Origin of the sequence: Xanthomonas citri pv. citri, assembly GCF_000961215.1 — a bacterium.
GTDB lineage: Bacteria > Pseudomonadota > Gammaproteobacteria > Xanthomonadales > Xanthomonadaceae > Xanthomonas > Xanthomonas cissicola.
The window spans coordinates 4,904,063-4,961,733 of record NZ_CP008998.1; the positions used below are offsets into that span (position 1 = coordinate 4,904,063).

41 protein-coding genes and 2 pseudogenes (2 of these 43 running past the window's edge) are annotated in these 57,671 nt (G+C 66.2%); 21 read left to right on the forward strand and 22 right to left on the reverse strand.

Translation table 11 applies throughout. The features are described from left to right. The 3 genes and pseudogenes from AMD14_RS25430 to AMD14_RS21535 form a co-directional block, all read left to right on the forward strand. Positions 1 to 502, forward strand: partial view of a hypothetical protein gene (locus tag AMD14_RS25430; RefSeq protein ID WP_234705907.1) — the 3' portion only. 185 nt of this gene lie to the left of the window's left edge; 502 of the gene's 687 nt are visible here — the last part of the coding sequence; its start codon lies beyond the left edge, outside the window; the stop codon is at positions 500 to 502. An 826-nt stretch (positions 503 to 1,328) separates the two neighbouring features. Further along, positions 1,329 to 2,496 (forward strand): annotated as a pseudogene (locus tag AMD14_RS24320) (IS3 family transposase). Between the two features lie 37 nt (positions 2,497 to 2,533). Next, on the forward strand, positions 2,534 to 4,123 hold the full coding sequence (locus AMD14_RS21535) for a peptidase domain-containing ABC transporter (protein WP_011052812.1): 1,590 nt from the start codon (positions 2,534 to 2,536) through the stop codon (positions 4,121 to 4,123). A gap of 276 nt (positions 4,124 to 4,399) precedes the next feature. Here the strand turns inward: AMD14_RS21535 and glyS are convergent, their stop codons facing one another. Further along, positions 4,400 to 6,637, reverse strand: a complete 2,238-nt coding sequence (glyS, locus tag AMD14_RS21540) for a glycine--tRNA ligase subunit beta (RefSeq protein ID WP_011052813.1) — start codon at positions 6,635 to 6,637, stop codon at positions 4,400 to 4,402. Positions 6,638 to 6,838: 201 nt separating this feature from the next. Further along, positions 6,839 to 7,747 carry a glycine--tRNA ligase subunit alpha gene (gene glyQ / locus AMD14_RS21545; RefSeq protein ID WP_003484954.1) on the reverse strand — a complete coding sequence of 303 codons (909 nt, stop codon included), beginning with the start codon at positions 7,745 to 7,747 and terminating at the stop codon, positions 6,839 to 6,841. A 90-nt stretch (positions 7,748 to 7,837) separates the two neighbouring features. On the opposite strand from glyQ, the gene AMD14_RS21550 reads away from it, so the two are divergent. After that, entirely contained in the window at positions 7,838 to 9,652 is a 1,815-nt protein-coding gene (locus AMD14_RS21550; RefSeq protein ID WP_003484955.1) for a GspE/PulE family protein, read from the forward strand. Between the two features lie 389 nt (positions 9,653 to 10,041). On the opposite strand, the gene AMD14_RS21555 is transcribed toward AMD14_RS21550, so the two are convergent. Continuing rightward, positions 10,042 to 18,693: a type III secretion system effector XopAD gene (locus AMD14_RS21555; protein WP_041470743.1), complete on the reverse strand. Its 8,652-nt coding sequence runs from the start codon at positions 18,691 to 18,693 to the stop codon at positions 10,042 to 10,044. 468 nt (positions 18,694 to 19,161) lie between these two features. Between AMD14_RS21555 and AMD14_RS21560 the strand changes: the two genes are divergently transcribed. Together AMD14_RS21560 and AMD14_RS21565 are read left to right on the forward strand one after the other, a co-directional pair. Next, positions 19,162 to 19,914, forward strand: coding sequence for a glutamine amidotransferase (locus AMD14_RS21560; RefSeq protein WP_005923112.1), 753 nt, complete (start codon positions 19,162 to 19,164; stop codon positions 19,912 to 19,914). A gap of 59 nt (positions 19,915 to 19,973) precedes the next feature. Continuing rightward, positions 19,974 to 20,873 (forward strand): BPSS1780 family membrane protein, encoded by a 900-nt coding sequence (locus AMD14_RS21565; protein ID WP_003484965.1) that lies wholly within the window; start codon positions 19,974 to 19,976, stop codon positions 20,871 to 20,873. 229 nt (positions 20,874 to 21,102) lie between these two features. Here the strand turns inward: AMD14_RS21565 and tatC are convergent, their stop codons facing one another. From tatC to AMD14_RS21585, 4 genes are all read right to left on the reverse strand, one after another. After that, positions 21,103 to 21,840: a twin-arginine translocase subunit TatC gene (tatC, locus tag AMD14_RS21570; RefSeq protein ID WP_005929678.1), complete on the reverse strand. Its 738-nt coding sequence runs from the start codon at positions 21,838 to 21,840 to the stop codon at positions 21,103 to 21,105. Then, positions 21,837 to 22,463, reverse strand: coding sequence for a Sec-independent protein translocase protein TatB (tatB, locus tag AMD14_RS21575; protein WP_003484968.1), 627 nt, complete (start codon positions 22,461 to 22,463; stop codon positions 21,837 to 21,839). Before tatB ends, tatC begins: the two co-directional genes overlap by 4 nt. A gap of 15 nt (positions 22,464 to 22,478) precedes the next feature. Continuing rightward, on the reverse strand, positions 22,479 to 22,706 hold the full coding sequence (gene tatA, locus AMD14_RS21580) for a Sec-independent protein translocase subunit TatA (protein WP_003484969.1): 228 nt from the start codon (positions 22,704 to 22,706) through the stop codon (positions 22,479 to 22,481). A 72-nt stretch (positions 22,707 to 22,778) separates the two neighbouring features. Next, positions 22,779 to 23,684, reverse strand: coding sequence for a lipid-binding SYLF domain-containing protein (locus tag AMD14_RS21585; RefSeq protein ID WP_011052816.1), 906 nt, complete (start codon positions 23,682 to 23,684; stop codon positions 22,779 to 22,781). Positions 23,685 to 23,837: 153 nt separating this feature from the next. Between AMD14_RS21585 and hemH the strand changes: the two genes are divergently transcribed. From hemH to AMD14_RS21600, 3 genes are read left to right on the forward strand one after another with little or no spacing between them, the layout of a single operon-like run. Next, the gene (gene hemH / locus AMD14_RS21590; protein ID WP_015463766.1) at positions 23,838 to 24,803 is read left to right on the forward strand and encodes a ferrochelatase; all 966 of its coding nucleotides are present in this window, start codon (positions 23,838 to 23,840) and stop codon (positions 24,801 to 24,803) included. 2 nt (positions 24,804 to 24,805) lie between these two features. After that, positions 24,806 to 25,666, forward strand: a complete 861-nt coding sequence (locus AMD14_RS21595) for an alpha/beta fold hydrolase (RefSeq protein ID WP_040107819.1) — start codon at positions 24,806 to 24,808, stop codon at positions 25,664 to 25,666. A gap of 56 nt (positions 25,667 to 25,722) precedes the next feature. Continuing rightward, complete coding sequence (locus AMD14_RS21600) at positions 25,723 to 25,989, forward strand: hypothetical protein (protein ID WP_005917636.1); 267 nt, start codon at positions 25,723 to 25,725, stop codon at positions 25,987 to 25,989. Positions 25,990 to 26,100: 111 nt separating this feature from the next. Here AMD14_RS21600 and AMD14_RS21605 read toward each other — a convergent pair whose 3' ends face one another. The 3 genes from AMD14_RS21605 to ttcA all read right to left on the reverse strand — a co-directional run bounded on the left by AMD14_RS21605 (position 26,101) and on the right by ttcA (position 29,175). Beyond that, positions 26,101 to 26,886 carry a YgjP family zinc-dependent metalloprotease gene (locus AMD14_RS21605; RefSeq protein WP_015463768.1) on the reverse strand — a complete coding sequence of 262 codons (786 nt, stop codon included), beginning with the start codon at positions 26,884 to 26,886 and terminating at the stop codon, positions 26,101 to 26,103. A 401-nt stretch (positions 26,887 to 27,287) separates the two neighbouring features. Continuing rightward, positions 27,288 to 28,193: a recombination-associated protein RdgC gene (locus tag AMD14_RS21610; protein WP_003484983.1), complete on the reverse strand. Its 906-nt coding sequence runs from the start codon at positions 28,191 to 28,193 to the stop codon at positions 27,288 to 27,290. Between the two features lie 64 nt (positions 28,194 to 28,257). Beyond that, positions 28,258 to 29,175 (reverse strand): tRNA 2-thiocytidine(32) synthetase TtcA, encoded by a 918-nt coding sequence (gene ttcA / locus AMD14_RS21615; protein ID WP_011052820.1) that lies wholly within the window; start codon positions 29,173 to 29,175, stop codon positions 28,258 to 28,260. 532 nt (positions 29,176 to 29,707) lie between these two features. Here ttcA and xylA point away from each other — a divergent pair. Further along, on the forward strand, positions 29,708 to 31,045 hold the full coding sequence (xylA, locus tag AMD14_RS21620) for a xylose isomerase (RefSeq protein ID WP_003481946.1): 1,338 nt from the start codon (positions 29,708 to 29,710) through the stop codon (positions 31,043 to 31,045). Positions 31,046 to 31,258: 213 nt separating this feature from the next. On the opposite strand, the gene AMD14_RS21625 is transcribed toward xylA, so the two are convergent. Continuing rightward, positions 31,259 to 32,275, reverse strand: coding sequence for a LacI family DNA-binding transcriptional regulator (locus AMD14_RS21625; protein ID WP_223293145.1), 1,017 nt, complete (start codon positions 32,273 to 32,275; stop codon positions 31,259 to 31,261). Here AMD14_RS21625 and AMD14_RS25435 point away from each other — a divergent pair. The 7 genes from AMD14_RS25435 (at position 32,184) to AMD14_RS21655 (ending at position 43,960) form a co-directional block, all read left to right on the forward strand. Further along, positions 32,184 to 32,390, forward strand: a complete 207-nt coding sequence (locus tag AMD14_RS25435) for a hypothetical protein (RefSeq protein ID WP_005929711.1) — start codon at positions 32,184 to 32,186, stop codon at positions 32,388 to 32,390. The genes AMD14_RS21625 and AMD14_RS25435 overlap by 92 nt on opposite strands. Before the next feature lie 118 nt (positions 32,391 to 32,508). Beyond that, positions 32,509 to 34,704 (forward strand): alpha-glucuronidase family glycosyl hydrolase, encoded by a 2,196-nt coding sequence (locus tag AMD14_RS21630; RefSeq protein ID WP_015463770.1) that lies wholly within the window; start codon positions 32,509 to 32,511, stop codon positions 34,702 to 34,704. Next, entirely contained in the window at positions 34,701 to 36,665 is a 1,965-nt protein-coding gene (locus AMD14_RS21635) for a sialate O-acetylesterase (RefSeq protein WP_011052823.1), read from the forward strand. Before AMD14_RS21630 ends, AMD14_RS21635 begins: the two co-directional genes overlap by 4 nt. Before the next feature lie 11 nt (positions 36,666 to 36,676). After that, positions 36,677 to 37,936 carry a D-mannonate dehydratase ManD gene (manD, locus tag AMD14_RS21640; RefSeq protein ID WP_011052824.1) on the forward strand — a complete coding sequence of 420 codons (1,260 nt, stop codon included), beginning with the start codon at positions 36,677 to 36,679 and terminating at the stop codon, positions 37,934 to 37,936. Between the two features lie 23 nt (positions 37,937 to 37,959). Then, complete coding sequence (locus tag AMD14_RS21645; RefSeq protein ID WP_040107820.1) at positions 37,960 to 39,630, forward strand: glycoside hydrolase family 43 protein; 1,671 nt, start codon at positions 37,960 to 37,962, stop codon at positions 39,628 to 39,630. A 2-nt stretch (positions 39,631 to 39,632) separates the two neighbouring features. After that, the gene (locus AMD14_RS21650; protein ID WP_011052826.1) at positions 39,633 to 42,338 is read left to right on the forward strand and encodes a glycoside hydrolase family 3 protein; all 2,706 of its coding nucleotides are present in this window, start codon (positions 39,633 to 39,635) and stop codon (positions 42,336 to 42,338) included. Positions 42,339 to 42,487: 149 nt separating this feature from the next. Further along, positions 42,488 to 43,960 carry a mannitol dehydrogenase family protein gene (locus AMD14_RS21655; protein ID WP_011052827.1) on the forward strand — a complete coding sequence of 491 codons (1,473 nt, stop codon included), beginning with the start codon at positions 42,488 to 42,490 and terminating at the stop codon, positions 43,958 to 43,960. Positions 43,961 to 44,041: 81 nt separating this feature from the next. On the opposite strand, the gene AMD14_RS21660 is transcribed toward AMD14_RS21655, so the two are convergent. Continuing rightward, complete coding sequence (locus AMD14_RS21660; protein ID WP_005916135.1) at positions 44,042 to 44,431, reverse strand: bleomycin resistance protein; 390 nt, start codon at positions 44,429 to 44,431, stop codon at positions 44,042 to 44,044. A 337-nt stretch (positions 44,432 to 44,768) separates the two neighbouring features. Between AMD14_RS21660 and AMD14_RS24340 the strand changes: the two genes are divergently transcribed. The 3 genes from AMD14_RS24340 (at position 44,769) to AMD14_RS21670 (ending at position 47,247) form a co-directional block, all read left to right on the forward strand. Next, a complete protein-coding gene (locus tag AMD14_RS24340) occupies positions 44,769 to 44,927 on the forward strand; it encodes a DUF2256 domain-containing protein (protein WP_005916138.1) in 159 nt (52 codons plus the stop codon). A 224-nt stretch (positions 44,928 to 45,151) separates the two neighbouring features. Beyond that, positions 45,152 to 45,673 (forward strand): hypothetical protein, encoded by a 522-nt coding sequence (locus tag AMD14_RS21665; protein WP_040107821.1) that lies wholly within the window; start codon positions 45,152 to 45,154, stop codon positions 45,671 to 45,673. A gap of 551 nt (positions 45,674 to 46,224) precedes the next feature. After that, positions 46,225 to 47,247, forward strand: a complete 1,023-nt coding sequence (locus tag AMD14_RS21670; RefSeq protein WP_011052830.1) for a Kelch repeat-containing protein — start codon at positions 46,225 to 46,227, stop codon at positions 47,245 to 47,247. A 133-nt stretch (positions 47,248 to 47,380) separates the two neighbouring features. On the opposite strand, the gene AMD14_RS21675 is transcribed toward AMD14_RS21670, so the two are convergent. The 9 genes and pseudogenes from AMD14_RS21675 to AMD14_RS21715 all read right to left on the reverse strand — a co-directional run bounded on the left by AMD14_RS21675 (position 47,381) and on the right by AMD14_RS21715 (position 56,964). Next, on the reverse strand, positions 47,381 to 48,127 hold the full coding sequence (locus tag AMD14_RS21675; RefSeq protein WP_003485012.1) for a TetR/AcrR family transcriptional regulator: 747 nt from the start codon (positions 48,125 to 48,127) through the stop codon (positions 47,381 to 47,383). Between the two features lie 211 nt (positions 48,128 to 48,338). Then, positions 48,339 to 49,775 carry an aldehyde dehydrogenase family protein gene (locus tag AMD14_RS21680; protein WP_003485014.1) on the reverse strand — a complete coding sequence of 479 codons (1,437 nt, stop codon included), beginning with the start codon at positions 49,773 to 49,775 and terminating at the stop codon, positions 48,339 to 48,341. Positions 49,776 to 49,877: 102 nt separating this feature from the next. Further along, positions 49,878 to 51,020 (reverse strand): MFS transporter, encoded by a 1,143-nt coding sequence (locus AMD14_RS21685; protein WP_040107823.1) that lies wholly within the window; start codon positions 51,018 to 51,020, stop codon positions 49,878 to 49,880. Positions 51,021 to 51,098: 78 nt separating this feature from the next. After that, positions 51,099 to 51,740, reverse strand: coding sequence for a hypothetical protein (locus AMD14_RS21690; RefSeq protein ID WP_015463773.1), 642 nt, complete (start codon positions 51,738 to 51,740; stop codon positions 51,099 to 51,101). Between the two features lie 4 nt (positions 51,741 to 51,744). Further along, positions 51,745 to 53,193, reverse strand: a pseudogene (locus tag AMD14_RS21695) (aspartate aminotransferase family protein). An 11-nt stretch (positions 53,194 to 53,204) separates the two neighbouring features. Continuing rightward, complete coding sequence (locus tag AMD14_RS21700; protein ID WP_003485022.1) at positions 53,205 to 53,885, reverse strand: class II aldolase/adducin family protein; 681 nt, start codon at positions 53,883 to 53,885, stop codon at positions 53,205 to 53,207. Beyond that, complete coding sequence (locus AMD14_RS21705; protein WP_015463776.1) at positions 53,872 to 55,518, reverse strand: xylulokinase; 1,647 nt, start codon at positions 55,516 to 55,518, stop codon at positions 53,872 to 53,874. Before AMD14_RS21705 ends, AMD14_RS21700 begins: the two co-directional genes overlap by 14 nt. Further along, positions 55,518 to 56,435, reverse strand: a complete 918-nt coding sequence (locus AMD14_RS21710; protein ID WP_015463777.1) for a TorF family putative porin — start codon at positions 56,433 to 56,435, stop codon at positions 55,518 to 55,520. Before AMD14_RS21710 ends, AMD14_RS21705 begins: the two co-directional genes overlap by 1 nt. 82 nt (positions 56,436 to 56,517) lie before the next feature. After that, positions 56,518 to 56,964, reverse strand: coding sequence for a DUF2147 domain-containing protein (locus AMD14_RS21715; RefSeq protein ID WP_011052838.1), 447 nt, complete (start codon positions 56,962 to 56,964; stop codon positions 56,518 to 56,520). A gap of 56 nt (positions 56,965 to 57,020) precedes the next feature. Between AMD14_RS21715 and AMD14_RS24795 the strand changes: the two genes are divergently transcribed. Beyond that, positions 57,021 to 57,359, forward strand: a complete 339-nt coding sequence (locus AMD14_RS24795) for a hypothetical protein (RefSeq protein WP_029829690.1) — start codon at positions 57,021 to 57,023, stop codon at positions 57,357 to 57,359. Positions 57,360 to 57,651: 292 nt separating this feature from the next. Here the strand turns inward: AMD14_RS24795 and AMD14_RS21730 are convergent, their stop codons facing one another. Then, positions 57,652 to 57,671 carry the final stretch of an SMP-30/gluconolactonase/LRE family protein gene (locus AMD14_RS21730; protein WP_011052840.1) on the reverse strand. 1,018 nt of this gene lie beyond the right edge of the window, so 20 of the gene's 1,038 nt are visible here — the last part of the coding sequence; its start codon lies beyond the right edge, outside the window; it ends in the stop codon at positions 57,652 to 57,654.

The window sequence follows — 57,671 nt, forward strand, 5'->3', positions numbered from 1 at the left end:
TCTTGCCGATACCGACGTGCATGGCTTGGTGTTGACGGTGCTCGACGCAACCGGACAGGAAGTATCGAGCCACAAGTATCCCGATTACCGGGGCGTCAAGCATTGCTATAGCGCCGATCTAGGCAAGGACGGCACGCTTGGCCTATGGACGTTCAGAGCGGAAGCAGGCGATGGGCGCGCTGGGGAAAGCACGATACAGGTCAATGCCAGGCTCGAGGACTCACCACTTTCTAAGGATCCTGGAACACCTTATGTCGTGGGGCGTCCTAACTATGATGCTTCGATTCCACCACGGGAATGGCTTGGCAGCCTTGAGTGGGATATGAAAGTCAACGCGCAAGGCAAGGTGACCGAAGTCTCTGTCGTGACAGCAGAGGGGGTTGGCTTGAAACTCCGCGACCGCGCCATCGCCGCAGGCTACCTTTCCCTCTTCTTCCCGGACAAGCAGCGAGAGAGCAAGCCACTGGTCTGGAGGCGCCAGCTTTCATTTGCACCTGACTAGGGCTTGGTGGGCTGGTTCCGCTCGCGCTGCGTGCTTGCCAACTTCCAGCCACGCTGCGGGTCAGTCGTTCCGGATCCGCCCCGGTAAGCGGCAGGTTTTTATGGGAAATTATCTCCGGCAGCACTGGGGAAACCCTCAGATACGCGACGCTACCGACTCAGGTTGAGGAGACATGTGTCGACCATTTTACAGATTCCTCTGTTGCAGCAATGGTAGGCACTGATCAACCCAGCGTTTAAACAGGCGCTGCACGGGATCTCCCCCTTACCCCAGTTTTGTCCAGCTCGGCGGATTGAATGACATTCCCGATTAAACCGCGATTCTAACTCTCGTCGCTTTTTGGAGGCCCACGGCCTTGCCTAGCGGATTTTGGATATGGTCAACGCCAATCTGGTGCGAAAAAGAGCAAGCTTTCGGTCTGGCACAATCGTCGGTGCGACTTTCGTCACAGCACCCAGCTAACTCAGAAGTGCCGATCCCACTCACCCCGAGACGTATAATAATAAACAAGAGCAATCGATGGTATTTCAACAAAAAAAGCGTGCATTGGCAGGGATGAAACCGGGGCTGTTTCAGCCAGCGCGATTTACCGCAGCCATGTCGCCGATGTCAAAGTGAGCCAGGAAAACACTAAAACTCCAGACCTGGAAGATCGCAACAGATGCGTGGGTGGTCGGGAAGATGGCGCAGGTGCTGACGCTATTTGTGCTGTCGTTACTCAAGCCAACTACATGCATCCTGTAGGCAGTGCTGATTGAAACTTTGATACGCCCAGGATTTCCTAGACATCTCAAGGCCATGGAAAATGGCTGATTCGGAGGTGTCCATGAGCAGTAAGCGGTATACGGATGAGTTCAAGATCGAGGCGGTCCGGCAAGTGACCGATCGTGGGTTCAAGGTGGCAGAGGTCGCCGAGCGACTGGGTGTCACCACGCACAGCCTGTACGCTTGGCTGCGCAAGTTCGGCAAGCCCGGCGTAGTACAGCGCGCTGAGGCGGACCAGAGCGCCGAAGTCCGGCGGCTGAAGATCGAGTTGCGCCGGGTGACGGAGGAGCGCGACATCCTAAAAAAGGCCGCCGCGTACTTTGCCAAGGGGTAAAGGCAAAGTACCTCTTCATGCAAGTCCACCGCGAAGAATTCAGGGTGTGCGCGATGTGCCGGGTTTTGCGGGTGAACCGGGCTGGATACTACGCGTGGCTAAAGTCGCCCGACAGTGAACGCGCCAAGGAAGACGAACGCCTGCTGGGGCTGATCAAGCACCACTGGTTGGCCAGCGGCAGTGTCTATGGGCATCGCAAGATTGCCAAGGATCTACGCGATCTGGGTGAGCGTTGCAGTCGCCATCGGGTGCATCGATTGATGCGCACCGAGGGACTGCGTGCCCAGGTGGGCTATGGCCGCAAGCCGCGCTTCCATGGCGGAACGCCGTGCAAGGCGGCAGCCAACCTGCTGGATCGACAGTTCGACGTGACCGAGCCGGACACGGCCTGGGCGAGCGACTTCACCTTCATCCGTACGCATGAAGGCTGGATGTACCTGGCTGTGGTGATCGATCTGTTTTCCAGGCAGGTCGTCGGCTGGGCGATGCGCGATCGAGCCGATACCGAGTTGGTCGTGCAGGCCTTGCTGTCGGCGGTGTGGCGGCGCAAACCCAGCGCTGGTTGCCTGGTTCATTCGGACCAGGGGTCTGTCTACACCAGCGATGACTGGCGCAGTTTCCTGGCGTCCCATGGCTTGGTGTGCAGCATGAGTCGGCGTGGCAACTGCCACGAGCGCGAAGCCTGCCCTTGGGGCACAACGCACCGGTGGAGAGCTTCTTTGGTCTGCTCAAACGCGAGCGGATCAGGCGGCGGATCTACCCCACCAAGGACGCCGCACGCGCCGAGGTGTTCGACTACATCGAGATGTTCTACAACCCACAACGCCGTCATGGTTCAACTGGCGACCTGTCCCCTGTAGAGTTTGAACGGCGCTACGCGCAACGAGGGTCTTGAGTGTCTACGGAACCCTGGGCGTATCAGATTGAAGAGGGTGCTCATCCAGATCTTCGCCCTCGCATTGGCGATCGAGGCGCTAGGTCTATCTATACCGCTCCAGGCCCAGTGGGCAGTCGACCAGATCTCAGAGTCCAACGGCAAGGTCATACTCACAGTTGCAGCAATCTTCTCGCTGGTGATCATCATCCAGGCGGGTCTGAATTTAGCGAGGGCTTGGTTGATTAGCTGGCTAGGGGCCAACATCAGCACCCAGTGGGTCATTAATATCTTCAGCCACCTCATGCGCCTGCCACTGGACTTTTTCGAGAAGCGCCACCTGGGAGACATCATGTCCCGATTCGGATCCATTCACTGGATCCAGGCGATCTTGACGGGTAGTTTCGTCACCGCACTGCTAGACGGCCTGACAGGCAGCCTAGCTTTAGTATTGCTATTTATCTACAGCACGGGTATGGCGACCGTCGCGGTGGCCGTGGCCACCCTCTATGCCTTGGGTCGCTTCCTCATGTTCGGTGCACTCTGGCGTGCAAGTGAACAGAGCATGGTGTTCGATGCACGACAGCAATCGGAGTTGATGGAGTCGGTACGGGGCATCCAGGCAATCAAGTTGGCAAACCGCCAGCTCGAACGCCGCGCCCGCTTGGCAAATGCTACGCTGGAGGCAGCCAAGCGTGGAATTACCGCGGAGCGGATCAAGCTGGGCTTTGGAGCCGCCAGCCAGGGCATCTTCGGGCTGCAGCGAGTTTTCTTGCTTTCAGCAGGCGCCTACTTGATCTCACGCAACGCGATGACCGCCGGCATGATGGTTGCCGCACTGTCTTATGCGGACCAGTTTTCTATTCGTGTGGGCTCCCTCATCGATAACGCGGTCGAGCTGAAGATGCTTGGACTCCACCTCAATCGTCTTGCCGATATCACCACTGCGGACGAAGAGCCTGCGCGCGGGCGCCTGGAAGGCGCCCTCCGGTCCGCACCGGAGGTGCAGGTGAAGGGGCTGGGATATCGCTACTCCGAATGGGAACCGTGGATCTTCAGGAACTTGAGCTTCACCATAGCACCTGGCCAGTCTGTTGCCTTGGTCGGTCCAAGCGGATGTGGCAAGACCACGCTTGCCAAAATCGTCCTTGGCCTGATTGCGCCGCAGGAAGGAGAAGTGACAGTAACCGACCAGCCCAGCCCTGTGTGTCGCAGCGCAATCCCCGCCGAGGGAATGGCGGCAGTGATGCAGGATGATTGCTTATTCTCTGGGACAATCGCCGACAACGTGGCGTTCTTCGACAGCTCGGCGGAGCTGTCGAAGATCGAAGCGGCAGCGCGTGCTGCTGGTATCCACGATGACATAGTTAAGATGCCAATGGGCTACGAAACCCTGGTCGGCGATATGGGCTCGACTTTGTCCGGTGGACAGAAGCAAAGGATCCTACTGGCGAGGGCACTATACACGCAGCCTAAGATCCTGGTGCTCGATGAAGCGACCAGCCATCTGGATAGCAAGAACGAAAAAGTTGTCAACGACGCAGTTATGGATCTGGAGATCACCAGGATCATCATCGCTCATCGCGAGCAGACCATTGCGATGGCGGACCGCGTGTTCGATCTTTCCAGGCAAACTTGGATCCGATGAGCGATCAGTGACTGCGTGGACGACGGACTCATGGCTTGCGCTCGGTTGAAGAGCCCAACGTGCCGATCGCCGACTACACCTACAGTAGTACCAGCATCCAGGGCCGCTGGTACGGCACCTCAGAGCTGTAGTCGGTCACTGCCAAATACTGGCGTTATGGCGTAGTTAATTGCAGCCTCAGCAGCGCCTGCAATGCAGATGCTGCCTCGCCCAGATCGCGCCGCGCCAACGCGGCCTGGGCGGCCTGCCAGTGCAGCGCGCCCGCCGAGCTGGACATCAGCTGGACAGATGCTCGATGGCGGCGACGCTGCCGAGGCGGTCGCCGAGCTTCTTCAACAATGCGAGCCGGTTGGCGCGCAGCTGCGGGTCGTCGGCATTGACCATCACGCCGTCGAAGAACGCATCCACCTGTGGGCGCAGGCGCGCCAGGCGTGCGAGCACGGCGACATAGTCATGGCGGTGGAGCGCATCGCCGGTGTCGCCGATGGCCGCTTCCACCGCTTCGGCCAGCGCTTCCTCGGCCGGCTCGCGCAGCAGGCTGGTGTCGATATCGCCGGGGATCTCCCCTTCGACCTTGCGCAGGATATTGCGGATGCGCTTGTTCGCCGCAGCCAGCGCATCGGCTTCGGGCAGCGTGGCGAAGATGCCGATGGCATCGATGCGGCGGTCGAAGTCGTAGAGGGAGCCGGGGGTCGCGCCCGGGTGCGCTCCTACGCTGGTCGGTGTCGGCACGGCCTCGGACGTGACCGAGAACAATGCGGCGACTGCGTTGAAATGCGTGGCCGGTACGCCCTTGTCGGCGTAGTAGCCGCGTAAGCGGTCGAGGATGAAGTCGAAGATTTCTTCCGAAGTCGCTTCTACATTTGGCACCCATAGCCCGCCGCTCTGGCGCTCTGCGACATTGACACCTTGCGCCTTGGCAGCTTCAGCCGCTGTTTGTTGTTTACCAGCTTGCGACGAAGCCAAAGCGGAATTAACCAAACTCACGGCTTTCTTCAGCAAATCAATTAGGGATAAATCAAACCCACTCTCAATCACCGTCCGCGCCAACCCCAACGCATTACGCCGCAGCGCAAACGGATCCTTGTTGCCGGTCGGCTTCAACCCGGCCGCAAACCCACCGGCCAACGTATCCAGGCGTTCGGCAATCGCCAGCACCTTGCCCAGCGGCGACAGCGCGATGTCGTCGCCGGCAAAACGCGGTTGGTAGGCCTCGTCGATGGCCAGCGCAATCTCGCTGGGTTCACCGGCGGCCTTGGCGTAATGGCGGCCGGCAATGCCCTGCAATTCCGGGAATTCGTTGACCATGCGCGATTGCAGGTCGTTCTTGGCCAACGCTGCAGCGCGGCGTGCCTGCAGCGGGTCGGCGCCCACCTGCGGGGCGATGATTTCGGCCAGCGCCGCCACGCGTGCGACCTTGTCGGCCACCGTGCCCAGCTTGGCCTGGTAGGTCACGCTGGCAAGCCCCGCGCCCATCGCCTCCAAGCCTTGCTTCAGGTCTTCATCGAAGAAGAACTTGGCGTCGGCAAAGCGCGGACGGATGACCCGCTCGTAGCCTTTGGCGACTTCGGCCACGTCCTTGGATTGGATATTGGCGATGCCGATAAACTGCTCGGTCAAGGTGCCGCCGTCATCCAGCACCGGGAAGAATTTCTGGTTGATCTCCATGGTTTCGATCAATGCTTCCTGCGGCACCGCCAGGAAGTCGCGTTCGAAACTGCACAGCACCGCCGCCGGCCATTCGACCAGGTTGACCACCTGCTCCAGGTTGTCGTCGCCGATGCGTGCGCTGCCGCCGGCCTGCCGGGCCGCCGCCTGCACTTCGTCGACGATGCGGGCACGGCGCGCGTCCGGATCCACCAGCACATGCGCCGCACGCAGCGCATCGACGTAGTCGCCGGGCGCCGCCAGCGACACCGCGCCTTCATGCATGAAGCGGTGCCCGCGCGTGATGCGGTCGCCGCGCACGCCCAGCAACTCGGCCGGAATCACCGCGGTGCCGAACAGCAGCACCAGCCACTGCACCGGCCGCGCGAAGGCGTATTCGTGCGCGCCCCAGCGCATCGGCTTGGGGATGGGCATCGCGGCGATGGCCTCGCGCAGGATCTCCGGCAACAAGTCGGCCGTGCGCGCGCCCGGCGTCACTGCGCGATGCACGAAACGCTCGCCCTTGGCGTCGCTGGTGCGTTCCAGCGCGGTCCAGTCGATGCCGGCCTTGGCGGCGAAACCGGCCAGCGCCTTGGTCGGCTGACCTCGCGCATCCAGCGCGATGTTGAGATACGGCCCCAGCACTTCCGAGCGCTGCTCCGGCTGCTCGGTGGCCACGCCCGGCAGCAGCACCGCCAGGCGACGCGGGGTGGACAGCGGTTTGGCATCGCCACGGGCGACGGCAATGCCGCGCTTTTCCAGGCCGCTCAGCACGCCATCGAAGAGGGCCTGCGCCAGACCCGGCAGCGCCTTGACCGGCAGCTCTTCGGTGCCCAGTTCGATCAGCAGGGGAAGTTGTTCGCTCATGTCAGATGGACCTTGCTTGTTCCTTCTGCCGTCAACGGGCGAAGGTGACTGGAGGATGTGCTTCTCCCGCTGGCGGGAGAAGGTGGCGCGCAGCGCCGGATGAGGGTCGTGCCAGGTGGGATGGCGTACTGCCCCCATCCGCCCTTCGGGCACCTTCCCCCGCGAGCGAGGGAAGGGAACTGCATCAGCAAGTCGCCGGCATCAACGTTTGACGCCGGGAAAGCCGAGCTTCTCGCGCTGGGCGTAGTACGCCTGCGCCACGCCCTGGGCCAGCGCGCGCACGCGCAGGATGTAGCGCTGGCGTTCGGTGACGCTGATCGCGCGGCGCGCATCCAGCAGGTTGAAGGCGTGGCTGGCCTTGGTGACCTGCTCGTACGCCGGCAGCGGCAGGCCGACCTCGACCAGGTGCCTGGCTTCGGCTTCGCAGGCGTCGAAGCGATGGAACAGCTCGGCCACATTGGCGTGTTCGAAGTTGTAGGTGCTCTGCTCCACCTCGTTCTGGTGGTACACATCGCCGTACGTGACCGCCGCTCCGTCCGGGCCGTAGGTCCACACCAGTTCATAGACGTTGTCGCAGCTCTGCAGATACATGCACAGCCGTTCCAGACCGTAGGTGATCTCGCCCAGCACCGGTTTGCACTCCAGTCCGCCGGCCTGCTGGAAGTAGGTGAACTGGGTCACTTCCATGCCATTGAGCCAGACTTCCCAGCCCAGGCCCCAGGCGCCGAGCGTGGGCGATTCCCAGTTGTCCTCGACAAAACGCAGGTCGTGCACCAACGGGTCGATGCCCAGCGCCTGCAACGAGCCCAGATACAGGTCCTGGATGTTGTCCGGATTGGGCTTCATCGCCACCTGGTACTGGTAATAACGCTGCAGGCGATTGGGATTTTCGCCATAGCGGCCATCGGTGGGACGGCGCGAAGGCTGCACATAGGCCGCATTCCACGGCTCGGGCCCCAGCGCGCGCAGGAAGGTGGCCGGATGGAACGTGCCCGCGCCCACTTCCAGGTCCAGCGGCTGGATCAGCACGCAGCCCTGTTCGGCCCAGTACTGGTTGAGGGTCTGGATCAGGCCCTGGAAAGTGATTGGAACGCGCCGGGAATCGGACATGCAGCAAAGGCCGTACGGAAGGGGTGCGCTAGTATACCGGCCGACCCGCGGCGCTTTGCCGCGCAGCACCGCTGCTGGGGAAGAACACGCATGGAACAGCGGCGCACCGCCGATCCGGATAACGCTGTGGCATTGCTGCCGCGCGGCCGGCTGATGTTCGACCCGGTGGCCGCGGCCCTGCTGGCCGACGGCATGGTGGTACCGCACGAACACGAGCGCGTGCAGTTCTCCGCCAGCGGCGCGCGCACCGCCAGCGATGTGCATCCGCTGGTGCTGCTGGCCAATCTGAAGTTGCACGCCGCGCAGCCGCCGGCCGGCGAGCTGGGCCTGGAACGGCTCACCGAATGGCTGGCCACCCGCACCGGGCTGCGCTATCTGCGCATTGATCCCACCCGCATCGATGTGGCCGCGGTCACCGGCGTGGTCTCGCATGCGTATGCGCGCAGGCACCGCATCCTGCCGCTGGCGCTGGATGCCGAGCGCGTGCTGATCGCCACCAGCGAGCCGTTGGCGCTGGACTGGCTGGCCGACGTGCAACACCTGAGCCGGCGCCGCATCGAGCTGGCGCTGATCAACCCGCTGGACCTGCATCGCTACACGATGGAGTTCTTCGGCGTCACCCAGTCGGTGCGCGGCGCGCGCAGCGATGCGCGCAGCACCGAACCCAACGCCGGCCTGCCCAGTTTCGAGCAGCTGGTGGAACTGGGCCGCGCCGGCGACGTCAATGCCGACGACCACCACATCGTGCATATCGTCGACTGGCTGCTGCAGTACGCCTACGAACAGCGGGCGAGCGACATCCATCTGGAGCCGCGTCGCGAGGCCGGGCGCATGCGCTTCCGCATCGATGGCGTGCTGCACAAGGTGCTGGAAGTGCCGCCCTCGGTGATGACCGCCGTGGTCAGCCGCATCAAGGTGCTCGGGCGCATGGATCTGGCCGAACGCCGCCGCCCGCAGGATGGCCGCATCAAGACCCGCTCGCCGGGTGGGCGCGAGGTGGAAATGCGGCTGTCCACGATGCCCACCGCCTTCGGCGAGAAGTGCGTGATGCGCATCTTCGACCCGGATTCGGCGTTCAAGAGCATCGAGCAGCTGGGTTTCAGCCCCGAAGAAGCCACCGGCTGGAGCGCGCTGGTCGAGCGCCCGCACGGCATCGTGCTGGTTACCGGCCCCACCGGCTCGGGCAAGACCACCACGCTGTATTCCACGCTCAAACGCCTGGCCACGCCGGATGTGAACGTGTGCAGCGTGGAAGACCCGATCGAGATGATCGCGCCGGAATTCAACCAGATGCAGGTGCAGCAGAACATCGACCTGGATTTCGCCAGCGGCGTGCGCACGCTGCTGCGCCAGGACCCGGACATCATCATGATCGGCGAGATCCGCGACCTGGAAACCGCGCAGATGGCGGTGCAGGCCTCGCTCACCGGGCATCTGGTGCTGTCCACGCTGCACACCAACGATGCCGCCTCGGCAATCACCCGCCTGCTCGACCTGGGCGTGCCGCATTACCTGGTGGCCTCCACCCTCAACGGCGTGCTGGCGCAGCGGCTGGTGCGCACGCTGTGCGTGCATTGCAAGCGCCCGCACACGCTCAACGACGCCGACTGGGCGGCCATCCGCGAGCCCGGCGAGGCGCTGCCGGAACCGCTCAACGTGCACGCCCCGGTCGGTTGCCTGGAATGCCGCCGCACCGGTTACCTGGGCCGGGTGGGCCTGTACGAACTGCTGCCGGTCACCCCGCGCCTGCGTACCCTCATCCGCCCGGATACGGAACTTGCCAGCTTCAGCCAGGCTGCCCGCGGCGAAGGCCTGCGCACGCTGCGCCGCACCGGCCTGGAGAAGGTCGCCGCCGGGCTGACCACCATCGAAGAAGTGCTGTCGGTGCTGCCGCCGCGGGAGTAGACGCGTCCTACGTCCTGGCGACCACGCCGCTTGCGCGTGCGTGATCGGTCGACGCCGCGAGGCGTCGATGGCCGGCAGGGGCCGGTTAAAAACGTCTGTGCTGACAACAGGACCGATCCCTGCCGGTTGCTCGTGTTCGCTCAGGCGCACGGTTGCGTGGCATGCACGCAGCAAGACCTCCAGTTAGCACGCCATTCTCCAACACGTCGCGGTCGATCGCCGTGACGACGATCGACGCGTTCGCCCGCGCCTGCGAGCCGCACGCGCGTGATTCCCGCACCAGTGCAACTCGGCGCGCATGCCTTCAGGGTGGAGCTGTCGTCCGGCTCACAGTTCAACCTTCCTGATCATCGCCGCAGTTTGCCGACGTCTTGAGCCGTTGATGGAGCTCATTCGCGATCCCCCAGACGCTCGATGCGGGCGGGCTCGCTCACCCTGGCGGTCATCTCGTGCATCGCCTGTCTGTGCCCTGCGATTTCCTGCGTCAGTTTTGCCTGCCTGACCGGATCGGGCCGAGGTTTTTGCCGCTCCTTGTCCAGGCGTGTCTGCGCCAACTGCATCCGCTTGTACGACAGATGCGTTTGCGCCTTGGCGTTGAAGCTCTCGGCCGTGTGGAACTGCACTTCAAACGCGTAGCCCTCGGCATCGGTGAAGCTGGCATTGATGCCCCGGTAGGTGCCGTCTCCCGAGGTGAAGTAATTCTTCAGCTTCACGCACGTCATCCCTTGCCGACGCAGTGCGTCCTGGGCCGCCTGCACCTTCGCCACGAAACCCTCGGACGGCAACTCAAGCGCATAGCGCAGCGCATCGCCCACGCTCTGGGTGGCCTGTTCTGCGGTCATGCCGGCGCGCAGATGGCGCCGGATCTTGTCCTTGATCGAGGCGACCGATTTCTGGAACGGGGCCTGTTGCACCTGCTCGATCCGGCCCTGCCTGGCGTCGTAGCGCACGTTGCCCCAGAGCCGCGCGCCCAAGCCTTCGGCCAGCGTGGTGAGCACCGGCGTCAGCGACGCTTGCTTGCCTGCGGCGGCGTTGAACACGCGGTGTGCCTGCGATGCGTCCGCATTGACGGTAGTCTGCTCGGAGCCGCGCGTCGGCGGTGTGCTCGTCAACGCCGGCACGGTCTCTTCCTGCCAGTCGTCGATCTCCTCGCACCCCGGCGGCGAAGCCACGCGCTTGAAGGCCTCCAGCGCAGGCGCCTGCAGGGTGCGCTGCTCGGCTCGCGACGCACCGCCAACCGCCAGCGCATGGGCGTGCTTGTACAGATCGTGGAAGCGCTCCTTGAGCGCGAAGGTCTCCGGCGTGTGGAACTGGATCTCCCACAGCGCACCGGCAGGGCTGCGCAGCGTGACATTGATGGCCTTGAAGGAGGGCGGGTACGCGGTGAATTGATTGGTCAGCTTGACCCGTGCATGGCCCCGATCGTCCAGTGCGGCCAGCACGGCGCGCAGGCCGGCGGTAAAGTCCTGCGGTTCCAGCACCACGCTGTAGCGCAGCGCGTCGTTGACGCCGGCAGCCGCCTCTTCCAACGACTGCTTCTTCAATACCACCCGCTGCATGAGCTTTTCCTGCAACGAGCTGTATGACTTCAGTTGGTGCTGCGTGCCGGCCAGTTGCCCACCATGGCGCCCGGCAATGTTCTGCAGCATGTCGGTGAGCTGCGGCTCCATCTGGCGAGCGCGCCTGAGCAAGGCCTGTGCCTCCACCGCAATGTCCTGCGGCTGCACGGCGCGCAGCCGCTCGGCCGGCGGCTGCGGCCGGTCGATCCAGCCGGCCTGCTGAAGCGCCTCAAGCGCGTCTTCCATGACCCCGGCGGCCATCGACGGCATGCGCTGCAGCAGCAGCCTGGTCTGTTCGGGATCGAAGCGCCCATCCTGCATGGCCCGGGCGGTGGCCCTGCTGTAGGGCACGCTGCGGACCCGCTCGGCAAAGTTCCGCTCGGACCGTTCGCAGGCCTCCACGATCTTGGCGAACAGTGCCGTACCAGTGTCGGACTTCAGCGCATCGGTGCCGACCTTGATCGCGATGGTGAACAGGTTGCGCATGGTCAGTTCCGGCTCGCCGGGGACGAGCCCGGGTTGCCCGTCCGGGAACTGCGCATGCGACAGCCGGCATACCGGGTAGTTGTCCAGGATGGCGTGGATGCGCGCCTCCACGCCAGCGGCGGACTCGTAGGCCTTGGCCAACCCGGGAAACGCCTCAGCCAGGGCCTCGGGCAACGCCGGCGCGGCGCTGTCGGCGGACGGGTCCGCCGACAGCGCAAGCAGCTGTGCGTGCAGCAACGCGGCAGCTTCACGCGCCTCGGGCAGGTGGGCGCGTTCGATCGCCTCGCGCGCCTGCACGCGCAGCGTGGGCAACACCTGGGGATCGCGGACCTGTTCTTCGAGCAGCTCGCGCAAACCGTTGCGCAACCCGCGCTCGATGCCATCGTAGGTGCCGAACATCATCTCGCGCGCCATCGCTTCGCGCAGTTCGTTCGGCTGCCCCATGAAGCGCGCCGCCAGCGTGGCGGCCGCCGAGGTGATGCGCTGACCGCGCTTGAGGGCCATGATCTCGGCCAGCCGCCCGGGCTGGTAGTGACCGCTGACCGGATCGATGGCCGGCGTGGCCGTCTTCGGCGGCTTGAAGGACTTTTGCCGACCGCGCCGGGCCTGGCGATCCATCATGACCCGCGAAATCAGCGCAGCCAGCTTGGGGTAGCCGGCGTAGATGAAGGCGTCGTCGCCGTCGGTGTCCATGTTGCGTTTGCGCAACTCGTCGATCGGCAGTGCGCCCAGGCGCCCAGGCTCCACGATGTCCTTGAGCCGCAGGCTGCCGGTGCTGAGGATGTCGCGCGGCAAGGCACCGCGGTCGCGGCCGTTCGTCCAGGACGACAGCGTCTTCAGGTCTTCCTTGGAGCAGGCCAGGTCGGTGTCGCTGAACGCGGCCGGCCATTGCTGCTCCGGCACCACCACCAGCATGCCCTTGCTGTGCAGCATCTGCGGGTCGACGCCAGAGCGATCGTCGAAACCGGTGTAGCTGTACTGGATGCCGAAGCACCGCGAGAGGAACGCGGCGGTGGCGTCGCCCTGGGCCACGGTGGCGATGCGTTGCTCCGGCACCGGCAGCAGATTCTCCTTGTCGTAGGGGGGCTTGCCGAGCAGCAACGGGCCGCCGGCGACGTCGAAGGCCTGGCTGCGCTGCTGCGGCAGATGCACCTTGTCGTCGGCCGACGGCACCGCCCGCACCCGCTGACCCTGGTAGCCACCGCCGATGAGCGGCCTGTACACCCACAGGGGATCATCGCCTGTCGGCTCCAGTGTCTGCAGCCGGTCCTGCAGCGCCGCGTACGCCTCTTCCAGCGCCGCCGCATCGCGCGGGTAATGCTGCAGCGCCTGCGCCGGCATCAGCGAAGGACCCTTGTCCTTGGCCACCAACTCGCGCTGCTCCTCGGTGGCCTGGTTCGCCTGCACCGCGTGCCAGGCATCGTAATGCTTGCGGAAGGCCGGAATGGACAAGGCCACCTCCAGTTTCAGGAAGCCGCAGCCATCGTTGGGGCACAACGCCAGGGCAGTGCCATCCACGGCCAACGGCTTGAACGGATGCGCAGGGCCCTCGACGTCATCGAACACGCCCAGGCGCAGCGTGCCTTCCACGACATGGTCACTGGGCACCATCTCCAGCAGCGAGCGCTGCATGCGCGACCAGTCCTCGCGTTGCGGAGCGAGCTTGGCGGCCAGCTGCATCAGGCTGCTGCCCGGGGCGGTGTCGGCATAGCGGAAGGCCGGCAACAGCGACGCCGACTCCTTGCGTCGGGACATCACCAGACTGCTGCTGCCGGATTTGCTGCGCGCCGCGCGACTGCCGCCGAACAGGTCGAAGCGCCAGGGCTCGCGGTTGTAGTTGAACGTCCGCGCGAGCATGAAGGTCGATAGCTCACCAGGCAATTGCACCTCCACCAGCGGCAGCCCGGTCAGGCGCGCAAACAGCGAGTACGGCTTGTCCGATTCGGACCGATTGGTCGACAACTCCTTGCCCACCAGATCGACCACCACATGGGTCGTGCTGCCGCGGCCGAGCGCCGGCGCCACCGGCCGACCGGGAACCGTGGACATGCTCAAGCGCCCACTGTCCAGGTCGAAGCGGGTCGGTGGATGAGCCTGGGTGATCGTCGGCGCTTCCTTGGCCATGCGCAGGTCCAGGGCGTCGAACACCTGGTCGCCGGCCTCGATCTGCGCGATCAGGTTCCAGCTCATCTCGCCCAGGTCCGCCTCGATCGCCTGGCGCGTGCGCACCAGCGTCAGGTCCACCCACTTCACCAGTTCATCGCGGCGCTGGCGCAGTTGCTTGCGCGGGCCGTCAAGATGGCGCGCCTTCCATTGCCGGCTCACCACCGCGTAGGCCTTGAGCACCTGGTAGAAGGTCAGCGCCGGGCAGCGCGTTGCATGCTGTTCGATGCCGGCCGACGCGCGCGCGCCGTCGCCGCGCAGGTACAGGTCGATCTTGCGCGCGACGATGGGCTGCAACGTATCGAACACGCGCAATGCCTGGACCCGATGGCGGGGGGACAATTCCGGACTGCGGATCAGCGGCAACAGCCCCATGCAGAGACTGCCGATCCCCTCTAGGCTGGTCTGGCGTAATCCATCGTCCCCGATCAGTCCTGCAAGCCGCTCCAGCGCTGGCTGTCCCAGCGAACGCATCTGGCGCTGCAGCCGCGCCGATGCCAGGGCCTTGAAGAGCACCCCGATCTCGGCGGCCGAAGCGGACGCAAACCGCGCGCGGTGCACATCCAGGTGGCCGGCCATCGCCTGCAGCTTGGCGACGCCCAGGGCCAGGAACTGCTCATCATCCTCTTCGTCCAGATGCGACAGCCGGGAGATCGCGTTGGCCACCACCGCGACCCCACGCATCTCGAACTGCCGCCAGGGCAGCTCGGCCGAGCCTGCGCGCTCGGCGAGCAGCACGAATGCCGACCGGCACACCGGCCTGGCGAGGCATTTGCTCAGCGCGTTGAGCGCCACGGCCACGCCTTGTGGGTCCAGGGCCTTGTGCAAGCCGGGCTCGTTGGCCAGCCTCGCCGCCAAGAGGTCGATGGCCGTCTCGCAGACCTGAGTCCTCGGCCATTTGCTCAGGGCGTTGAGAACTTGGGTTACGTGGATAGGGTCGAGAGCCGTGCACAAATCCGGAGCGTGGGTAAGCCGCTCGGCTAGCGCACGGGCGGCCATCTCGCAGTCCTGCGTATCGGGCCATTTACTCAACGCGTTGAGTGCATGGGCCACGCCTTGCGGTTGCAAAGCCTTGCACAACTCGGAATCGTCGGCTAACCGCTTGGCCAGCGCACTGACGGCCGCCGCACAGTTCTCGTTGTCAGGCCATTTGCACAGGGCGTTGAGTACGTTGGCCATGCCGAGCGGGTCCAGCGCATTGACCAACTGGGACTCTTTGGTCAAGCGATCGGCCAGCGCACCGGCGGCCGCCGCACAGCCCTCGTTGTCGGGCCATTTGCTCAGGGCGTTGAGCGCCTGGGACAGGCTGGAAACGTCGAGGGCCTCACACAACTCGGGCTTTTTGGCCAGCCGCTCGGCCAGCGCACCGGCGGCGGCCGCACAGTCCTCGTTGTCGGGCCACTTGCTCAGGGCGTTGAGTACGGTGGCCATGCCATGCGGGGTCAGCGCCTCGCGTAACTCGGCATCTTGGGCCAGCCGCTCGGCTAGCGCGCGAGCAACCTTCTCGCAGTCCTGCATGTTGGGCCATTTGCTCAGGGCGTTGAGCGCGCTCGTCACTGCCTGCGGCTCGAGTGCATTGCGCAAGTCGGGCTCGACTGACAACCGCGCGGCCAGTGCGCTGAGGGCAGCCTCACAGATCGGCGTGTCGGGCCATCTGCTCAGGGCGCTGAGCACGCTGCCCACGCCTTGCGGGTCCAGCGCCGCGATTAACCGGGCATCATTGGCCAGCCGCCCAGCCAGCGCGCCTGCGGCCTTTGCACAGTCCTCGTTGCCGGGCCATTTGCACGACGCCTGCAGCGCCATGGCAAATTCTTGCGGATTAAGTGCATTGCGCAAATCGGGCTCGACTGCCAGCCGCGCAGCCAGCGCGCCGGCCGCCGCCGCACAGTCCCGGTTGTCGGGCCATTTGCACAAGGCGTTGAGCGCCGTGGCCACCTGCATCGCGTGGAGGGCATTGCGTAGCTTGGGATCTTTGACCAGCCGCTTGGCTAGCGCACGGGCAGCCTTCTCGCAGTCCTGCGTGTCGGGCCATTTGCTCAAGGCGTTGAGTGCGATGGCCACGCCTGGCGGGTCCAGTGCCACGACTAACCGGGCATCTTTGGCCAGCCGCTTGGCCAGCGCGGCTGCGGCCTTCGCACAGTCCTCGTTGTCGGGCCATTTGCTCAGCGCATTCAACGCGTTGACCACGTCCAGTGAATTGAAGCCCTCGCGCAACAGAGGATCGTCGACTATGCGCCGGGCCAGCCTGCGGGCGGCTTTCGCACAAAGCTCGGTGTGCGGCCATTTGCTCAGGGCATTCAAGACGTTGGCCACGTCTAGTGGCTCAAGTGCATCACGCAAGTCGGGATTATTGGCCAACCGCCCAGCCAGCGCCTCGGCGGCATTCTCGCAATCCTGCGTGCGGGGCCATTTGCTCAGAGCGTTGAGCACCACGACCACACCTTGCAGGTCCAGTTCCTTGCGCAACTTGGGCTCCTTGACCAGCCGCCCAGCCAGCGCGCCTGCGGCCTTTGCACAGTCCTCGTTGCCGGGCCATTTGCTCAAGGCTTTGAGCGAGATGGCCACGCCTTGGAGGTCCAGCGCCTCGACGAACCAGGAACCTTTGGCCAGCCGCCCAGCCAGCGCGTCGGCGGCCTTCGCACAATTCCCGTTGTCGGGCCATTTGCTCAGCGCATGCAGTGCGATAGCCACTTCTTGCGGCCTGAGGGCATCGCGTAAATCGGGCTCGAATGCCAGCCGTTCGGCCAGCGTGTTGGCGGCGGCCGCAAAGACCTCGTCATCGGGCCATTTGCTCACGGCGTCCAGCGCTTGGATCACGTTGATCGGGTCGAAGGCTTTGCACAAGTCGGGATCGTGGGCCAGCTGGCCGGCCAGCGCGCTGGCGGCCTGCCCACAGATCGGTGTATCCGGCCATTTGCTCAGTGCGTTGAGCAGGTTGGCCACACCTTGCGGGTCCAGATCCTTGCGCAACTCGGGATCGTCGACCACGCGTTCGGCCAGCGCACTGGCGGCGGCTGCACAGACCAGAGTGTCGGGCCATTTGCTCAGCGCGTTGAACACGTTGGACACACCTTGGCAGTCCAGGTCCTTGCGCAGCTCGGGGTCGTCGGCGACCCGCCCTGCCAGCGCACTGACGGCGGCTGCACAGACCTGGTTGTCGGGCCATTTACTCAGGGCGTTGAGCGCGTTGGACAGGCCTCGCGCGTTCAGGGACTTGCATAACTCGGGGTCGTCGGCCAGCCACTCGGCCAGTGCGATGGCGGCCTCCGTACACACCGATATATCGGCCCACTTGCTCAGAGCGTTGAGCGCTTGAGTCACGGCGATGGGGTCGAGAGCCTTGCGCAAGCCGGGATCGTCCACCAACCGTTCGGCCAGCGCACTGGCGGCCGCCGCACAGACCTCGTTGTCGGCCCATTTGCTCAGGGCGTTGAGCGCATTTCCCACTTCTTGCGGCTTCAACTCCTTGCGCAATCTGGACTCGTCGGCCAACCGCTCGGCTAGCGCGCTGACGGCATTTTCGCAGTCAGGTGTGTCGGGCCATTTGCACAGGGCGTTGAGCGCGGTCGCCACGCTCTGCGCATCCATGGCGCAACGCAGGCGCTTGTCGCTGGCGAAAAGCGCGGCAAACCGGTGCGCCATCGCCTGGCAGTCCGGATTATCGAACCACTTGCTGAAAGCATTGAGCGCCAGGCTGATGTTCTGCCCGCTCAGAGACTGTCGGGCTTTGTCGTCACACTGCAGATGACGTGCCAAACGCGCCGCCGCGCGTTCACACCGGCCGCTATCGAGATTCTTTGAGAAGGCATTCAGCAGAAGAACTGACGGGTAGCCCCCCAGCCCCACCAGATCATCGGCCTGCGTGAGCTCTCCGGCGATCCACGCGATGGCCTCCATGCACGCGGGCAGGTTCTGGTGCTTGCTTAGCTTGTTGCCCACATGCGCCAGCTGCTTCAGCGATGCCCCTTCGAACCATCCGGTCCCGGAAAGGTACTGCGCCGCAAGCTCGGTGCAACGATCCAAATCGCGGGGCGTTGCCCCCCTGGTGCGCTGTGCATTGGCAACCAGCTGGAGGTACTTGTCGAGCCGACTCGCGTTGACTTGCGCATGCAAACTCTCTTCCAGGAAGGGCAACGCCATGCCGCCACGCATGCGCTGCGCCAGCTCGTTGTCATACGCCATGGACACGCACAGGCCGGCGTTGTGGTTGCGAGCGATCCCGTGGGGCTCGCTCAACTGTCGCTGCTGTTGCTGTCGCTGTGCCTGTAGCCGTTTTTTCGCCGCCCAGTCCAGCTGATGTTCGGCCCTGCGGAGATCCTCGGTCAGCCCCATGCCATGGAATGACCGCTTTGACTGCCGAGAGGGCGCCTGCTCTTCACGCGGTCGCTTTCTGGCGGACCATTCGGACGGTTGTTCGCGCGGTCGAAGAGATGCCCTTGCCTCCACACCATGCTGCGACGATCGTTGTGGCCGATGATGCGCTGACGACGCGCCGACCTCGGCGGTCACCTTGTCCGGGTAGCGCTCGGTTTTGATGCGCTCGTTTTTTACGGCAGCCGGCTGCCACTGCCGAACGCGCCTGTCCCATGCGCCTTCGCTGGCATCGATTTCCTCTTTCTTTGAGGCGCTTGCCGTAAAGGGCTGCCTGTCGCGCGTCGAGGCCCCTGGGTCATCCGACTCTATCCTCTGCCGTTTTCTAGGCGGCCGTCCAAGCGGTTGATGCGTGCCGCTGCTGCTGGCTGCTGCCTGATCCTCCGTTAGCTCGGGCTTTTCGGCATGAGCGTAAGGCGAGTTTGTGCGGAACGCAGTTGGATGGGTGGCATGGGTTTTCATGCCCGGAAATTTAGTCAATCTGCCCGCGAGCGACTTCGTCAACACGAAGCGCCGACGACGTGTGCGACGCCGCTGCGCGTTGGGCCCATGGCCCTAATACATTGCATGGATTGAACGCGTGGGATGCAGCACGCCGGCACGACGACATGCTCCGCAGCCTCCAAGCACAGTGTTCGGATGGTTATGCACGATTCGATGTTTTTCCACAGCAACCCCGCCGAACCTTGCCTCGACCTAACCACCGCGACGGCGCAAAGGCACTGTCATTGCAGCCGTGCGTTTGTCTGCCGATATCCAGGACATGCACCAGTCGGCAACCACCGCTACCCTCATCCGCATCTCGCTGCGAGGGCATCAGGACATGTCATTCGGCAATGACCCGCAGCGCGCGTCTTGGAGTGGCGCTTGAAAAAAACGCGTCGCTGCCGCCTACAATCGGGGGCATCTGTTGTGTCCGGATCTTCGCGCATGTCCGTTTTGCCGTTCCTGATCATCGAAACCGGGCAGCCCGTGCCGGAGATGAAGCGATACGGCCGTTTTCCGCACTGGATCCGCGTGGCGGCCGGGCTGGCCGAGCAGGAAACGGTGGCCATCGACGTCGCCAATGGCGACGCGCTGCCCGACCCGGCCGACTTTGCCGGCATCATCGTCAGCGGTTCGGCGGCCTTCGTCACCGACCGCGCCGACTGGAGCGAACGCAGTGCCGAATGGCTGCGCCATGCCGCCCATCAAGGCATGCCGCTGCTGGGCATCTGCTACGGGCACCAGTTGCTGGCGCACGCGCTGGGCGGCGAGGTCGACTACAACCCGGCCGGGCGCGAATCCGGCACCATCGCGCTGGAGCTGCACCCGCCGGCCGAGCAGGATCCTTTATTCGCAGGGCTTCCGCCGCAGTTCCCGGCCCATGCCACCCATCTGCAGACGGTCGTGCGTGCCCCGGACGGCGCCGTCGTGCTGGCGCACTCCCGGCAGGACCGCTGCCATGCCTTCCGCTGGGGCCGGGCCACCTGGGGCGTCCAGTTCCACCCCGAATTCGCCACCCACCACATGCGCGGCTATGTGCAGGCGCGTGCCGACTGCATCGCCCGCCACGGACGTTGCGCCCGCACGGTCGCCCGCGAGGTCACCGCCGCCCCCATCGCGCGCAAGCTGTTGCGCCGCTTCGTGCATCACGCACGCCGGCTGCAGACAGTGAGCGCTCGTCCCGCCGCGCACACCTAAAAGCAGCGATAATCGCGTGACGCCGGATGGTCCGGCGCGCGTATCGATCCGGAATGGGAATGAGCGAAATTCGTAAGGTGCCGGCATCTGCCGGCGCAGAGTGGCTGTTGACCGGTTTCTCGCTGTTGAAGCGGGCGCCGCTGGCGCTTGGCTCGCTGGGGGTGATCTGGAGCGTGGCCGCCTCGTTGGTGGTGTCGCTATCTGTCCTGGTGCCGCTGTTGGGCCCGGCTCTGCAATTCCTGCTGGTGCTGGCCGGCCCGTTGTTCATGGGCGGCCTGCTGTGGGCCATCCGCGAAGTGGACGAAGGCCGCATCGCCAAACCGTCGCATTTGCTGCATGGCCTGCAGGACGGTCGCGCGCCGCATCTGCTGGTGTCGCTGCTGCCGCAGCTGATTGCCGGCCTGCTGCTGGGCGTGCTGCTGCTGGCGATGATCGGCGCCAGCGGGCTGCAGCAGTTGTCCGAGGTGATGGTCAAGATCAACCAGATCAGCCAGTCCGGCGCGCAGCCGGATCCGGTGCAGATCGAGCAACTGGCCGCCAGCCTGCCGGCCGGGCGCATCCTGCTGTGGCTGCTGCTGACCATCGCCACCTTCGCCGCGATGACGCTGGCGCTGTTCGTGATGCCGCCGCAGGTCATGTTCGACCGCAGCACCGGCGGTCACGCGCTGCGCGAAAGCCTGCGCGCCAGCCTGCACAACCTGCCGGCGATGCTGGTGTTCTTCGTGCTGGCCTTCATCGCCATCTTCGCCATCTATTTCGCGGTGATGATCGTGGCGCTGATCGTCGGCCTGATCGCCGGCCAGACCGTGGCGATGTGGCTGGCCCAGCTGCTGCTGATGGCGGTGCTCATGCCGGTGTTCGCCGGCTCGGTGTATGCGGCATGGAAGCAGATGTTCACCCACGACGGCACCGTCGCCCAGCCAGCTCCGCCATCGCGGCCGGATGTGTTTGTTGCTTGAGGTCGCGCAGCCGTAGGAGCGCACCTGGGCGCGACCGGGGCTTCTCGACGTAGGCTTCGTCGCGCCCGGGTGCGCTCCTACATGGACGATGGCATCCGGGGCGATACCGCGCAGCGACCTGGCGTGCCCGAAGACGACCGAACCGCCCACCTGCATGCGACGGCGCCGCTTCGATGCCCTGATCGGCCAGTTCGATCACTGCGGCGCGCGCCTCGGTGCAGCGACGGCACTAAGCGGGCTTCGGTGCCACAGCACGCGAGGCCATGATGCCCAGCTCGTAGAGCAGGCACATGGGGATGGCCAGCATCAGCTGCGATACGACGTCTGGCGGGGTCAGCACGGCGGCCAGGATGAAGATGCCGACGATGGCGTAGCCCCGGCCTTCGCTGAGCTGCTTGGGGCTGACCCAGCCCAGCAGCACCAGGATCACCAAGGCCACCGGCAGTTCGAAACTCGCGCCGAAGGCGAAGAAAATGGCCAGCACGAAATCCAGGTACGAATTGGCGTCCGGGGTAATGGCGATCACGTCCGGCTTGAACGTGGTCAGGAAGTGGAACACCGCCGGCAACACCAGGAAATAGGCGAACGCGCAGCCGATATAGAACAGCGCCACCGCCGACGCCAGCAGCGGGAATGCCAGCTTCTTTTCGCGCTGGTACAGCCCCGGCGCCACGAACGCCCAGGCCTGATACAGCAGCCACGGCACGCTGAAGAACACCGCTACGAAGAAGGTCAGCTTGAGCGGGGCAAAGAATGCGCCGGCCGGGTTCATCGCGATCATCGTCTGCCCCAGCGGCAGTTGCGAGATCAGCGGTGCGGCCAGCCATGAATAGATCGCCCGCGAAAACGGCAGTAGGGCCAGCAACACCACACCCAGCCCGATCAGCCCGCGGACCAGGCGGGCGCGTAATTCGACCAGATGCTCGATCAGACTGCTTTCGGCCTGTGCGTCGTCGAACAGGCTCACGGCTGTTTCTCCTGGATCTTGGCTGGCGCGCTCGGCATCGACGCAGCCGGTGTGCCCGCATCGACTGGCACGACGGCGACCGGCTCAGGCGCGCTGGCCAGATGCGCGGCGTGCGGCGCCGGCACTATCGCGTCGTGGGGAGCCGGAACCAGGGTTTGATGCGGCGCTGGCGCAATGGGTTGAGCTTGCGCAATGACCGGCGCGGTGTGTGCAGCTCCAGCCGCATCGGTTGCGCCTGCTGCCGTATCGACATCGGGGCTGGCAGACCAATCCGCATGCGCCAGTTCCAGCGGCGTTGCCACCGGCGTGGCGCTGGCGCGGATGTCGATATCGCGGCTGACGTCGTCGTGCAGCGCGCGGGCACCCTGCTCGACTTGCTGTTGCTTGTTGCGCAGCTGGTCTTCGGCCTCGCGCAGCGAGGCTTGCACGTCCTGCAGGCTGCGCTTGAGCTCTTCGGCCTCAAGTTCGCGTTCGAGTTCCTGCTTGACCGAGTCCCACTGCATGCGCGCACGGCGCACCCACAATCCGGCAAATCGGGCCGCCTTGGGCAAACGCTCGGGGCCGAGCACCACCAGGGCGACGACCGCAATGAGCGTCAGTTCGCCAACACCTATGTCAAACACCGACGCCGCTCCGGATCAGCGCGCGTCGCGGTCGCGTTCGGCCTGCGCCTCACGCGCCTGCTCGGCAGTGCGGGAGTCGTCGCCGAGCTTGCCGGCCGGCTTGTCGTCGTCGTGCATGCCTTTCTTGAATTCCTTGACCGCGCTGCCGAGATCCTTGGCACCGCTGGTGAGCCGCTTGGTACCGAACACCAGCAACACGATCACCAGCACGATCAGCCAGTGCCAAATGCTGAAACCGCCCATGATCTGCTCGCTTGCTGAAAAGAAGGAAGACGCAGGATACCCCAGCGCACCGCGCAGGGGGATGACAGTGCGTTAGCGGTTGCCGTCTAGGGATTCGGTGCGGATTTCGCCCTCCGATACCGGCTGGAAACCTTGCTGGGCCGGCGGCATGGCGCTGGGCTGCATCGGCACGGTGCTGGCTTCGTTGGCCGGAGGCACAGTGGCCGGTTGCTGTGCCTGCGCCGGCGGCGGGGTTTGCGGACGCGGTGCCGGCGGCGCGTCATCGGCGGCGGCATCGGTGCCGCGATTGGCGCGCGCGGTGTAGGTGGCCTTTTCCAGCCGGTCGCGGAAGGCGATCACATCGGTGGACGGGCGTTCGCTGGTGCGGCCCTCGAAAATCATGCGCGGGGTCGCGCCACCGCCATAGGCATTGAGGTCGGCGGCATCGTCGATCTGCAGGACCGCACCGTCCAGCGCAACCCCGGCGAACAGGCCACGGGCACGCGACCATGACCAGATTTCGGCCTTGAGCTGACCATCGGTAGCCGCAGCGGCGTTGCGCCCGACCGGGCCTGCGGCCACGCCGGCATCGGCGCCAAGGGTGAACTTGCCGTTGACGATGTTGTCCAGGCTGCGGTCGTTGCGGAACACCAGCACCACGTCGGACGACTGCACGCCGGCCTGGAAGCCGATGCTGCCGCCAGTCAGCTTGACGAACACCGGTTGCGACCAGCTGCCATCGGCATTCTTCATCGACATCAGTCCGTGGCCGCGACGGCCGCCGATCACCAGGCCGGCCTTCAGCGTGTCGGGAATGACCACGATGGCGCGCGCCTCGTCGAGCAGTTTGTCCGGAATGGCCTGCTCGGGGATCTTCATGATCTCGGTCAGCACACGCACCGCATTTCGTGCACGCTGGTCTTCTTCCGGGCCGGCGACGGCATGGCCGGCGGCCAACGTCAGCGACAACAACAGGGCCAGGCGCGACAAACGAGGCATGACAAGCTCCAAGGAAGAATCCGTTAAAGATAGCAATGCCGCGACGGTAGTGCCGGCGCAATGAATCGGTGGTGAGCGCAACCGGCATGGAAGAGACGGCCGATCGCAGCGATCGTTGCGCTGTTGTCGGCAGCGGTGCCCGGCTCTGCCAGAATGGTGCGCATGAACACGACACCCGATACCGCCCTGCTGGTCGTCAACCTGGGCACCCCCGAATCGCCGACCGCCCCGGCCGTGCGCCGCTACCTGGCCGAGTTCCTGAGCGACCGCCGCGTGGTCGCGATTCCGCCGTTGTTCTGGAAGCCGCTGCTGTATGGGGTGATCCTGCCGATCCGCGGGCCGAAATCGGCCGAAAAATACGCCAAGGTGTGGTTGCCGGAGGGCTCGCCGCTGGCGGTCTACACGCGCCGCCTAGCCGGCGGCCTGCAAGCGGTCATGCCCGACTGGCATGTGGAATGGGCCATGCGCTACGGCGAGCCGGCGTTGCGCAAGACGCTGGACCGGCTGCGCGCACGCGGCATCAAGCGCATCGTGGTGCTGCCGCTGTATCCGCAGTACTCGACCACCACTACCGCCTCGATCCAGGACGTGGTGGATGCATGGCGCACCAGCGCGCCGGAGATTGCGGTGGAGGTGATCCAGGACTACTGCGAGGACACCGGCTGGGTGGCCGCGATCGCCGAGTCGATCCGCGCGCACTGGCAGGTGCATGGGCGCAGCGAAAAGTTGATGTTCTCCTTCCACGGCCTGCCGCAGCGCGTGGCCGATGCCGGCGACCCGTATCCGCAGCAGTGCGAACGCAGCGCGCAGGCGATTGTGGCAGCGCTGGGGCTGGGCGCGGACGAGTGGCAGATGGGCTACCAGTCGCGCTTCGGCGCCGAGCGCTGGCTGCAGCCGTACGCCGAACCCACGCTGTGGAAACTGGCTGAAGGCGGCGTGCGCAGTTTCGACCTGGTCTGCCCCGGCTTTGCCACCGACTGTCTGGAAACGCTGGAAGAAGTAGCGCTGGGCTTTTCCGAAACGCTGGCCGAACGTGGCGCCACCCTCAGCTACATCCCCTGCCTCAACGCCAGCGATGCGCATGCGCACGCGCTGGCCGCCATGGCGCGCCGCGCGTGAAGTTGGAGCCGTTTGCATGCGACCTGGCCATCGGCCGGGTCACCGGATTGCGCAACCAAAATCGCGGCCCGCGCCGGGTGCTGGCCTTGCATGGCTGGCTGGATAACGCGGCCAGCTTCGTGCCACTGAGCGCGCATCTGCACGCGCAGGAGCTGGACCTGGTGCTGCTGGATCTGCCCGGCCACGGCCACAGCGCCTGGCTGCCGACAGGCGCCGAATACACGCTCAGCAGCGCGATCGCCCTGTTGTTGCAGGTCGCCGATGCCCTGGGCTGGGAGCGCTTCACCCTGCTCGGCCACTCGATGGGCGGCGGCATTGCCAGCCTGCTGGCCGCCGCCGCGCCCGAGCGCGTGGAGGCCTTGATCGCCATCGAGGCGCTGGGCGCGCTGGCCGAGCCCGTGGAAAACACCGCCACACGCCTGCGCGATGCAGTCGCGTCGGCACGCACGCTAGCGCAGCGGCCGCTGCGGGTGTTTGCGTCGATGGAAATGCCGGTACGCGCGCGCATGATGGCCAACCAACTCACCGAACCGGCTGCACGGCTGCTGGTCGAACGCGGCGTACGCGTGGTGGAAGGTGGCTACAGCTGGTGCAGCGATCCGCGCCTGACCCTGCCCACCGCCATCCGCATGACCGAAGCGCAGATCGACGTGCTGCTGGCCTCCATCGCCTGCCCCGCCCAGACGATCTTCGCCACGCCCGCACAGCCGTATTTCCCGGACGCATTGCGCGACCACCGCGTGGCGATGATGCGCGATGCGCGCCTGCAGCTGCTGCCCGGCACCCACCACGTGCATATGGAAGCACCGGAAGCGGTCGCGGCGGTGATCAACGCCTTTTTGGATGGTTTGCGTCACGCGTGATGCGCAGATGCGAATCGCGCAGGTGAACTAGATCCACGGCAGATGCCGCCCGTGTCGTGGGCGTACTTGAATCCTTCGATCGGTGGCATGCGCCGTGGACCTTCATCCAGGCGGTGCGCGCCGCCGACCACCTGGATGCCGGCGATCGGGTCCTGTTGGACCAGGCGTGGGCAGCGGCGTGTCGCGCCGACCACTGGATGTCGGCGCGCACCCTGGACGCGGGCGCTGCGGCTGCAGAACACGCCCTGTCAAAACGCGTTGCCTGGCTGTCGCCGCTGGCCTGCCGGCAACTTGCCCGGGCTGCCTCCTACGCGTGGCGCTAGCGGCCTCTTCGCTGCAGCTCTGACCACTCGCTGGATCGCCTGTTGCTGTTGCCGCACCCGTACCACTGCCGCGAACGGGGCCTCACCGCGGCCTTGCGCGCTACGCCTGCGTCACTGCGCGTGCAGCAACCGACGCAGCTGCGCCTTGAGCTGGCGGCCGTGTTCGTGGAAGTAACTGCGCTCCTCGCGCCAGCTGGGAAAACGCTGCTCCACTTCGGCCCAGAACGCGGGCGAGTGGTTGGCCTGCACCAGGTGGCAGAGCTCGTGCACCAGCACGTATTCGAACGCGGACGGGCGGCCGAGTACCAGCGCCAGGTCCAGCGCCATCGAGCCATCCGGTGCCAGCGAGCCCCACTGCGAGGACATCATCTTCAGCCGCAGCCGCGCCGGGGCGCGCGGCAGGCCGGGCAGATAAGTGGGCAACCAACGGCCGACATCGGCGCGCGCCTGCGCTTCGTAGAATTCCTTCAGCGTGCGGCGCAGGCCTGCATCGCCCAGGCGGGTCGGCACGTGGAACTGCGCCCCGTCGTCGGTGATATCGATGCGTGCATAGCGCCCTTCGTGCCAGCTCAACGGCAGCAACGCACCGCGCAACGGCAGCTGCCCGGGCACGCCACGCTCAAGTGCAGGAAACGCATCGACCTGCTGATACCGCGACAGCTGTGTGGTCAGCCAGTCCAGATGCGCATGCAGAAACCGTTCGCCGGAAATCAGGCTCGCGCGCAGCGGCAAGGTCAGCCGTGCGCCGCGCTCGTCGACGCTCAGTTTGATGCGTCGCGCGCGCGGGTCGCGCACGCGCAGTACCGCGATGTCGCGGCCGTCCAGCTGCACGCGCACGCAGTCGCGTTCGACAACCTGCGAGGGCGGTGCAATCAGGCGGCGGACGGGCTTGAACATGCGCACAGGATACCGCCGCGATGTGTCAGGCGGTGAGACGCGTCGATTGCCGCACTCGATGACTGCCAGACCGTGATCGGTGTCGTCTCTGGAAGCGATTGGACAACCGATGGATCGGTTGTAGAGCAGCTGATCTGCGGCGTGCTGTCGGGCTCTTATCCGTCACCGTCGCAGTACACATCGCACGTCTGTCCTTCACGAAAGCAACGCAAGCACGCGCTGGTGCGGTGTGCTCACCGCCTGCGGGACCGTGTGTCGGCATGGATGCCGCCGCCGAGCCTCCACGGCTGGATTCACGGCGTGTCCCGCAAGCGGTGAGGGCGCCGCGTCCTCGACGCACCGAGAACGTTCGATTCACGCCTCGAATCGCGCCTCAACGCCGCCACCGTTCGACCTTCCGGTTACTCGGCCTTGCTCAACTTCAATGCGGTTTCCAGCAACAGGAACAAGCGGCGGATCTCGGCGCTCATCAACGCAAAGCGTGCGTCGAGTTCGGCGCGTGCGCCGTCGTCTTCGCTGTGTTCGAGCTGATCCAGGGCGCCGTCGAGGAACTTGAGCTTGCGGATGACCAGATCGTCGCCGAGCACGAACGAGAGATTGTCGTCCAGCACCAGCGCCAGCTTGGTGACCTGCTTGCCGGCCTCCAGGTGCTTGTCGATCTCGTCGCCGCGCAATTCCTGGTGCTGGCACTTGACCACCGCGCCGCCTTCGATCGGGTCCTTCATCTCGCACTCTTCGCCCAGGCTGAGGCCTTCGGGCAAGGGTTCGCCGGCGATCCAGCCGGTGAGGATGGCGCGCGGGGCCACTTCGGCATTGAGCGGCAGCGCGGGAAAGCTGCCCAGCGCGCCGCGGATCTCGCTCATCACGTTCTCGCCGCTCTTGCGGCTGGAGCTGTTGACCGCGATGTAGCCGTGCTGCAGGTCCAGGATGGCGTCGGTGCGCGAGCTCTTGACGAAGGCGCGCGGCAGCAGCTCATGGATCAGGTCGTCCTTGAGGCGCTTGCGTGCCTTGCCGCCGGGGCGGCGGCCTTCCTTTTCCTCGATCTCGGCCACCTTGCGCTCGAGCAGGTCGTTGACCACCGCGCCGGGCAGGATCTTGTCCTCGCCGCCGACGGTGAGCCACAGAAAATCTTCCAGACGGTGCGAGAGCACTTCCTGCTCGTCGCGGCCGAACGGGGAGATGAAGCCGCGCGAACTCATTTCCAGCGGGCCGACCGGCTTGAGCTGCACGGGCGGCAGCAAGGTGTCGATCTGCGAAAAATCCAGGGTGGTGGGAAAACGGAACAGGGTGAGATTGCGAAAGAACATGCGTTGGACCGAATAAAGAAAGATGTGGAGGGTGGAAAGACTGCCGGCGTCCGGATCGGCCGCGTCAGTCGCTGTCGTGTGTGGCGTGGCCGGCGGACAGCCACGCGCGGGGATCGGGATCAAGACCGCTCGGCGCATCGCCGCTGCGGCCCAGCGCCAGGAAATCGAACAACGTGCGGTCGGCCAATTGCTCCGGGCGAACATCGCCCAAGGCGCGTGCAATCTGTTCCACGCGCCCGGGGGACTCGCGGTCCCATTGCTGCAGCAGCTTGCCGACCTGCTGGCGCTGCAGGTTTTCCTGGCTGCCGCACAAGTTGCACGGAATGATCGGAAACTGCCGCGCCTGCGCGTACGCCGCGATGTCGGCCTCGCGCACGTAGGCCAGCGGGCGGATCACCACATGCGCGCCGTCGTCGCTGCGCAGCTTGGGCGCCATCGCCGCCAGCCGCGCGTGGTGAAACAGGTTCATGAAGAAGGTGGCCACGATGTCGTCGCGATGGTGGCCGAGCGCGATCTTGGTCACGCCATGCGTCTGGGCATAGGCATACAGCGCGCCGCGCCGCAGCCGCGAGCACAGCGAACACATCGTCTTGCCGGCCGGAATCACCCGGCTGACCACCGAATAGGTGTCCTGCTCGACGATAGCGAACGGCACACCCAGCCCGCGCAGGTAGGCCGGCAGCACATGGGCGGGGAAGTCGGGCTGCTTCTGGTCCAGATTGACCGCCACCAGGCTGAACGGCACCGGCGCCTTGCGCTGCAACTGCAGCAGCATGTCCAGCAAGGTGTAGCTGTCCTTGCCACCGGACAGGCAGACCATGATCTTGTCGCCGGGCGCGATCATGCCGAAGTCGGCAATCGCCTGGCCCACCTGGCGCTGCAGGCGCTTGCCCAGGCGCAGCTGCTCACGCTGCAGCCGCTGGCGCGGGTCGCGCGGCGCGGGGTCGGCCAGGGGTTGCGGCAGCGGCAGGACAGCGGTCATAAGCCGGCCATTGTAGCTGCCGTGGCCGGTGCGATGAGGGGCGTGCGGTGTGACGGCGCGGCCCCTCGCCCATCCGCCCTTCGGGCACCTTCCCCGTGAACGGGAGAAGGGAGCAAGCCCCCGTTGCGGGAAGCGCGCGCCCTGTTCCACGCAGTTCCCTCTCCGCACGCCGGAGGGAGTGCCCGAAGGGCGGGAGAGGGCAGCACGCCAGGCGCATCACCGGCGTCCCCCCATCCGGCGACCACAGACCAGTTCGTATCTCGCAGCGCAGCAAGCCTTTCCGCGCCGGGCTGGGTAAAGTCGCAAGGACATTGTTCCCCCGGATAGGCATGGCATCTCCAGCTTCGCTCCATGGCGTGGCTTTTTTCGGCCGCAATTGTGGTAGCGCTAACATTTTCCGTCGCGCACGTGCGGTACTGCGCGCAAGCATGCCGCCTGTGCTGGTTGCGCGCGCGCCGCAGTGCGTGGCTGCAGGCGCTCGGTGGCGACGCCTTCCACTGTTCCCCTCCCCTTGACGCAGGAGCTTCACCCCATGAGCAACACCGTGTACATCGGCGCGAAAGAATATTTCCCCGGCATCGGCAAGATCGGTTTCGAAGGCCGCGATTCGGACAACCCGCTCGCGTTCAAGGTCTACGACGCCAACAAGACCATCGGCGACAAGACCATGGCCGAGCATCTGCGCTTTGCCGTGGCCTACTGGCACAGCTTCTGCGGCAATGGCGCCGATCCGTTCGGCCCGGGCACGCGTGCGTATCCGTGGGATGTGGGCGATACCGCGTTGAACCGTGCCGAAGCCAAGGCCGATGCGGCGTTCGAGTTCTTCACCAAGCTCGGCGTGCCGTACTACTGCTTTCACGACATCGACCTGTCGCCGGATGCCGATGACATCACTGAGTACGAGAGCAACCTCAAGCACATGGTGGGCGTTGCCAAGCAGCGCCAGGCCGACACCGGCATCAAGCTGCTGTGGGGCACGGCCAACCTGTTCTCGCATCCGCGCTACATGAATGGTGCCTCGACCAACCCGGACTTCAATGTCGTGGCGCGTGCGGCGGTGCAGGTCAAGGCCGCGATCGATGCCACGGTGGCGCTGGGCGGCGAGAACTACGTGTTCTGGGGCGGGCGCGAAGGCTATGCCTGCCTGCACAACACGCAGATGAAGCGCGAGCAGGACAACATGGCGCGCTTCCTCACCCTGGCGCGCGACTACGGCCGCAGCATCGGCTTCAAAGGCAACTTCCTGATCGAGCCGAAACCCATGGAGCCGATGAAGCACCAGTACGATTTTGATAGCGCCACGGTGATCGGCTTCCTGCGTCAGCATGGCCTGGACCAGGATTTCAAGCTCAATATCGAAGCCAACCACGCCACGCTGTCGGGCCACAGCTTCGAGCACGACCTGCAGGTGGCATCCGACGCCGGCCTGCTCGGCAGCATCGATGCCAACCGCGGCAATCCGCAGAACGGCTGGGACACCGACCAGTTCCCGACCGACCTGTACGACACCGTCGGCGCCATGCTGGTGGTGCTGCGGCAGGGCGGGCTGGCACCGGGCGGCTTGAACTTCGATGCCAAGGTGCGTCGCGAATCGTCCGACCCGCAGGACCTGTTCCTGGCCCACATCGGCGGCATGGACGCGTTCGCCCGCGGGCTGGAAGTGGCCAACGCGCTGCTGACCGCCTCGCCGCTGGAACAGTGGCGCGCCGAGCGTTACGCCAGCTTCGACAGCGGCGCGGGCGCGGACTTTGCCGCAGGCAAGACCACATTGGCGGATCTGGCCAAGCATGCGGCCGGCAATGCGCCCCAGCAGATCAGCGGCCGCCAGGAAGCGTATGAAAACCTGATCAATCAGTATCTGACGCGTTGAGCCTTGCCACTGCACGCGCTTCGCCTCACCTGGCGCGTGCAATGACTGTCTGCATCTCGACGGTGGGCCAGCTACCACACTGCGGCGGCCAGCACTGGCTGCCAATGTGATGCGCGACCACAGAGACGTGAGCGCACACCGGCAATGCTGATGTGTTGCATGCAGGCCTGCGAGACGACCACATCCGCCCTGCGGCATGCAGTGATCTGATCGCTACGTTGACTCGGCCGCATCGTCCGCTATCGGTGCGGCTACCGAATCCCGCTTGACCAGCAGGTGCGCGACCACATGATCGACCATCCTTGCCGTACGCTCCCTGGCGCGAATCGTCTTCAGCAAGATGTCCAGCGCGGCATCGGCCATGGCGGCGATGGGCTGCTGCACGGTGGTGATTTCCGGCCACACCGCAGTGGCGGCAGAGGTGTCGTCGAACCCGACCACCGACAGATCGCGCGGCACATCCAGACCGCGCCGGTGCGCGACCGAGATTGCCGCGGCGGCCATGTCGTCGTTGCTGGCGAAGATGGCGCTGGGGCGACGTTTGCGCGCCAGCAATTTTTCCGCGGCGACCAGGCCGGATTTGTAGGTGTAATCGCCCGGCTGCACCAGGTGCCGATCCATTCGCAAACCGGCGTCGGCCAGCGCCGCCTGAAAGCCTTCGAAGCGCCGCGTGCTGGCCGACAGATTCGGATGCCCGGCGATGTAGCCGATGCGCGTATGCCCCCGTGCGATCAGGTGTTCGGTGATCTCTTTGGCTGCAGCGAATTCGTCGATGCGCACACACGCCACATCCGGGCTGAAATGGTTGGAGGCGATCGCCACCACCGGCACCTTGGCGCGCACCAACTCCAGCACTGCAGCCCTGGATTCGCACAAGGGCGGCGGCAGGATCACACCGGCAACGCCCTTGGCGAGCTTGCGTGCCGCCTTGCGTTCGGCATCGGCGTCCAGGTCGTCCCAGCAGTCGATCACCAGCTGGATCGACGTACGCGATGCCACCCGCAACACGCCCAGCAGCAACTCGCGCAAGTAGGCGCCGCTGGGATCGCTGTAGATCAACGCAATCCGCGTGCTCTGCGCGGCCGCCAGTGCACTGGCGGCAAGATTGGGCGTGTAGCCCAGCTTGTCGACTGCGCGCATGACCCGTTCGCGGGTGGCATCGCGCACGCTGCCGGTATTGTTGACCACGCGCGAGACCGTCATCGGCGAGACCTTTGCCAGCGCTGCCACCTCGTCGATGGTGGTCGCGCGGCTGGTGCGGCGGACCGATTTCCTGACCTTCTCCAAGCGTGGCCTCTTCAAATGCGTGCAAAAGCTGCGGGATGCACGGGCGCTGCTGCGGTAACGCGGACGCCGAGTGCAGGTATGACAGTGCGAGCCATGGTACCGGGAAGCAGGCAGAGCGGCGATATGCGCCTGCATGCGTCCGTGACGCTCGAGCATGCCGCATGAGCGGGTCTGCAATGAAGCGACATGGCATCGGTACTGGCGCAATTACGCTGCCGGCATTGATGTGGCTGGCGCTGTTATGCAGTGGCCTGCTGGTCACCGCAAGCGCGCATGCCGAAGATGGCTACGATCTATGGTTGCGCTACCAACCGCTGGCCAATGCCGCGCAATTGCGCGACAGTGCCAGCCAATTGGTCGTCGTTGGCGACTCGCCCACCCTGCACGCAGCACGCGATGAACTGGCGCGCGGCCTGCAGGGATTATTGGGAAGCACACCGCCGCGCGTGGACGCGGTGACGCAGGATGGCGCACTCGTATTGGGCGCCGCCAGCGCGCCACAGATTGCGGCCCTGAAGCTCAATGCCGGCCAGTTGGGCCGCGACGGCTATCTCATTCGTAGCGCCGAGATTGATGGACATCGCGTCACCGCCATTGTCGGGGGCAGCGATATCGGGGTGTTATACGGCACATTCCACCTGTTGCGTCTGCTGCAGACCGGACAGTCGCTTGCGGCGCTGGATGTGCGCACATCGCCACGCCTGCAGCTACGCATGCTCAATCATTGGGACAATCTCGATGGTCTGGTGGAACGTGGCTATGCCGGCGCGTCGCTGTGGAACTGGCAGACGCTGCCCGGCTACCTGGATCCGCGTTACACCGACTACGCGCGTGCCAATGCATCGCTGGGCATCAATGGAACCGTGCTCAACAACGTCAATGCCAACGCCTGGAGTCTGACGCCGCAATACCTCGACAAGGCGGCAGCCCTGGCAAACGTGTTTCGTCCCTACGGGATTGCCGTATTCCTCAGCGCGCGCTTCAGTGCACCGATCGAAATCGGTGGCCTGAAAACCGCCGACCCGCTGGACCCGCAGGTACAGCGCTGGTGGCGCGACACCGCCGACGCCATCTATGCGCGCATTCCGGATTTCGGCGGGTTTCTGGTCAAGGCCAACTCCGAAGGCCAGCCCGGCCCGCAAGACTATGGACGCAGCCACGCCGACGGCGCGAACCTGCTGGCCGACGCACTGGCGCCACATGGCGGAGTGGTGATGTGGCGCGCCTTTGTTTACTCGCATGAACAGCCGGACGATCGCGCCAAGCAGGCTTACAGCGAGTTCGTGCCGCTGGATGGTGCATTTGCCGACAACGTGATCGTGCAGGTGAAAAACGGGGCCATCGACTTCCAGCCGCGCGAGCCATTTCACCCGTTGTTCGGTGCGATGCGCAAGACGCCATTGATGCCGGAGTTTCAGATCACCAAGGAATATCTCGGCTTTTCCACCCACCTGGCCTATCTGGGCCCGCTATTTTCCGAGACCTTGCAAGCCGACACCTATGCGCGCGGCAAGGGCTCGACCGTTGCAAAGACAGTGGATGGCCGCTTGTTCCCCGAGAGCAAACGCACACGGCTGACCGGTATTGCCGGCGTGGCCAATATTGGCGCCGATCACAACTGGAGCGGCTCGATCTTCGATCAGGCCAACTGGTACGCGTACGGGCGGCTGGCGTGGGACCCGCAGCTGTCGCCGCAGGCCATTGCGCAGGAATGGGCGCGCATGACATTTTCCAACGACCCGGCGGTGGTCGAGCCGGTGGTGGGCATGATGCTGCGTTCGCGCGAGGCGGTGGTGGACTATATGACTCCGCTCGGTCTGCATCACCTGATGGGGCGCGGCCACCATTACGGCCCGGCACCGTGGGATGCCGGCAGCGAACGCCCGGACTGGGATCCGGTGTATTACCACCGCGCCGACCGCAACGGGATTGGCTTCGACCGCAGCGCCAGCGGCAGCAATGCCGTTGCGCAATATGCGCCGCCCGTGGCGCGCGTATTCGGCGATGTGCAGCGCGTGCCCGAGCCGTTGCTGCTGTGGTTCCATCATGTGCGGTGGGATCACCGCATGGCCTCCGGCAGGCCGCTGTGGGACGAGCTGGTGTGGCGTTACGACCATGGCGTGGCCGAGGTCGCTGCGATGCGCACGACCTGGCAAGGCCTGGCCGGCAAGATCGATGCACAGCGCTACCAGCAGGTCGCCGATTTCCTGGCGATCCAGCAGCGTGAAGCGCAGTGGTGGCGCGATGCCAGCATCGCCTATTTCCAGAACGTGTCCGGGCGCCCGTTGCCTGCAGGCGTCAGCCCGCCGGCGCACCCGCTGGCGTATTACCAGGCACTGACATTTCCGTATGCACCGGGGAATCCGAAGTGAGCGCATGTCGCGTAAAGATAGTGATCGGCACGCTGTCGGCGTTGCTGCTGCCGCAACTTGCGAGCGCAACGGATGCGCCGCTACTGCATCCCATTTTTCAGGACCATGCGGTGCTGCAACGCGATGCGCCGATCCGCCTGTGGGGCGATGCGGCGCCGGGCACACGTGTGACCGTGCAACTGGAGAGTACGCAGGTGCAGGCTCGCGCAGACCGGCAAGGTCACTGGGAAGCGCGCTTGCCCGCGCACGCCGCCGGCGGCCCGTACAGCCTGAAGGCCAGCGCTGCCAACGGTGCGATGCAGCAGATCGATGATGTGCTGATCGGCGATGTCTGGCTGTGCTCGGGGCAATCGAACATGGAATTGCAGGTGCATCGCACGCTGGATTCGCGCAGCGAGATCGCCGATGCCGACCACCCCAGCATCCGCATGTTCAAGGTGCCCGCACAATCCAGCCCGACACCGCAACGCGGTCTCGGCGGCACTGCAACGTGGCAGCGCACCACGCCGGAGACGGTCAAAGACTTTTCGGCTGCCTGTTATTACTTCGCACGCGAGTTGCAGAAGAAGATCGACGTGCCGATGGGGTTGATCAATGCGTCGTGGGGCGGTTCGCAACTGCAGGCCTGGATCGGCGACAAGGCCCTGCGTGCCGCCGGCGACGATGGTCCGGCACTGGATGTGCTGGCGCGCTATGCAACCGACCCGGTCGCGGCCGCACCGCGTTGGGCCGCGCTGTGGGAACGCTGGTGGCGTGCCCATGGCGAAGGCGAACCGTGGCAGCCGGATGCGCCCGGCGACTGGCAGAGCGCGCCGTCGGCCTTGGGCGCATGGGACGACTGGGGCGTGCCGCAACTGGTCGGCTTCAACGGCATGGTCTGGTACCGCACCAGCGTCGAACTGACCCCGGCACAGGCCGCACAGGACGCCACGTTGCTACTCGGGCCGGTAGACGAACTGGACCAGACCTGGGTCAACGGACGCGGCGTGGGCAGCAGCTACGGCGCGGACCAGCCGCGTCGCTACGCGTTGCCGCGCGGGCAGCTGCATGCCGGGCGCAACAGCATCGTGCTCAATGTGCTCAACACCTACCGGCGCGGCGGGCTGCTGGGCGACGCGCCATCGCGCGCACTGCAATTTGCAGACGGCAGCACCGTGGCGCTGGACGCGCCCTGGCAATACCGCATCGTGCCGCAGGCAGTGGGCACGCCACCGCGCGCACCGTGGTCGTCGGCGGCCGGGCTGACCACCTTGTACAACGGCATGATCGCGCCGCTGGAACACCTGGGCCTGCGCGGCGTGCTGTGGTACCAGGGCGAATCCAATACCGGCGATGCAGCGCGCTACCCGGCCTTGCTCACTGCCTGGCAGCGCGACTGGCGGCAGCGCTTCGGCGCAGACCTGCCGCTGCTGGTGGTGCAGCTGGCCAATTACGGCGCACCGCCTACCCAGCCAACCGACAGCGGTTGGGCGCAATTGCGCGAGGCGCAGCGGCGTTTCGTGGCCAGCGACGCGCACGCAGGGTTGGCGGTGGCGATCGATATCGGCGACCGCTACGACATCCATCCGGCCAACAAGCAGGAGCTGGGCCGACGCCTGGCGCGCGCGGCGCGGCACGTGGTGTATGGCGAAGCGATTGCACCTTCCGGCCCGGTCGCGCGCAACGCGCGCCGCGAGGGCGAGAGCGTGCGCATTGGCTTCGACGATGTCGACACCGCGCTGGTGAGTTACGGCAACGACGCGCCGATCGGCTTCGAGCTCTGCGGCGATGCGGCCGGCAGCTGCCGTTACGCCAGCGCCACGCTGTCCGGGCGCGAGATCGGCCTGCGTCTTCCTGCCGGCGTGCAGGCCACACGGGTGCGTTACTGCTGGGCCGACAGCCCTGTGTGCACCCTGTACGACCGCAGCGGCCTACCGGCCGGCCCGTTCGAATTTCCCATCACTGCCACCTCTTCCCCCTGAGCGAGATCACGATGTCACAGACTTCCGACTCCCCTGCACCGCTGCAAGGCTCTGCCCGCGACCGCGAGATCGTCGAGGCGCGCGTCATCGTCACCTGCCCGGGGCGCAATTTCGTCACCTTGAAGATCCGCACGCGCTCGGGCATCACCGGTGTGGGCGATGCCACGCTCAACGGGCGCGAACTGGCGGTGGCCGCGTATCTGCAGGAACACCTGGTGCCGAATCTGATCGGCCGCGATGCCGGGCGCATCGAAGACATCTGGCAGTTCTTCTACCGCGGCGCGTACTGGCGGCGCGGCCCGGTGACGATGAGCGCGATTGCCGCGGTGGATGTGGCGTTGTGGGACATCCTGGGCAAGATGGCCGGCATGCCGCTGTATCAGCTGCTCGGTGGGCGCTCACGCGAAGGTGCGCTGGTGTACGGGCATGCCAACGGGCGCGATATCGCCGAAACCAGCGACGAAGTGGGCCGTTTCCGCGAAATGGGCTTTATCGCCATTCGCGCGCAATGCGGCGTGCCAGGCATCAAGAAGACCTACGGCATTTCTGTCGGCGGCAAGCCGTACGAACCGGCCGAAAGCGAGCTGCCCACCGAAACCGTATGGTCCACGCCGCGCTACCTCGGCGTCGTGCCGCGCCTGTTCGAGCAACTGCGCGCCGACCATGGCGACGAGATCGAACTGCTGCACGATGCGCACCACCGGCTCACCCCGATCGAAGCCGCACGCCTGGGCCGCGACCTGGAGCCGTACCGGCTGTTCTGGCTGGAAGATGCCACCCCGGCGGAAAACCAGCGTGCGTTCGAGATCATTCGCCAGCACACGGTGACGCCGCTGGCGGTGGGCGAGGTGTTCAATTCGATCTGGGACTGCAAGCACCTGATCGAGCAGCAACTGATCGACTACATCCGCACCACGATCGTCCACGCCGGCGGTCTCACCCATGTGCGCCGGCTGGCCGATTTCGCCGCGCTGCATCAGGTGCGCACCGGCTTCCACGGGGCCACCGACCTCTCGCCGGTGTGCATGGGCGCCGCCTTGCACTTCGACACCTGGGTACCCAATTTCGGCATCCAGGAATACATATTCCATTCCGACCAAGCCAATGCGGTATTCCCGCACGACTACCACTTCCGCGATGGCCGCCTGCACTGCGGCGAGACGCCGGGGCATGGCGTGGACATCGACGAAGCGCTTGCAGCGAAGTATCCCTACGTGCCCAAGCAGTTGCCGATCGCGCGACTGGAAGACGGCGCGATGTGGGATTGGTGATGCGCGCGTTTTCTGCCACGTGTGTGGCCCTGCTGATGGCCTTGGCGGTGCCTGCGAACGCGCAGGCGCAGGCCTCTGCCGATGTTGCGTTCGACTGGTTCGAATACCGCGGCGACGATGCGGTATTCGCCACGCCGCTGCCGGCCGGGCACTACCGCAATCCGGTGTTGGCCGGGTTCTACCCGGACCCCAGCATCACGCGCGTGGGAGAGCGCTATTACCTGGTCAATTCGACGTTCACGTATTTCCCGGCGATCCCGGTGCTGGAGAGTACCGATCTTGTGCATTGGACCCAGATCGGCAACGTGGTCGACCGCCGCGAGCAGCTCGATTACGACGGGCTGCGCATGTCGCGCGGCATGTATGCCGCCAGCATCCGCCATCACGACGGGCGCTTTTACGTGGTGGGCACCTCGGTCGACAGCGGTGGCAATTTCATCGCCAGTGCCAACGATCCCGCGGGCCCATGGTCGGCATTGACGTGGTTGCCCAGCATCGACGGTATCGACCCGTCCCTGTTCTTCGATACCGATGGCAGCGCCTACTTGCTCAACAACGGCCCGCCGGAGGGCCCGCCGCTGTACGACGGGCATCGCGCCATCTGGATGCAGCGCTTCGATATCGCGAAGAACGCACCAGTCGGCCCGCGCAAGGTGTTGCTCAATGGCGGCGTGGATCTGGCCAGCAAGCCGATCTGGATCGAAGGCCCGCACCTGTATCAACGCGACGGGTGGTACTACCTCTCGTGCGCCGAGGGCGGCACCGGGCCGCAGCATTCACAGGTGGTGTTGCGCAGCCGCACCGTGTGGGGGCCGTATGCACCGGCACCGAACAACCCCATCCTGACCCAACGCGACCTGCCGGCCGAGCGCGCGCATCCGATCAGCAATGCCGGCCACGTGGATCTGGTCGACACACCCGATGGGCAGTGGTGGGCGGTGTTTCTCGCCAGCCGTCCGTATCGCGGCGATCGCTACAACACCGGGCGCGAAACGTTTTTGCTGCCGGTGCAGTGGCGCGATGGATGGCCCTCGATCCTGCCGGCGGGACAGCCGATTCCTTACATCGCCAAGGCGCCCGCTGGCATGAAGGCACCTGCCACGCAGGCGCCATTGTCGGGCAACTTCGTCTGGCACGACGATTTCGATCACACCACGCTGCAACGCGAATGGCTGACCGTGCGCGTGCCAAAGCACGACGTGGCCGACCTGCGCACGCGGGCGGGCTGGTTGACGCTGCATGCCGACGCACACGGGCTGGACGGTACCGGCACACCCGCGTTTCTCGCACGCCGCCAGCAACATATGCGTTTCACCGCCAGCACCGCACTGGAGGTGCCGACCCAGGCAGGCATCAGTGCAGGCTTGGCCGCATTTCAGAATTCGACCGCGTGGTACGCACTCGGCATTCGTCGCGATGGCGATGCCGTGCAGGTGTTTCTGGACAAGCGCGATGGCGCGGCCACCACCACGCTGGCGCAGGCTCGCATCCCGGCCACGGCACAGCTGCGGCTGCAGATCAGCGGCGATGGCGGTGCGTATAGCTTCGCCTTCGATGCCGATGGCCGCGGCTGGCAATCGCTACACCGCAACGACGATGCCGGCTTTCTCAGCACCGCACAGGCCGGCGGTTTCGTCGGCAGCATGATCGGGCCTTTTGCCCAATCGCACCCCGACCGCTCTTCACAGGACTGACCATGCCTTCGCATCCGCCCACCCGGTTTCGTTCGCTCGCGCAGGGTGTCCTGCTTGCATTGGGGTGCGCTACAGGCGCTGCCCACGCCGCCACGCCGCCGTATCTGGACACGCAGCGCTCTTTCGAGGCACGCGCGGCCGATCTGGTGTCGCGCATGACCCTGGAAGAAAAGGCCGCGCAGATGCAGAACGCCGCACCGGCGATTCCACGGCTACAGGTGCCTGCCTACGATTGGTGGAACGAGGCGCTGCATGGCGTGGCGCGCGCCGGCGGGGCGACGGTGTTCCCGCAGGCGATCGGCATGGCCGCCACCTTCGACCTACCGCTGATGCACGAGGTCGCCACCGCGATCAGCGACGAGGCGCGCGCCAAGCACCATCAGTTCCTGCGCCAGAACCAGCACGCGCGCTATCAGGGGCTGACCTTCTGGTCGCCGAACATCAATATCTTCCGTGATCCGCGCTGGGGCCGCGGCCAGGAAACCTACGGCGAGGATCCCTTCCTCACCGCGCGCATGGGCGTGACCTTCGTGCAGGGCCTGCAGGGCGAAGGCGCCGCCGCACCGAAGAACGCGCAGGGCGAGCCGTACCGCAAGCTCGACGCCACCGCCAAGCATTTGGCCGTGCACAGTGGCCCGGAAGCCGATCGTCACCACTTCGATGCGCGCCCCTCCCAGCGCGACCTGTACGAGACCTACCTGCCGGCGTTCGAGGCACTGGTCAAGGAGGGCAAGGTGGATGCGGTGATGGGCGCCTACAACCGCGTGTACGGCGAGTCGGCCAGCGCCAGCAAGTTCCTGCTGCAGGATGTACTGCGTGACCAATGGGGCTTCAGGGGCTACGTGGTGTCCGACTGCTGGGCGATCGTGGATATCTGGAAGCACCACAAGATCGTCGCCACCCGCGAACAAGCCGCTGCGCTGGCGGTCAAGCACGGCACCGAGCTGGAATGCGGGGAGGAGTACGCCACCCTGCCGGCAGCGGTCCGCCAGGGCCTGATCGACGAAGCGCAGATCGACACCGCGTTGAAGACCTTGATGACCGCGCGCATGCGCCTGGGCATGTTCGATCCGCCCGGGCAGTTGCCGTGGTCGACGATTCCCGCCTCGGTCAACCAATCGCCGGCGCACGATGCGCTGGCACGACGCACCGCGCGCGAATCGCTGGTGCTGTTGAAGAACGATGGCCTGCTGCCGTTGTCGCGCGCCAAGTTCAAGCGCATCGCGGTGATCGGCCCCACCGCCGACGACACCATGGCGCTGCTGGGCAATTACTACGGCACGCCGGCCGCGCCGGTCACCGTGCTGCAAGGCATCCGAGCCGCGGCCCCGAATGCGCAGGTGCTGTATGCGCGCGGCGCCGATCTGGTCGAGGGGCGCGACGATCCCGCCGCCACCCCGTTGATCGAACCGCAATACCTGCGGCCATCGGCCAACTCGCCCGAGCGCGGTTTGCGTGGCGAGTACTTCCGCAATCGCGACTTGTCGGGTAAGCCGGCCCTGGTGCGGGTGGATGCGCAGATCGGCTTCAAATGGGACCGTGGCTCGCCGACCGACAATCTGCTGGCGCGTGGCGAAGCCGGGCCAAGCGAAGCGGTGCCGGCGGACAACTTCAGCATCCGCTGGAGCGGCCAGCTGGTCCCGCCGACCACCGGCACCTACCACCTGGAAGCGGCCGCCGACGACGGCGTGCGCCTGTACCTGGACGGCAAGCCGGTGATCGACCGCTGGAGCACCAGCGACCGCCTGCACGCCGATGGCGTCGACGTGCAGCTGCAGGCCGGCCGCGCCTACGAGGTGCGGCTGGAATACTTCGAAGGCGAGCGCGATGCCGCCGTGCGCCTGGCCTGGCGCCAACCCGGGGCCAGGCCACCCTTGCAGGAGGCGCTGGACGTGGCACGCAGCGCTGATGTGGTGGTCTTCGTCGGTGGCCTGACCGGCGATGTCGAAGGCGAGGAAATGAAGGTGAATTACCCCGGCTTTGCCGGCGGCGACCGCACCGACCTGCGCCTGCCCAAGCCGCAGCGCGACCTGCTCGAAGCCTTGCAGGCCACCGGCAGGCCGGTGGTGGCGGTGCTGACCACCGGCTCGGCGCTGGCCATCGATTGGGCGCAGCAGCACCTGCCGGCGATCCTGCTGGCCTGGTATCCCGGCCAGCGCGGCGGCACCGCGGTGGCCGACACGCTGTTCGGCGATGCCAATCCGGGCGGCCGCTTGCCGGTGACGTTCTACAAGGAAAGCGAAACACTGCCGGCGTTCGACGACTACGCCATGCGCGGCCGCACCTACCGCTACTTCGGCGGCACGCCGCTGTATCCGTTCGGCCACGGCCTGTCGTACACGCAGTTCGCCTATTCAGGACTGCGCCTGGACCGCACCACCATCGCAACCGATGGCTCGCTCGCTGCCACCGTCACGGTCAAGAACACCGGCCAGCGCGCGGGCGATGAGGTGGTGCAGCTGTATCTGCATCCGCTCGCCCCGCAACGCGAACGTGCCGGCAAGGAATTGCACGGATTTCAACGTATCGCCCTGCAGCCGGGCGAGCAGCGCGAGCTAGGCTTCACCATCAACGCAAAGGATGCACTGCGGCTCTACGACGAGCAGCGCAAGGCGTATGGGGTGGACCCAGGCGCCTATGAAGTGCAGATCGGCGCCTCCAGTGCGGATATCCGCGCCAGGCAGCGCTTTACCGTGACCGACAAGTAGCAGCCGCTGACACTCTCGCCATGCGGCCGTGGGTAAACAATCCCTTCGGCTGCGATTGCTTCAAAACCCCCTCTCCTCCCGGGAGAGGGTTTGGGGTAAGGGTTCGGCGTAGCCCCTCCTCCAAACACCCCTACCTCGCAGGCGACACGATGCACGCACCACGTCTTTCGCTCGACACCCTCGGCACATTGCCGCCGGTGGTTGCAAGGCCCAGCTATGACCTGGCAAGCACCACCATCGGCATCGTGCATCTCGGCGCAGGCGCCTTCCACCGTGCTCACCAGGCCGTCTATATCGACGACCTGCTTGCCGAAGACCCCAGCTGGGCCATCAGCGCCGTCTCGCTGCATCGCCCGCAGGTGCGCGATGCCTTACGTCCGCAAGAGGGCCTGTACACCCTCGCCCTGCTCGACGAACACCCGCAACTGCGCGTCATCGGGGCCATCGGCGAGGTGCTCTGCGCCGCAGACGAACACGCTGCCGTGCTCGCGCGCCTTGCCGACCCGGCAGTACGCCTGGTCACGCTGACCATCACCGAGAAAGGCTATTGCCTGGCCGGCGACACGCTCGACCTCTCGCATCCGGACATCGCGCACGATATCGCCCATCCCGCAACTCCACAGAGCGCCATCGGCTACCTCGTGGCCGGGCTGCGGCAGCGCATGCACAACGGCACCGCGCCGTTCACTGCGCTGAGCTGCGACAACCTCACCGACAACGGCACGCTGCTGCAGCGCGCGGTTGTGCGGCTCGCAGCGCAGGTCGACCCGGCGCTTGCGGAATGGATCGCGCAGCACGCCGCCTTCCCGCGCTCGATGGTCGACAGCATCACGCCCGCCACCGATGATGCGCTGCGCGCGCGCATCCACGATCAGCTTGGCGTGCACGATGCCTGGCCGATCCAGCGCGAGCGCTACAGCCAGTGGGTGATCGAAGACCGTTTCTGCAATGGTCGCCCTGCATTCGAGCGCGCAGGCGTCACCCTGAGCGAAGACATCGCCGGCTACGCGCGCGCCAAACTGCGTCTGCTCAACGCGCCGCACTCGGCGCTGGCGTATCTCGGCAGCCTGCTGAACCTGGACACCGTGGCCGACGCCATGCGTCACCGCGAACTTGCCGCGTACGTGCAAACATTGATGCGCGCGGAGATTGCACCCACCTTGCAGACCATGGACGGCTTTGATGCGCAAGGCTACAGCGACGCCATCCTTGCCCGTTTTCGCAATCCCGCCATCCGCCACCTGCTCGCCCAGATCGCCTGGGACGGCTCGCTGAAAATTCCGGTGCGACTGCTCGGCACGATCGGCGATGCACTCGCTACCGGCCAACCGATCCGGCACCTATGCCTGGCCGTTGCCGCGTGGCTGCACTTCGTCCGCAGGCAGGCGCACAACGGCGTTCCGCTGACCGACCCGATGAACGATGCCCTCGGTGCGCATGGTCGCAATGCGACGGGCGATGCCGGTCATGATGTTGCCGCCTTCCTGACACTGGAGGCGGTGTTCGGATCGTTGTCCGCAGACGCGCGTTTTTGTGCGTCCTTGCAGGCGGCTTATGCAGCGCTTGGCACGGCCACCCCGACTGACGTGACACACGCCCTTGGGTCGATGGGTGAGGTGTAAGACGGTGCACAGCGCCATGCATTGCGCGGGCGGGCGCCATCAGGTCGGTGAGCAGCGCAGTCGCCTTGCTCATGCAATGCATCACCCTGACGCGATCACCTGCCCAATCCGCAGCAGATTGCCGCTCTCATCGACGATGGCGAACTCACGCATGCCCCAGGGCTTGTCGCCGACCGGGTCGAGCCGTGGAATGCCTCGCTCGGGCAAGGCGGTGAGCTGCATCGCTGCGTGGACGGCATCCACATCGCCGACCCTGATGTAACAGCCCGCATAACAGTCGGCCGGATCCAGATCCGGATGCGCGAAGAAGTGCAGCTCCACATCGCCACGTCGCAGGATTGCGTAACCTGCATCGTGCGGATGCGCATCGCCGACAAAGCCCAGTTGCCGATAGAACGCCACCGTCTGCGGAATCGAGCGGCTTGGCAGGGTTGGGATGGTTTGCGCCTCTATGTTGATGCTGGTGTCCATTACCAATCTCCATGGGTCCACGTTTCAGAAGCGCTCATGTGCGCAGCTCGATGGAAGTGACAGGCTCGCTCGTACACGCGCCTCAAAAGCGCTAGCGGGCGGTGACGGGATCAACCCGTATTCGGTCGCTGTGAGCGTGGCGCCTTCCGATGCCGCAGACGTGCCGCCAAACCGCTTCCTGCAAACCATAACAAAGCGCGTGCGCTTGCTCCCAATGCCATGTACCGCTGTGCTCCAGCAGTAGCCTGCATGAAGCCTGAGACGGCGTTTTGCATTGGACATCGCTATGACATGCTTGCACCCCGCTTCATCGACACATGCCCGGTCCTCCCAGCCTATGGCAGCGCGCAAAAAACAGGATCTACCGGAGAAGGTGTGCGCGCAATGCGGGCGGCCGTTTCGTTGGCGCAAGAAGTGGGAGCGTGTGTGGGACGAGGTGAAGTACTGCTCGGACCGATGCCGTGGCGACAGCAAACGCCACCGCGCCACAGCTTAGCCGGCACTGCCTCAGACCCGGCAGCATGCCTACAAGACACGGGCATGTTCCGCACATCGCTGCAGCATGCACTGTCCAACACGCTTTACCGATACCGCTATTTCGTTCCTGCACGCTTTTTCGCGCCGCTGGACCTGGCCGCACGCTTGCTCGTGCTGCGCTTGCTGGCGACGGCCATGTTGTCCACCAGGTTCGGATATGGCCGGCCTGCGGCTTTTGCGCGCTTGCGGGCCTGGGCCTTCTGCGATGGAGACAGTGGCTTGGAATGCGAAGCGCCCTTCGGGCTGGACGTGTTCCAGGGCGCGGACGTCTTGGTTGCACGCTTTTTGGCAGCTGTGGAGGTGCCCTTCTTCGCCGCAGTGCGCCTTGATGGCGCTTTCTTGGTCGCGCCGTTCTTCTCGGCCGTGCGGCTCTTTGCTGCAGCTTTCTTGCTTGCCTTGCGTGCGACCTTGGACGGTGCAGTCTTTCTGGCGGAGGCGCTCGCGGCCGCCGTTTTTTTCGTGGCGCGGTTATTCGGTGCGGTCTTTTTCGCAGCCGTCTTTTTTGCTGACTTCTTCGTCGCGGTTCTTTTTGTCGCGGCTTGCTTGGTTGCGCTCTTCTTTGCTGCGGTCTTCTTTACAGCAGTCTTCTTCGAGCCATCTCCGCTGCTGGCCCCCCTGGTCGCGCTTGCCTGCTGCAGGCGCGCGTATACACGCGCTGCCCAGCGCTGGCCTGCATCGCCGCCCCAGAGCAGCCAGGCGATGTAGCCGGCCGATGGCGCCTTTGCATCCGCCCAGCCCTTGCCGCTCTTGTCCACGCTGTGTCGCGCGAAGTACGAATGCATGCGTCCAATGGTCTGTGCAGACAGCGACTTCTGCGCGGAGAGATCGCGCGCACGCGCCACACCAACGGCGGTACCGCCACGGCCATGCTGCTCGCGCAGGCGCAGTCCACGCGCCGCTGCAGCGGCGACGCTCTTGGGCGGTGTTGTCGCCGAACGGGACGTTGTCGATGAACGCGTCACGCAGATCTCCTGTCAGTTCGGTAGCGGTAGTGTTCGCATACGCGGTGCTGTCGGACGTGAAGAGGCGGCGTCTCCCCGGGCACTTGCAAGCAGCAATGGCGCAGCGCTCGATGAAGCGCGCTGCGTATCCGGCAGGAACACCGCAGTGCAGATGATCGACCACTGCCATCGTCGACCGTGACAGCGCTGCAATGTCGTGGTCGCTACGGGCGTCGCGGCTCTGTCCGCTTTCTGCTCTGGCTGTGCGTTGCCAGGTGAGTAGACTGGCCGCTCTCGGCAACCAAAGGAACACCGATGCATCGCTTGGCTACGTCGTTCTGCGCGGTGTTCCTGCTTGTGGTGACCGCAAGCGTGCCTGCCAGCGGCCAGGCCAATGGCGTCGCACCAGCCGGATCGACCAGCCAGTGGCAATGGCGCTCGGTGCAGGCGCAGGGCGAGCCGCATGCACGCCACGAAAACAGCATGGCCGCCATCGGCGAGCGCCTGTATGTGCTCGGCGGTCGCGGCGAACGCCCGCTGGATATCTTCGATACCCGGACCCGGCGCTGGTCGCGCGGCAGCGCACCGCCGTTGGCCGTCAACCACGCCCAGGCAGCGGTCTGGGCGGGCAAGCTCTACCTGGTGGGCGGGTTTACCGGCGACTATCCCAACGAAACGGCGTTGACGCATCTGCTGATCTACGACCCGGCCACCGACCGCTGGCAGGTGGGCGCGGAGATCCCTGCCGATCGCCGCCGCGGTTCGGCCGGTACCGTCGCGCACGACGGGGTGTTGTATCTGGTGGGCGGCAATACGCGTGGCCACAACAGCGGCTATGTGCCCTGGCTGGACGCCTTCGACACGCGGACCCAGCGCTGGACGCGCCTGCCCGATGCGCCGCATGCGCGCGATCACTTCCATGCCGTGGTGCTCGACGGCAAGCTCTACGCGGGCGGCGGGCGCCGGTCTTCGCACGACACCGGCGACACGCTGTCGCAAACGATCCCGCAGCTGGATGTCTACGATCTGCGGCAGGCCACCTGGTCGGTGGCCGATGCCACGCTACCGACCCCGCGCGCGGGCGCGGCCGCCATCGCGCATCACGGCCGGGTCATGCTGTTGGGCGGCGAAAGCACGGCCCAGGTCGCCGGCCATGCCGAAGTGGAGTCCTACGACCCGGCCACCGCGCGGTGGGTGACCGGTCCGGCCCTGCCGCGCGGCAGGCACGGCACGCAGGCGGCGCAGGTGGGCGGGGATCTCTACATCGCCGCAGGCAGCGGCAACCGCGGCGGCGGACCGGAACTGCAGGACCTGCTCGTGCTGCCGCCGGTGCCCTGAGCGCCGCATGCGCCGCGGGCTTGCCCGCGGCATTCAGTGTCTGCGGGTAGGCATTACACCCCGGCAGACGCCTCAGTGCGCGCAAGGCGCGTCCTTCGCGCAAGCTCTGCCGACCGCGCCCGCTGCCGGCCCATCACCCAGCGCGGCTTGAACGCCGTGCCGGTGGCGAGTGTCGCCGATGCGCCACAGCACTGCCTTTCGGCACATCGGCCGTTGCATCGCGCAACTGCTCGACGTGGCCGGCGATCATCGTGCCGACGGTCTCGGCCACCGCGCGGCTGCTCAATCGCACATCGAACAGCAGCTCCACGGTCGCATAGATCAGGTCCACCGCGATGCGGCTGACCAGACGCAGTTGGCGCGGGTCTGCATCGGGAAAGAAATCGGCGAGCATGCGCACCTGCGCCTTGGTGACCTGCGCGTGCGAGTCCAGGCGCACCTGCTGCAAGGCCGGCACCGCACGCAGCGCGCGCAGGATCCAGACCCCGCCCTCGGTGGCCTTGGTCACCCGGTAGGTGTCCAGCACCAGGCCGGTGAGCGCCTGCTGCACCTGTTCGCGCGAACCGGACATCGCCTGCGGCGTGATCCACTTGGGCACCAGCGCGTTCTGCCGCTGCATCAGGCGCGTACCGAGCTCGGACAACAGCGCATATTTATTGGGAAAGTAGCGGTACAGCGCCGGTGGCGTCAGTCCGGCATGCGCACAGACCAGATTGGTGGACAGCCGTTCCACGCCGACATCGCCGAGCAATTGCGCGGTGACCGCCAGGATATGTTCGTAGGTCTCGGTCGCGCGATGCTGGGCCGGGAGCTTGTTGCCGGTCAGCCTGGGCGCGGGCGCCTTGAGCGGCGCGCGCGGACGGGACTTGGTCGTGGACATGGGCGGGGGATTCCTCGAACACGGAGTGATGCGTCGGCCAGACCACCGCGACTGCACCTGCGCCGTTGCGTCGCTGCTGCATCGCGCCGGCCAGGCGGCGTCCATCGTCTGCAGTAGCGCCATGCCACCGCCAAGCCATGCGCGTGCACGGCCGGTGTTTGCCAGAGCCACATCATACGCGCTGCGTCGCGGGCGATCTGTGCCGCGCGCGTCATCGGCGGGCCAGCCAGGCGGTCAATGCGGTGGCCACGCGGTGCTGCCATCCCCGATACGGCGGAAAGAAGGCACGGGCGGTCAGCAGGCGGCCGCCGCGCAATACCGCACGCTCGTGCGAGAACGCCTTGAATCCATGCACGCCATGCGCGCTGCCGATTCCCGACTGGCCGATGCCGCCGAACGGCAAGCCGGTGTGCATGAACTGCTGCAGGCAGTGATTGACCACCACGCTGCCGGAGCTGCTGCGCGCCAGCACGCGGGCGACCTGTGCGGCATCGTTGCTCCACAGATACAGCGCCAACGGCTTGGCAGCGGCGTCGAGCCCGGCGAGCACCGTGTCGAGATGGTCGAAGGTCACCACCGGCAGCACCGGGCCGAAGATTTCTTCCTGCGCGATGCGCGCGTGTTCCGGAACATCGGCCAATACCGTCGGGGCGATGAAACGCTGGCCCACGTCATGCTCGCCGCCGGCCACCAGCTCGGCGCCAGCAGCGCGCGCTTCATCGATCAAGGCCGCCAGGCGCGCCGCATGGCCGACATGGATCATGCGCGCCAGGTCGGGGCTGGCAGCCACCGCCGCGGCGCTGCCGCCGTAGCGCTGCGCCAGCAGTTCGCGGCACCGCTGCAGCAGCGCCGTGCGGACCTCGCGATGCACGAACAGCGTATCGGGCGCGATGCAGGTCTGCCCGGCATTGACCAGCTTGCCCCACACCAGCACCTGCGCGGCGCGTTCCAGGTTGGCGCTGCGGTCGACGATGGCCGGCGATTTGCCGCCCAGCTCCAGCGTCACCGAGGCCAGCTGGGCGGCGGCGGCGGCCATGACCTGCCGCCCCACTGCCGGCGAGCCGGTGAAGAACACATGGTCGAACGGGCAGGCCAGCAAGCGCTGCGCGGTGGCCACGCCACCCTGCACCATCGCCACTTCGGAAGGGTCGAACGCCTCGGCCAGCAGCTCGCGCAGCACCGCGTTGACCTGCGGGGTGAATTCGGACGGCTTGAGGGTGGCGGTGTTGCCTGCCGCCAGCGCCGAGACCAGCGGCCCCAGCACGGTGGCGACCGGATAATTCCACGGGCCGATGATCAGGCAGCGGCCCTTGGGCTGATAGCCGATCTGCGCGTGCGTGCCCAGCGTCAGCAAGGTGGGGGACACCTTGCGCGGGCGCATCCAGCGCGGCAGCCCGGCGATGGCGGCGGCGATTTCGTCCACCACCGGCAACAGCTCGCTCAGCTCCACTTCCAGCGCCGGCTTGCCGAAGTCGCCGGCGAAGGCGGCATACAGGGCCTGCCGCCGCGCCAGCAGCGCGCTGCGCAACGCGCGCAGGCGCTCGCGCCGCTGCGCGGCGGTGGAACTGCGCCAGGCCGCGGCCACCGGCTGCTGGGCGGCGAACACTGCCGCGATGTCCTCGGCGCAGACGTCCAGGTCAGCGTGCATGACGCGCACGCCCCTGCTGCAAGCGCACACACTGGAAACGGCACCGCGGCCGGCGCGCCAGACGCGGCGGCGCGCTGCGGCCTATCCCGCACACGCTGTCGATCATCGATCCCCCTTGCTCGGCTGGGCCCCGGTCGGCGGCGCGTGGTGGCGCTGGTCGCGGCCGGCAGCCGCCGCCAGGACGGCCGCCAGCAGTGCGGCGGCCAGACTGAAGACCGGTACCGGGGCCGGATCATCGTGCTGCAGCAGCAGCGACGCGAGCAAGGGGCCGGCTGCCGATCCCAGCAACTGCACCGCCGGCACCAGCACCGCCACCCGGCCATGCGCGTCGGCATCGAACGCCAGACCCACGTGGAAGGGCATCAGGAACATCCAGACCAGGCCGAAGCCCACGCAGGCAACCGTGAACGCGGCAGTGCCGGCCGGCGCCGCACGCGCCATGGTGGCCGCCACCGCCGCCAGCACCAGGCTGCCGACCACCAGGGTGCGCGCGTGACCGAGCCGGCGCACCCACCAGATCGCCGCCAGCGCGCCGACGATCTGCAGCGTCAGCACCAGCGAGGTGTGCGCCTGCACCGCCCCGGCATCCAGGCCGGCGCGCAGCCCCAACGGTTCCAGGTACGCCCACAGCGCGCCGATCGCGGCCATCTGCACGAAGGCGATCAGCAAGGGCAACAGGGTTGTCGGCGACCAGCGCACGTGGCTCGCCGGCGCGGTTGCGCTCACGGCAGACAAGGTCGCCGGCAGCAACGGTGCCAACAGCGCCGCGCACAGCGTCACCGCGCCCAGCGCCACGAAGCCGCCTTTCCAGCCGGTGGACGGCAGCACCCACCACGCCAGCAGGTTCGCCAATGCGATCTGCGCCACCGCCTGGGTCAGCATGAACACCGCGGTGACCCGATCCGGCTTGGCCGCACGCACGATGGTCAGGGTCGCCACCCACAGCAGCAGCCCCTCCGCCAGGCCGGCAGCTGCACGTACCAGCACGAACGCGGTGTCGCCGACCGCCTGGGTGGTGGCCAGATCCAGCAGTGCCGCCAACAGCGCCGCCAGCACCGCGACCTGACGTTGCCAGCGGTGCGGCAACAGCGCATCGCCCAGCGCCACGCCCAGGCCGAGCGCGACGATCTCCCCCATCGCCACGATGCCCACGCCGGAGAGCGTGATCAGCTTCTGCTCGACCAATGTTCCCAGCAGGATCGGCTGCACGCCCAGGATGAGCAGGGCGATCGAACCGATCGACAGACCGGACGGCAACCCCTGCGACGCGGGAAAGGCCACGGCGGACAATACGGGTGGATGAGGGCTGCGCATGAGATGCCTTCAGTAAGCCGTGCTTTCGGTGGGCAGGGCGCCATTGGCGAATGCGACCGCCGCACGCACCTGGTCCTTGCGCAGACGCCCGTTGGCGATGCGACGCACCCACCACGGCAACTGCCGGCTCGGTCCTCCGGTCGCCGCCGCCAGCACATACGCCTTGGCGCACTTTTCGAACAACGCGATGTTCAGCGCCAAGCGACGCGCACTGGTCCCCAGGCACAACGGCCGCCGCGCCACCAGCACGGCGTTGCCGATCCCGCTGGCCAGCACGGCCGCCGCGTCGGCCGCGCGTACCGGCGGCGGCATCGGCCCCAGATGCCGCGCCTGTTCGTCGAACACCTGCGGCAAGGCGCCGCCGACGTCGGCCAGGCAGTGGCCGAACGCACCGGCCGACCAGGCCACCGCCCCCACATCGCCACGCTGCGCATAGACCTGCGCATGCAGACGCTGCGCCGCCTCCAGCGCGGCATCCTCGCGCCAATCCAGCAGCAGCGGCGTTGGCGCCGCGGCGCTGCCGATCCACATCTGCGTTGCGCCCGGGCAACGCACCGACAGGGCCGCGTCATCGTCGCCGAGCAAGTGGGTCGCCTGCAGCCGTTCGCGGGTCTGCAGCCAGGTGTCGCGCAGGGCATCGGTGGCGTTCATCGGCTCAGACCAGTGCGAAGACATCGTCGAAACGGTTCAAGGCCTCGTCGATCACCGCATCGGTGTCGGCCATGCTGGTGTAGATGCGGCTGCCGGCCAGGGTGATCAGGCCGTGCGCCGAATACGCCGCGCCCATCTCTTCCATCATGTGCTTGCGCGCCTTGGCGTCGTTGCGCACGCGCCAGAGTTTGTAGAGGTTGCCGGTGTCCAGCAGCAGCACGCCGGAGGTCTGCAAGTGCACGATCGAACCCATGTTGTAGACCACGTACGGCAATCCGCGGCGCTGGATGATCGCCTCCAGTCCGGCGCGCAGGCGATCGCCCGCGCGGCCGGCGCGGCCGGCGGCATCGTTCTGCTGCGCTTCCAGCAACGCGTAATAGCCGGCCACGCAGGACAGCGGGTTGGCCGACAGCGTGCCGCCGACAAACGCGCGCCGCGCGGTCGTGCCGATGCCGCCCACCAGGCTCATCATCACCTCGCGGCGGCCACCGATCGCCCCGGCCATCGGGTAGCCGCCGGCCAGGCACTTGCCCAGCACGGTGATGTCCGGTGCAACGCCGAAGTAGCCTTGCGCACCGCCGGGGCCCAGCCGGAAACCGGTGACCACTTCGTCGAAGATCAGCAGCGCACCGAACTCGTCGCACAGCGCGCGCACCTGGCGGTTGTAGTCCGCATGCACCGGGCGGGTTCCGCTCTCCGGCCCCAGCGGTTCGAGCAGCACCGCGGCGGTCCCGCCACGCAGGCGATTGAATTGCAGCTTGCGGCGCAGCGCGTCCAGATCGTTGGGCAGGCATTCCTGGGTCTGCGCGGTCGCCCCACGCGGAATGCCGATCGCTTCCATGCGGCCGGTGCCGGGCAGGCGCAGGCCGTACACCAACTGGTCGCTCCAGCCGTGATACGCACCGCCGATCTTGATGATCCAGCACTAGCGGGTATACGCGCGTGCCAGGCGCACCGCGCCCATCACCGCCTCGGTTCCCGAACCGAGCAGGCGCACCATCTCCACCGCCGGCATGCTGGCGCAGACCAGCTCGGCCAGTTTGACCTCGTATTCGTGCAGCAGTCCGGTCACCGGTCCGCACTGGTCCAGCACCTCGTTGACGCGTGCGCGCAACGCCGGTGGGTTGGAGCCGAGCAAGGTCGGGCCGCCGGCCTGCAGGAAATCGATGTAGCGGTTGTCGTCGACGTCGGTCAGGTAAGCGCCCTCGGCGCTGCGCATCGCCAGCGAGAACGGGTAGTTGAAGGCCAGGTTGTGCTGCACGCCGCCGGGAATCACCCGCTGCGCGGCGTCGCCCAACTGCTTGGAGCCTTGGCAGCGCTGCTCGAAGTAGCGCATCACCTTGTCCATGCCATCGCGCCGGATCGGCCGCATCGGCTGTTTGACCAACGCATCGAAGCGGCGATACAGCTGGTCCACATCGGGCCATTGCGAAATCGCGGAAGTCACGCTCATTGTCGGTGCCATCATGTCTGGGAAAGGGAGGACGCACCGGACGTGTGCCGGTGAGAATCCAGCGCCGTCAGCACCCGCTGCAGGCCCGCAGCGAGGTCGGGCTCGCGCGCCGCACGCGCCTGGATCTGCGTCTGCAGGTGGCTGCGCGCGACCAGCTCCAACGCCTCGACCACGGTGACGGCCGCCTGCAGGTTGGTCCCGCAGCAGACCACGCCGTGATTGCGCAGCAGATAGGCGTTGACGGTGGGCCGCAGCTGCCGGGCCAGCAGGCGGGCCAGCAGGCCGGTGCCCGACGGCATGTAGCCGGCGATCGGAATCCGTGCGCCGAGCAGCCGGCGCAACGCCGGTTGCGTCACCTCCAATGGCGCGCCCAGCAGGGTGCAGGCGCTGGCGACCGGCTGGTGGGTGTGGATGCTGCAGCCCACGTCCGGGCGCCGCCGCATCACCTGCGCATGCAGGCCGGTTTCGACCGACGGCGTACGCGTGCCGTCGAGCTGGTGCAGGTCCTTGGTGCGGACGATGCAGATATCCTCGGCCTGCATGCTCAGGTAGTCGATCGCCGAAGGGGTGACCGCGAAACACTCGGCATCGATACGCAAGGCGACATTGCCGCCGGTGCCAGCCAGATAGCCGCGGCGCGACAGTTCGATGCACAGCGCGACCACGCGCTGGCGTTGTTCATGGGCAAACATGCGCAGCGACCTCCTGGGCGGGAACGGACGTGGAGGGATTGAGCCGTCGGTAGATCGGCGCCAACGTGCGCTGCAGGTCCTTGAACACCGCATAGCGGTCGTCGTACAGCGCACGCGTGCCCGCATCCGGCTCGTAGACCCGCCGGGGGCGCTGCAATGCCGCCAGGTCGCCGAAGCCGAGCCGGCCCAGGCCGACCCCGGCGATAAAGGCCGCGCCGACCGCATTGGCCTGGATCGGATTGTGCAATTGCCGGATCGGCCGGCCGCTGACATCGGCAATGATCTGGCACCACAGATCCGACTGGGCGCCGCCGCCGACCGCAGCGATCGTGCCTGGGTCGCAGCCAAGCAGGCGTGCGAAGGGCTCCATCATCCAGCGCGTGTTGAACGCCACCCCTTCCATCACCGCGCGGATCATGTCCTCGCGGCTATGCATCAACGAGAGATTGATCAGGCCGGCACGCAGGCTCGGGTCTTCCACCGGCGTGCGTTCGCCGAACAGCCAGGGCATGTAGATCAACCCATTGGACCCTGCGGGCACGCGTGCGGCGATGCGATTGAGCACTTCATAGACGTCCGGGCGCTGCTCGTCGCTGAGCAGCTCGTCGGCATGGAACAGGATGCGGTCGCGCAGAAAGGACAGGTTGGCGCCGGCGGTGGTCTGCAGGGCGATCGCCAGATAGCGCCCCTCCACCGCGCACGGCACCGCGGCGATCGTACTGCGCACGTCGGTCTTCATGCGCGGCACATGCGCGCCCAGCCACGACGAGGTGCCCAGGTACAGGTGCGCGGCGTGATCTTCCACCGCCGCGGCCACCGCCACTGCCGAGGTGTCGATCGCGCCGGCCACCACCACGGTCTGCGGCGACAGGCCCAGCGCCTGGGCCACCTGCGGCAGCAGCGGACCCAGCACCGCAGTGGACGGCAGCAGGTCCGGCAACTTGTCGCGCTCCACCCCGACCATGTCCAGCAGGCCTGCGTCGTAGCGGATATGGTGCGGGTCGCGATTGTCGGTGACCCAGGTGGTCAGCATCGAATCGGGGGTGGCGCAGAACCGGCCGGTCAGGCGCAGATTCATGTAGTCGAGCACGTTGAGAAACTTGTGCGTGCGCTCATAGCGCACGGGCTGGTGATCGCGCAGATAGGCGATGTGTCCAGCGCAATCCTTGCCGCTGCGCGCAGGCGCACCGCCGCTCAGGCGCAACCATCGCCACAGGCGCAGCGGATCGTAGCCGCGCACATTGAGCCAGCGCCCCTGCAGACGCCGGGCGATGGCCGCCTGGCCGCGCATGTCCAGCCACAGCATGGCGCGCCCGAGCGCCTGGCCGTTGTGGTCCACGCAGACGGTGCCTTCGCCCTGGGTCGAGCAACACACGGCCACCACGCGTCGGCGCAGCCCCGCATCGCCCTGCACCACGGCCGCGGCGGTGGCGCAGAACGCGTCCCACCACGCGTGCGGGTCTTGTTCGGCAGCGACGCCCTGCACGTGCAGTTGCACAGGTTCGAACGCCCAGGCGAGCACCTTGCCGTCCAGCGTCACCAACGCGCATTTACAGCCGGAGGTTCCCAGGTCCACCGCCAGCACCAGCGGCGCATTGCCGCCGGTGTCGTCTGCGAGCGTTTGCGTGCGCATCAGAACGTGTAGCCGATCGAGAACACCAGCGCATCGCCGTCGGTCTTGCGGATACGCTCGCCATCCTGCACCCAGTACAACTGATGCGCGTTGGTGTTGGTGGTCAGCCAGTCCAGGTTCCAGTCCAGGCCCCAGCGCCGATGGGTGATGCCGATCTGGTAGTCGGCGAAGTTGCCTTCGCGAAAGTTGGCCAGTTTCTGGTAGCCGGCATGCAGGCGCAGCGTCGTGGACGGCAGCAGCGAGGGCAGCAACGGCAACTGGCTATTGAGGTCGGCCAACACGGTGCCGCGCGAATCCTGTTCGCCGCGCGCGTAGCACTGCAATGCGGCAGTCGGATCGATCGAGAAGCGCAGGATCTGCCCGCACACGCCGCCGGTATCGGCACCGCGGTAGGTCTTGGACACCACATACAACACGCGCCCTTCGACGATGCCGTAGCCCAGCTCCATCACGGCGAAATCGCTGTTGTAGTTGGTCGTGCGCACGTCGGTCGGCGTGCCGGTTTCCAGGTCGATGCCGTGCGGCGCCATGAAGCGCGCCCCCGGGAATCGCTCCGTGGCCAAGCCGACGCCGGCGTGCCAGCGGTCCGGATCGCCGAAGCGATACCCGCCGGCCAGGGTGACGCCCAGGCCATCGCCATTGACGAACTGCTGCTTGCTGACCCCGGCCACTTCCAGCAAGGCGACCAGCCCGCTGGCATGCACGAACTGGGTGCTCCACTTGGCCGAGGGCCGCATCAACGAATCGGAGATGCCGCGCGTGCGCTGTTCGCTCATCAGCTTGACCTGGTTGTCGAACTGATAGGTGGCCACGCTGCCCTCGCTGGCCGAGTCGGCTTGCTGGGCCTGCGCCGGTAGGCAAGCCGCGCCTTGCAGCAACCCGCACGCGACAACCGCGCCGACATGGATCTTCGCCATCTGGATTCCCCCGGTGGATGTGAGTGAGAACCGTCGCGATCGCGGCGGTCGGTGCTGCGCGCGCATGCCGCGCTGGACGCAGCTAATGGCTGGCGCACACCGGCGCGGATGGCAGGACCTGCACGCGGGTGAACAGCATGTTTTCGCCGAGCACTTCGGCGCCGATGAACGCGCGCAGGGTCAGGCTGTCGCCCTTGCCACGCAGCGTGGCCTTGTAGCGCTTGCCGCTGCGCGGATCGAATGCCCAACCGTCGCGCCAGGTGCCGTTGTCGTCGCGCTCCAGGCGCGCGATCTGCACACCGCAGGTGTCCTTCGGCGTGCCGGCGTCCTTGTCCCACACCACCTTTCCGCACATCGCGCTGGCGGCCCCGGTACACGGTGCAAATGCGATGACGGCGTCCTTGGCCGCAGTCAGCCATAGGCCCTGTACTGGCGAGGACGCTGCCGCCAGCGCAGGCATCAACGGCAGCGCCGCTACGACAACGCACGCCAGGGTGCGCAGCAATCGGGAAACGCAAGCTTCGTACATTGCCGCAACCCCGCGGGCAACCCGCTCATGACAGTAGTGAGAACTACCTTATAGCGATGATTACCTTTTTGCAACAGGCTCAAGCGTGGCGATTGCCTGGACAGCTGCACGCCCTGGCGCAGCAGGCGCTGCGCGGTGTAAGGCGGATTCGGTGCACGCCTGTTTTGACGCGGCGCACCACGGTTGCGGTGGCTAACGGCGTGCAGCGTGCTAGGTGGATGGCCTGCCTCGCGGGCGCTGCAGCCAGCGGTTGGAGGCGCGGGCTCGCGCGCACCGCGCTGCTCGGGAAGGCCCTCAGCGGCGGCGGCGCTGCGGGCGAGGACGCGCAGTGCGGCGCGCGTCATGGCCGCTGTTCTTGCCTGCAACGGCGCGGCCTGTGGCGGCTCGACGACTGACCGAGGCAGTGGCGCAGCGCAGCCGATGCAACGGCTGCACGAGGCGATCGGCGCTGCGGTCAGACACGCACGCGGTCAGGCGTGTGCGTCTCCATCGCGACGCAAGGCGATGCAGCGGCATCGCCGCGATCGTCTGGAGCGTGTCATGGACGTTGAGGTGAGTGCGAGCGTCCTGCGGCGCGTCGAGACAAGGCGTGCGGCTTGCCTTGGCGCCAGCCAAGCCGGCGCCACGCAGCACCCGCTCCGCTCCGCCGGCGGCCAACGCATCTCATCTCAAAATGCATAACACGCTCTAGCGCGCGAACTGCAGGC

Excerpts from the sequence above, each read along its gene's own strand:
- AMD14_RS21700 (WP_003485022.1), bottom strand. The coding sequence starts at position 53,885 with ATGTTTGCCCATGAACAACGCCAGCGCGTGGTCGCGCTGTGCATCGAA.
- AMD14_RS21655 (WP_011052827.1), top strand. The coding sequence starts at position 42,488 with ATGCACGCACCACGTCTTTCGCTCGACACCCTCGGCACATTGCCGCCG.
- AMD14_RS21630 (WP_015463770.1), top strand. The coding sequence starts at position 32,509 with ATGAAGCGACATGGCATCGGTACTGGCGCAATTACGCTGCCGGCATTG.
- AMD14_RS21690 (WP_015463773.1), bottom strand. The coding sequence starts at position 51,740 with ATGAACGCCACCGATGCCCTGCGCGACACCTGGCTGCAGACCCGCGAA.
- AMD14_RS21710 (WP_015463777.1), bottom strand. The coding sequence starts at position 56,435 with ATGGCGAAGATCCATGTCGGCGCGGTTGTCGCGTGCGGGTTGCTGCAA.
- AMD14_RS21715 (WP_011052838.1), bottom strand. The coding sequence starts at position 56,964 with ATGTACGAAGCTTGCGTTTCCCGATTGCTGCGCACCCTGGCGTGCGTT.
- glyS (WP_011052813.1), bottom strand. The coding sequence starts at position 6,637 with ATGAGCGAACAACTTCCCCTGCTGATCGAACTGGGCACCGAAGAGCTG.
- xylA (WP_003481946.1), top strand. The coding sequence starts at position 29,708 with ATGAGCAACACCGTGTACATCGGCGCGAAAGAATATTTCCCCGGCATC.
- AMD14_RS21585 (WP_011052816.1), bottom strand. The coding sequence starts at position 23,684 with ATGCCTCGTTTGTCGCGCCTGGCCCTGTTGTTGTCGCTGACGTTGGCC.
- AMD14_RS21605 (WP_015463768.1), bottom strand. The coding sequence starts at position 26,886 with ATGTTCAAGCCCGTCCGCCGCCTGATTGCACCGCCCTCGCAGGTTGTC.
- AMD14_RS21650 (WP_011052826.1), top strand. The coding sequence starts at position 39,633 with ATGCCTTCGCATCCGCCCACCCGGTTTCGTTCGCTCGCGCAGGGTGTC.
- glyQ (WP_003484954.1), bottom strand. The coding sequence starts at position 7,747 with ATGTCCGATTCCCGGCGCGTTCCAATCACTTTCCAGGGCCTGATCCAG.
- manD (WP_011052824.1), top strand. The coding sequence starts at position 36,677 with ATGTCACAGACTTCCGACTCCCCTGCACCGCTGCAAGGCTCTGCCCGC.
- AMD14_RS21670 (WP_011052830.1), top strand. The coding sequence starts at position 46,225 with ATGCATCGCTTGGCTACGTCGTTCTGCGCGGTGTTCCTGCTTGTGGTG.
- AMD14_RS21705 (WP_015463776.1), bottom strand. The coding sequence starts at position 55,518 with ATGCGCACGCAAACGCTCGCAGACGACACCGGCGGCAATGCGCCGCTG.
- AMD14_RS21675 (WP_003485012.1), bottom strand. The coding sequence starts at position 48,127 with ATGTCCACGACCAAGTCCCGTCCGCGCGCGCCGCTCAAGGCGCCCGCG.
- AMD14_RS21550 (WP_003484955.1), top strand. The coding sequence starts at position 7,838 with ATGGAACAGCGGCGCACCGCCGATCCGGATAACGCTGTGGCATTGCTG.
- AMD14_RS21680 (WP_003485014.1), bottom strand. The coding sequence starts at position 49,775 with ATGCACGCTGACCTGGACGTCTGCGCCGAGGACATCGCGGCAGTGTTC.
- ttcA (WP_011052820.1), bottom strand. The coding sequence starts at position 29,175 with ATGACCGCTGTCCTGCCGCTGCCGCAACCCCTGGCCGACCCCGCGCCG.
- AMD14_RS24795 (WP_029829690.1), top strand. The coding sequence starts at position 57,021 with ATGATTACCTTTTTGCAACAGGCTCAAGCGTGGCGATTGCCTGGACAG.
- AMD14_RS21565 (WP_003484965.1), top strand. The coding sequence starts at position 19,974 with ATGAGCGAAATTCGTAAGGTGCCGGCATCTGCCGGCGCAGAGTGGCTG.
- tatA (WP_003484969.1), bottom strand. The coding sequence starts at position 22,706 with ATGGGCGGTTTCAGCATTTGGCACTGGCTGATCGTGCTGGTGATCGTG.
- AMD14_RS21555 (WP_041470743.1), bottom strand. The coding sequence starts at position 18,693 with ATGAAAACCCATGCCACCCATCCAACTGCGTTCCGCACAAACTCGCCT.
- AMD14_RS25435 (WP_005929711.1), top strand. The coding sequence starts at position 32,184 with ATGACCCGTTCGCGGGTGGCATCGCGCACGCTGCCGGTATTGTTGACC.
- AMD14_RS21610 (WP_003484983.1), bottom strand. The coding sequence starts at position 28,193 with ATGTTCTTTCGCAATCTCACCCTGTTCCGTTTTCCCACCACCCTGGAT.
- AMD14_RS21660 (WP_005916135.1), bottom strand. The coding sequence starts at position 44,431 with ATGGACACCAGCATCAACATAGAGGCGCAAACCATCCCAACCCTGCCA.
- hemH (WP_015463766.1), top strand. The coding sequence starts at position 23,838 with ATGGTGCGCATGAACACGACACCCGATACCGCCCTGCTGGTCGTCAAC.
- AMD14_RS21560 (WP_005923112.1), top strand. The coding sequence starts at position 19,162 with ATGTCCGTTTTGCCGTTCCTGATCATCGAAACCGGGCAGCCCGTGCCG.
- AMD14_RS24340 (WP_005916138.1), top strand. The coding sequence starts at position 44,769 with ATGGCAGCGCGCAAAAAACAGGATCTACCGGAGAAGGTGTGCGCGCAA.